This is a genomic window from Fibrobacter sp. UWR4 (assembly GCF_003149045.1).
GTDB lineage: Bacteria > Fibrobacterota > Fibrobacteria > Fibrobacterales > Fibrobacteraceae > Fibrobacter.
Genome location: NZ_QGDU01000010.1, coordinates 57672 through 110055, shown reverse-complemented (window position 1 = coordinate 110055; position 52384 = coordinate 57672). Strand labels below are relative to the sequence as shown.

Sequence of the window (52384 nt, the reverse complement as noted above, 5' to 3'; positions counted from 1 at the left end):
GTGGCAGATCGACGTGCGTGCCCTTGCACGCGGCTAGTATTGTAGGGCTACGCCCGTATATGAAGAACCACCGGCTTCGCCGGTGGGTCACTTTTCGTTAATGACAGGATGTAATCACGGAGAATTCGTTTAAAGAGCCGTATAAAGAAGTATGGCCAAAACCTGACCACTCAAAATTCGGAGCAGCATCGTCAACGGATAGACAGAAGCATAGCCTACATTGACCGCTTCGCTATTGGAAAGTCCGTTAGCAAAAGCAAGGGCCGGAGGGTCCGTCATAGAGCCGGCGATAGCACCGCAGAGGCTCAGGTAATTGACCTTGAACACCAGCTTACCCACAATGCCTGCAACCATAAGAGGAATGAAGGTAATGAGGGCGGCAAGGCCCATGTAGTAGAAGCCATCGCCATTCAAGAGGACATCGATGAACTTGATACCAGCATTGAGCCCCACGCAAGTGAGGAACAGTGTAATTCCAAGTTCACGAAGCATCAGGTTGGCACTTGCAGCCATAAAGAAGTTCAGCGGACCAATCTTACGCTTGCGGGAAAGGATGATGGAAACCACCAGGGGACCACCGGCAAGGCCAAGCTTTAGGGGGGTGGGCATTCCAGGAATTGCCAGCGGGATCGAGCCGACGATAATACCCAGGAAGATTCCCAAAAAAGCGGGAATGATTTCAGGATGATCCAGAGCCTTCAGGGAATCACCCAATTCTTTTGCAACCGCTTCAATACCTTCTGCAGGACCAACCACCAGGAGCTTATCGGCAAATTTCAGACGCAGGTCCAGACGTCCAGTAAACTTGAATTCACCACGGACCACACGGCTTACGGTCACACCATAACGTTCAGGGAAAGCGAGAGCGCCAATGGACTTGCCCAGCATTTTCTTATTGGTCACCAGAACAGACTTGGTTGCAAGCTTGCTATCAGTCTTGGTGATGGGCGTAGACAAACGGGAACCGATGACTTTTTCCATAGTGGAAACCGCTTCCGGCATTCCCACGATATGGACCTTGTCGCCTTCCAGAATCACGGTCTTTCCATCGGGAGTAACAATGTTCCCATCGCGAAGAAGACGAGTAATCACCACACCGCTAGAAACCAGGTCAGGAATTTCCTTAAGCTGGATACCAAACAGATTCTTGTTTTCCACCAGGAGACTTACGGATACAATTTCCTTGCGGGTGGAAGCGATTTCGGCTGCATAATCTTCGGCAGCCTTCTGAGGGTCCTGCCTAAAGAACACGCGAACAAGAATCATTACCAGGATGATACCGATAACGCCAAACGGATATGCAACAGCGTACCCGATACCCGTAAGGGACGTGTCTGCCCCGGCCGCGACAAAGGCTGAATTTGCGGCACCAAGGGAAGGCGTATTTGTGACAGCGCCACAAAGCATCCCAATGAGCACGGGTACGTTGTTATGCATATCCGTAAAGAAATAGAGACAGAGAGTAACAATCACGCCCATCAGCACAATACTCACCGCCAGGATGTTCAACACAAGGCCGTTTCGACGAATGGAATCTATAAAGCCAGGCCCCACCTGCATACCGATGGTATACACAAACAGGATAAGGCCGAATTCCTGCATAAAATGGAGTACGCTAGGTTCTAGACGAAGGCCTAAATGTCCTAGAAGAATGCCGACGAACAAGGCGCCGGCACCGCCGAGGCTAATGCCCTTCACCTTGATTTTTCCAACCATCAAGCCGAGGGCCGCCGTGATGGACAAAGCCACCACTTGCTGCGCTACGGAGGATTTAGTAAAGAGATCTAAGAACCATTGCATAGTGATCATTAGTGGTTAAAGGTGAAGGTTATTAGGTTTAACTATTTCTTGATGCAGCGTACAGAGTAAGCAATGCTCTTGCTGAAGTGTTCATAAGTCACAGTGCTGTCACCAACACGAACCATGGTACCGCGGGCATCGTCAAAGGAGTCGGAAGTCCAGAAGCTGGCGCTTACGCCTTCGTCAGCGAACTTGCCATTACTTGCATAGCGATATCCGGCCTTCAGGACATTGAGAGCCTTCATGTCAACAGCTTCGAAATCAGCCTTGGACGGAAGAGTCCAGCCTTCGGGGCAAATGGTATTGGCAGATTCATAGGGATAGAGACGGCCATACTTTTCACAGTTATCGTGGTTACTGCCGTAGCAGAAGCTGGAATCAGAATCAAAGCGGGCCAAGTTTTCGGCCATCCAAACCTTGTCGCCGGTCTTTACCGTCTTATAAATTTTTTCCTGGCAAGACAAGGTATTTGCAGTTTCGTTATAAGAACAAGCATTTGCCTTATCACATGCGGTGAAAGTAAACATGGTGGAGGCAGCAAGTACCAAGGCAGCAATAGTTCTGAGCTTCATAAATCAATCTCCTTAAGATTGTTTTTAGTGATAATTTTTAGAGCTCTTTTTTATTCGTTGCTAAATGTAGATGGATTCATCATTTTTGACTAATATTTTCTTCTAATCAAATCAATAAGAAAAAATGATTACATTTTTTGCAACTAATCATTTATTTTTATCATTAAATAGATTTAAAGTATCATTATCAAACCTTGTGATTTCATCACATTTGCCTATATTTGTAATTATGGAACTTACGCAGCTCAAATATTTTTTGGAAGTCGCAAAGAACGAGCACGTAACGCAAAGCGCCAAGAACCTTTGCATTGTACAGCCCGCTCTCACTCAGGCCATACACAAGTTAGAAGACGAACTGGAGGTTCCATTATTCAAGACCTCAGGCAGGAACATCAAACTCACCGAAAGCGGAAAATTCTTCTACGAACAATTGCAGCCCATCTATAACGAAATGATGGCGTTGCCCAAAAGACTGCAGGAAGTAGCAAAACAGCAGAACAACAACATCAAGCTGAACGTCCTTGCTGCATCGGCTCTTTTCACAAACGTTGTAATCGAATACAAGCAAAGCCATCCTCACATCAATATCGACATGATCCAGAACGAGGAAACGGACCTTTTCGATTTCTGCGTAAGAACCTTTAGCTCCTACAAGCCCGAACTTGACAGCTTTAAGAGTGACGAATTATTTGTTCGTTCCGAAAAGATTTTCCTTGCAGTTCCCAATACAGCAAAGTACAAGAAGATGACATCCATTTCCCTTTTTGATCTTGGAGATGAAAAATTCATCCGTCTTTACGGATCCAAACAATACCGTAAGATCTGTAACGAACTTTGCGAAAAAATCGGATTCAAATCCGAGACCACCTTCGAAAGCGACAACTCCGCAGCCATCAAGGAAGCCGTTGCCGGCGGCATCGGAGTCTGCTTCTGGCCCGAAGTATCCTGGGGAAAGATGGATCACAAGAAGGTCAAACTTCTGGAAATTACCGACACGGAATTCAAACGAGACATCGTGATTTCCTATCGCCGAAACAAGCAGAACAGCACGAACACCGATGAATTCTACAACTTCATGCTGAATTACGACGCAAAAAAACGCTGGAGAAAAAAGAACGTTTAACGTAAAATGGCCTGCAAAGCAGGTCTTTTTAATTGGCTCGCAACGTAATTCCTATACAGTGTCCCGTTTCAAAGCCGAATAGCGTTCCCTGATGGATTTCGTAATTCAGCCCAACCCCAAAGGGAACTTTCATAAAATCAAAATACCGCATGGCGGAAAACTTCATCTTGAGTCCTTGATAAATGTCATCCATCTTGCGATAGGCTTTCTTCATATTGCGGTTTTCGGATTCTTCAAGCCGGGTCTGGAACAGAGCTGTCCCCGCAAATGTCCACAGGGGCGGCTCCCCCTGCACATCGAAAGGCCGCCATACGACGCCTGCCTTCACACCCAGTTCATCTCCGGGCTTATAGTTTCGATCTTCCAGAAAGGCATTATACCGGATAGAAGCACCAACATCTAGACGCTTCGTGATGGAGAACATGCCATAAGGTTCCAAATTCATTCTCTGAAAACGATTCTTACGGGAACCATCCCTTGGAGGAAGACGCCAATTCACGTCCAAACCAAAGGGACCATAAATCAAAGACTTAAACCCCACATAAGTTTCATCAAGACCACTTACATGGAGATTTGCATAATTATGAATGTAGCCATCCATAGCGTACTCATAACTGTAGCTGAGCAAGCGGTAAGAACCATCCAGATAGACACTAAACCGAGTGCAAAAGGCGTATTCCCCCTGCAGAGACAAAAGTCCGCTATACACGTCCTCATCCAGTTCCGCAGAGAACGTGTATTCCAGCCAGGAGCGAGGAGCAGAGACTGGACGCAACGATTCTACGGCAAGGGCATCGCCTATCCATAGGCAGCAAGCGCAAAGCAGCATTAGAATATTGCGTAAGATTTTTTCCATGTCCTGTTAAATATAATTAGCGGTAGGCCCAATGCGTATAAATTATTTATTTTACACAACGTGAAGAGGTTACAAAGGTCCGTTCAAAAAAACACTGGCAGAAAATGCCTGCGGTTTACTATAGCCGCAGGCCTAGGGCTGCTAGCAGCCACATTCCTATCAGGATGTTTTTGGGACGAAACGGATTCCGCCTTATTAGACGCCAACGGCAACGAATATCTCGTATTGGACGATTCAGAATATCCTTACGCAGGCCTGCCCCGCGTCATCATCGAAACCAAGGATTACGCCCAGATCCGCGACGTAACTACGGAACATCAGGCCAAGTTGCAAATCTACGGCAAGGACGGACCATCGGGGAACGTTTTAAACCTAACCGTGCGCGGTCGCGGAAACTCCAGTGCAAAAATGCCCAAGTATGGTCTCAAATTGGAATTTAACGATAAACAATCCATGTTCGGCATGCCCAAGAATCGGGACTGGGCTCTTATCGCAAATTACGGAGACAAGACATTAATCCGTAACCACATGATTTTCAGGTTATCGGAATGGCTAGGCGCAAACTACACGCCAAAAGACCAGTTTGTAGAACTATACCTGAACCGCAAATATATGGGGGTCTACCAGTTTACGGAAACAGTGAAAGTCGGCAAGAACCGTGTGGACATTCCAAAGAACAGCCACTCCTTCCTCTTCGAAAAGGAAGACTCCAAAAAACTGGACACCCCCTATATCACCACTGAACAGAGCCGCAGTTTCCATATCAAGAGCCCTAAAGAATTGACCGAGGAAACAGCCAATCTGCTCAAGAAAAAACTCGACTACTTCGAATACTATCTATCTACCGGGGCATCCAACAATCAGGATAAAATCGACAGATGGATTGACTTGGAATCTTACCTTTTGCAATATTGGCTTCAGGAATATTCCAAAAACGAGGATGGAAATTTTTCACGTAGTATTTTCATGACCTGGCAGGAAGACCAACCCATCCGCTTCGGGCCCATTTGGGATTTGGACTTAGGATTCGGCAATCAATCCTATCCAGAAAATCGAGAAGCCGATGGTTGGTACATTCGCAAAGGTCACTGGCATCGGTACGTCTTCAGGGACTACGACGTACAAAGACAATCCGCTCGTTATTGGAAGGAACACCGAGAAAAGTTCCGCGCACTCATCGACAGTATCCCTCTTTATGTAAGCGAAATACGCGCCGCAATCGACAACGAGTACAAACGTTGGCCCATCATCAAGAACACAGAAAACTGGGCATTAAAAAAGCCCTACGGCTCTTATGAAGAAGCCGTAGAGGACATGAAAGACTGGATGCTTAAACGCTACCAGTGGATCGAAAACAACATTTAGCCCTTAGTGTGAATCGCTGCGGAGAATTCAGCAAGAAGCTTCGGGTCCTGAACCTTTTCCCAGAGGGTGCCAGTCACAATAATATTTGCACCGGCAGCAACACGAACCGCGGCTGTCTGCGGATCCTTAATGCCACCACCTGTAATGATGGTCATTTCAGTAGCCTTGCGGGTGTAGGCAATGTGTTCCACAGGAACGGGCTCTTCGGCGCCGCTACCTGCCTCCAGGTAAACGTAACGCATCCCCATCAGTTCTGCAGCAATGGAATTCACCATGCTGAGCTTGGGCTTGTTTGCAGGAACCGGCATGGTACCGCTGATGTATTCCACCGTGGTACGCTTGCCGCTGTTAATCAACTGGTAAGCCGTGGGAATAGCTTCCATGTTCAAGGCGCGGACCAGGGCGCCACCACGAACCTGTTCATCAATCAGGTAGTTAGGATTGCGACCGCTGACCAAGGTCATGAACAGCATGGCGTCAAAACCGGGAACCACCTGGGATGCGCCACCCGGGAAAAGAACAACCGGAAGGTCCACATTAGCCTTCAGGGCTGCCACCTGCTTAGGCAAGGTAAAGTTTCCAAGATAGGAGCCCCCCACCAAAAGCAGGTCAGCACCGTTCTCGGCAGCCATCACAGCAGACTTCACGAAGGCGGCTTCGTCAGAAGTATCCGGATCCAGGAGCACAGCGAACAACGCACCGCGCTTTTCAATTGCCGCATTCAGACGAGCTTCAGTCTTTCCGATTTTCATAATACGCCTTAAAAGCTAAAGATACAAGTTCAATATAGCTCTTTTACTCCAAAGATTCTATTATGTTTGTCTATGAATATGGAACTTTTCACGAAAATAGACATTCCTCGGGCCGATTTTAGAATCGATTACACTTCTAACATTGTTTTCATAGGCTCCTGTTTTGCCGGCAATATTTCAAAACGCTTTGCAGAACGGAAACTCCATATTTTGACAAATCCATTTGGGGTTTTGTACAACCCCCTATCCATAGAAAATCTTTTCCGGAAAATTGCGGAGGGTGACGGCGAATCCTGGTGCCGCTGGGATTATCAAGGGGAATTTTCCCGCGAGGAGTTCAGTCTCGTATTAAAAACAACCCGGGACTTTATCGCCAAGGCCGACGCCATATTTATCACGCTAGGCACCGCATTTGTCTATTTCTTAAAAGAAACCGGCAAGGCTGTTGCAAATTGCCATAAGGAACCCGCAGAACTTTTTGACCGCAAGCTGATTTCTGTAGACGAAGCAGCAAGCGCAATTAGAAACACCATTAAGGCCATACATAAAATAAACAAGGACGCAAAGGTCGTCTTTACAGTTTCGCCGTTGCGTCACTTGAATGACGGTGCCCACGGAAATAATCTTTCCAAGGCGACGTTGCATTTGGCCGTAGAAAAAATCTGTAGTGAATTTTCTGGAGCCACCGCAGACAAGAACAGCCTCGCAGTCAGTTATTTTCCCAGTTACGAAATCGTCATGGACGAACTTCGCGACTATCGTTTCTACGCAGAGGACATGACCCATCTATCCAATGTTGCCGAAGACTATATCTTTGAAAGGATGTGTAATGTGTATTGCACGGAATCCACGATGACGAACATGAAGAGGGTCGAAAAATTCATGAAGACCGTAGGGCATCATATAGAAGACGCCAAATCCTTACGAACAAAAGAATTTGTCCAACAGCAAATAGCAAAAGCCGAAAATTTGGAAACAATAATTAGCGGGTTGGATTTAAACGAAGAGAAAAAATACTTCGGACAATTCGCCTAGACAACCACCACTTTTCTCCCCTAAGGGAAATTTTACGCAGTCTGATTCTTACGGGCGTTTTCTTGACCATCTTTATCCAGTAACAAATTTCAGCAAAAAAGATTTCTGCCGGATTGAAGAACATGTTCTTCAAATTTCTAGCACGCCGTTCCATCCACCAGAAAAGCCATTTTTTTTGAAGGCCATCACCATGTCCCCCAAAATTTCCAGTGTGCATCGTTTCTGCAAGAAGCTTCCTCCCCCGTCCTGCATCTGGTTCACAAAGGAAATTATTTTCAGACAAGCCTAATGTTTTATGCAGTAGCCACATGACCGCACCCGCCATCGGTTTCAAACCAAACGCATCCAGAACGGCAGCTACTTCTCTTCTTTCTTTTTCCGTAGAAAGAGTCAGCAACACATGGTAATCCATCAATTGTCTTAATCCAACACCTTCAACGACAAAATGTCGCTGGATATGTGACAGTTGCATTACCAACGCGAATTTATTGGAAGGAACATAGAATCCCTCCTCCGCAAGGATGCTGTTTTCCAGTTCCGACTCCAGAAATTTCATCATCCGTTTTGTCGTTACAGGATTGAAATTTCCTGATGACGGACAGAAATGAACTTCTACCGTTATTCCATTTTTCATTCTTTTTCAGTTGCGCATGATAAGCCGAAGGAGAAACATCCATCTGTAGCTTCAAATCATCAAGCAGTTGCAATACGTCTGGTTTCCCTCCGCTGACCCAGATATCTATATCCCCTGGTTGGCGGGAAAAAGGATCGGGATACAATCGAGCATTGGCCTGCCCTTTTAAAATCACTGAACGACGGCCGCATGATTCAAACAATTTCGTCAGCCGAACAGATTCCTTGTTCATCAATTCATTCAAGCCTTGAAGGGTTTCCGCTTCACAGCTCCATTGAAATAAAAGTTCAAGGGGAGTTTCCCAACACCCGAATACGCAACGCCAAGAAGAGTCTGCTTGCCCGCCTGTTCATAGACATCCTGCCATTCCTCGGCAGTCAACATCGGAAATCCATCAAGAAAAGCCTTGGACGGATTTTCGTCCAAGGCCAATCGAAGTAATTTAAACAAGCTGTTGCGTTTGCTAGAGCAATCCATTAGCCCAGCTTAGCGGAGACCCACTTTTCTGCTTCAGCGAGAGCTGCAGAAATCTTAGCAGGTTCGCGGGTACCGGCCTGAGCACGGTCCGGACGTCCACCGCCCTTACCACCGCAAATAGCGGCCAGGTCCTTCACCATGTCGCCAGCCTTGACGCCCTTGCCCTGGACGTTCTTGCCCACGATGACAGCAACACTACCGTTGCCTTCACCCTTGTTAGCAATCACAGCCACAGAGTCAACGTCCAGCTTGTTCTGAACGCCGTCCAGGAGTTCCTTGTACTTGTCGTCAGCGATAGCCAGCTCGCGAACGAAGAGTTTGACACCCTTAACGTCGGTAGCGTCCTTCAGCAAGTCTGCAGCGGCGAGGGTTGCAAGTTCAAGTTTCACTGCCTGGAGGCTCTTTTCAAGAGCCTGGGTCTTTTCGAAGGACTGCTGGATACGATCCAGAACTTCAACATCCTTGCAGCGGAGGCGATCGCGGAGGGAGTTCACAATCTGAGCGCCGGAGCGGAGCATGTTCATAGCACCGCGGCCAGTGACAGCTTCGATACGGCGGACACCGGCAGAAACGCTGGATTCGCTGATGATCTTTACCATGCCGATGTTACCGGAATTGGAAACATGCAAGCCACCGCAAAGTTCCTTGGAGAATTCCTCGCCGGAAGCACCCATCTTGACCACGCGGACTTCTTCGCCGTACTTTTCGCCGAAGAGAGCCATGGCGCCAGAAGCCTTAGCTTCGTCCACGCCCATGACGTCGGTATGTACCGGCAGGCATTCCATCACCTTGGCGTTCACCATGTCTTCCACCTTCTGGATTTCTTCGGCGGTCATGGCATTGAAGTGAGTAAAGTCGAAACGGAGAGAATCCGGAGTCACCAAGCTACCCTGCTGCTGGACATGAGAGCCAAGCACAGAACGGAGAGCAGCCTGCATCAAGTGAGTTGCAGAGTGGTTGCGGCGGATATCCATACGGCGTTCGTTGTCGACGGTAGCCATGAACACAGCGCCCATGGTTTCTTCGTTGGCAACACCCTTCACCACCTTACCGCGGCAGATAGCGGTGTCGTTCACCTTCACGGTGTCGAACACAGAAATTTCAAGATCCTTGGAAACGAGAGTACCCTTATCGCCAACCTGGCCACCCATTTCTGCGTAGAACGGAGAGGTTTCCAGAACGATGGAGAGAACACCCTTGTCTTCACGATAGCGGACCACCTTGGCTTCGCAAGCAGACAGATCGTAGCCCACGAACTTGGTGGAAGCTTCGGAGTACTGGGTCCAGCCTTCGGTACCCATGGTGTTGATGCCCTGCTTCATGTTGGCGCGGGCACGTTCCTTCTGTTCTTCCATGCACTTTTCGAAACCGGCTTCATCGATGGTGAGGCCCTTTTCTTCGGCGAGGATGCCAGTGAGGTCCGGCGGGAATCCGTAGGTATCATAGAGAACGAAGACCTTGTCGCCGGGCACGACCTTGGAGTCGCCCATTTCAGCAACGATAGATTCGAAACGTTCGAGACCTGCGTCCAGAGTCTTGATGAAGCGGTCTTCTTCGCTCTTGATAACTTCGGTAACGAAAGCCTGACGTTCACGAATTTCCGGGAAGGCTTCGCCCATGGTATCGGCCAAAACCTGAACCAGCTTGTAGATGAAGGCTTCCTTCTGACCGAGGAGACGGGCAAAGCGGCTTGCACGGCGGAGAATGCGGCGGAGCACGTAGCCACGGCCTTCGTTGGAGGGAAGAGCGCCATCGGCAATAGCGAAAGAAACGGCGCGGATGTGGTCTGCGATCACGCGGTGGGGAGTACCGTTTTCGTCGTCGGTGTAAGGAACACCAGAAAGTTCAGCCACCTTGGAAATAATCGGGGTGAACACGTCGGTGTCGTAGTTGCTGCGCTTGCCCTGAAGGATGGCACAGATACGTTCGAAACCCATACCGGTATCAACGTTCTTGGCCTTCAGCGGAATGAGGGAACCGTCGCTGATGCGTTCATACTGCATGAACACATTGTTCCAGATTTCGATGTAACGGTCGTTTTCGCCGTTCACGCCCAGGATCGGGTCCTTGAAGGTTTCCATCTGGGTAGCAAGGTCGCCGCGGTCGTAGTGGATTTCAGAGCAGGGGCCGCAAGGACCGGTATCGCCCATTTCCCAGAAGTTGGAGTGAGCGTCAAAACGCATGATGCGGTCATCGGGAAGACCGGAAACGTCCTTCCAGATCTGCCATGCTTCGTCATCGTCTTCGTAAACAGTTGCAAAGAGACGTTCCTTGGGGAGTTTCCAGACTTCGGTCAAGAGTTCCCATGCCCAAGCGATAGCTTCCTTCTTGTAGTAGTCGCCGAAAGACCAGTTGCCCAGCATTTCGAAGAAAGTGTGGTGGTAGTTGTCGCGACCCACAACGTCCAGGTCGTTATGCTTACCGGAAACGCGGAGGCACTTCTGGCTGTTGCAAGCTCGCTTCCAGCCCTTGGGATTGTCACCCAGGAAGATTGCCTTGAACTGGTTCATACCAGCGTTGGTGAACATCAAGGTGGGGTCGTCGTGAGGAACCACCGGGGAGCTGCGGACGAACAAGTGTTCCTTGGATTCAAAGAACTTGATAAAGGATTCGCGCACTTGCGCAGAAGTCATAGTTGCCATGGTTTATCCCTTTTAAATTTTTCGGGGATAAATTTAGAAAAAAAACAACAAGTTTTATCCGCGAATCGTCCAGCGAAGATCCAGTTTTACGCCTACCAAATCAGTTCCAATCATCTTGGCGGAAACACCCACGTTCCAACCATTGAGATACCCCGCAGGCCCTTCTTCAGTTCCTCCAGATTTTTTCGCCCGTTCATAGCGGATGCCACCAAAATAATAAGGCACTATATCATCTGAAATAAAAATACCTCCCCCACCGAATTCCGGTTGGATAGACCACAAATGGCCAAAGGGAAGATTGGGCCTATACATGAGTCCAGCATCAAGAATGAATGTTCCAGAACCATCTTTTTTAAAGCCAGCGGCCAAGCCATCATAAAGAGCGAAATCCCCTATGCGGGTCGTGCCACCAAGGTAAAACTCCCAGCCCAAAAGCCCTCCTTCAAGGGAACGCTTATCGCTAAACAAATGGGTATTGAAAAATCCATGTGCAAAATAGAAGGAATACTTTTTTACATAGGCCACACGACCCAACCGCTCCGGAATTCCAGCCAAGTGCCAGGAATTCACGTTCTTATTTTCGCGAGCGACAGAATCCGCAAGTGGCCGCGCCCTTTCCGTCAATTCACGGCGTTCCTTTTCGTCTCTCAACAAAATCATTTCGTAACGAATCAACACCAGTTGAATCAAGCGCCTGTTTTCTGGGGAAAGACTGTCTAATGAATTATGAATTTGTTCATAATTCGCTTGATAAAGGGAGTCAAACAAAACATCTCCCATACCAATCACATAACCATACCTGGCATTTTCATCATCAAGAATTCCTTCCAAAACATCATCCCATTCCATACGGGCAATCTCCATATTTCTTGGATGGGGGAAGGGTATAAGACTCTCCACAAAACTCCTATGTTCCACAGAGTCTTCTGGATGAGTCACATAAAAGCGATAGAGGGAATCCCTAAAAGATTCAACTTTCTTTTTAAAAACCTCGCTAGAGTCCACTACAGCAATGAAAGTGGAATCCTTGTAAAAATCCGCCACCTGCTCCGCAAATTGAAAACGAGACGCACGCACTTCTTCTTCACTAGGAAAAGAACAGGGGCCAAGGCAACATAGTGGGATTTCATCCAAAATAATAGAGGACTTTTTCTGGGGAACGTATTCCAATTGATTTTTTCGCGTCCAGCCCTGGCAATCACGATCTCTAGACTTAATGAGAACTTGATCTTTGCCAATCTCTACAATGGATGCCTCTTCCCCAAAGGCCAATTGGCACGAAGTTTCTTTTTCAGTTTTATCCTTATACAGCCAAATATCGCCCATCCTAGACTGGACTCTTTTGCCGGCAGCAAGGCAAGCCACAGCCATCATACAGATAAAGAAAAGAACTCGTTTCATATCAACCCCTAAACAATATACAAAAAAGCCCTGGATTACTCCAGAGCTTTTTCGGTTGTCTGTTAGGAGACTCTACTTGGCGGTATCTTCCGTCTTAAGCACGCGGCTCAGCAAAAGCTTGCAGTAGCCATCAGCAACCACCACATTGTTGGGGGACAGCATGACATTTTCCATTTTCCAGTTACCAGTCTTCCAGCGAGCCTTATCCAAGGCGTCACCATCGAAATCATCCTGCCAGTTCAGCACAAAGCCCTTGGTGGCAGGGTCATAATCGTAAACGCGGACATAGTCAATGAGCTGTTCCACAGGACCATCAGCCAGTTCGCCACCGGTAAATTTACCCACCCAGCCAGTGCTTGCAGAAGACCACAAGTTAAAGCGCAAGGACTGTTCCATGGTCATGAAAGCCACCTGATCCTGTTCAGGGCCATTCTTTTCAGTGCGGGTCTGACCATAATAGTCGCGACGAATTTCCACAGAGTCAATTTCCCAGGCGATGTATTCCGGAGTCCAGATCATACCAAACAGGTGGAAATTCTCAGTGGAGTTATCCCCAAACTGGTGGATATATTCGGAAGTGATATTCTTGTGAGCCTTCTGTCCTTCTTCATTCGGATAGCGGGTAATGATATTGGACTGCCACTGGCCAGGATTTCTTCCCAGAACTTCAATATCGATTTCATTCCAGGGTTCATCTTCCAACATATAGGAATTATCGTAATACAGGAACATGGAGCTGACGGAACCGGAAATGGAAGCCATCTTCATGCGAGCTTCGAAACGACCATAAGTGAACTGATCCTTACCAGAAAGTTCCGCACCATAGTAGTTGTAATCGGACTTGTTATCCACATGAACGGTATCGTTGTTAGGAAGCTTAGCCAATCCAGAATCGTCAAAGATCTTGCTGGTAATCTTGCCATTTGCATCCTTTGGAGCATCCGGATCAAGTTCTACAGTCGGAGTGTTTGGATTGACAACCGGAGTATTCGGGTCAACAACGGGAGTATTAGGATCCACGACCGGGGTGTTCGGGTCCACCACAGGAGCATTCGGATCGACAACCGGATTGTTCGGGTCAACAACGGGAGTATTGGGATCAATTTCCGGATTACTCGGGTCTACAACCGGATTGTCAGGATTGACAGTCGGATTGGAGGGAGAGCTGCTATCATCAGAGCAAGCGGCGAACATGCTCATAGAAAGAGCAGCAGTAATGATCGGGAGAAGGATTTTAGACTTCATATTGAACCTCTTGTTTTATGACCATAATATACCCTAAAAAAAGACCTCTCGCAAAACAAGCGGCAATCATTTAGATTCATACTGTATCGAATGTATTCAACCTGTGATAAAACGCAAAAGACCGCGATATTCCGCGGTCTTTTGCAACAAATCTTCATTCCGTAAACTAAGGAGTTTACCCCTTAACATTATCAGACATGGAGAACATCGGCATGTACATAGCGATGAGCAAGCCACCCACAGCACCACCGAGGAAAACGATGATCAAGGGTTCCATCATGCCCACAACCCCATCCACAGCCGCATCCACTTCTTCATCATAGAAGTCAGCCAATTTCAGGAGCATACCGCCCAAGTTACCAGTCTTTTCGCCCACACCGGTCATCTGAATCACCATGGGCGGGAACAAGTGGCATTCTTCCATAGGTTCCGCAATGGATTTACCACCTGCAATACCAATGGAAATTTTTCCAATAGCCTTTTCAATGACTTTGTTTGAAACCGTTGACGCCACCACCTTCAGAGAGTCCATCACAGACACACCGGCATTCAAAAGCGTGCCCAAAGTACGGGCAAAGCTTGCAGTAGCAGACTTTACCTGAAGGTCACCTAATTTCGGAACTTTCAGCATAAGCCCGTCCCAAGCAAACTTGAAGGATGGAACCTTCAAAGCCATCTTGAACGCGACACCAATAATCACCACCATAATGAAGAGCACGGCACCATTATCGCGCAAGAAGTCAGAAATGTTCATCACGATCTGAGTCGGAGCAGGAAGTTCAGCATCAAGAGCAGCGAACTGTTCTGCGAAGGTCGGCACCACGAAGGTCATCAAAGCGATCACCACCAACACACCCACGATGATCAACATCACCGGGTAAGTCAGAGCTTTCTTCACCTTTCGCTTCAAGCGTTCGCCATTTTCAAGGGTATCTGCCAGACGTGCAAGAATGCCATCCAAAATACCACCAGCTTCACCAGCAGCCACCATGTTGGTGTACAAGGTATTAAACACCTTCGGGTGCTGGGAAAGAGCATCTGCCAAAGAGGAACCACCGTTGATAGACATGGTCACCTTATGAACCACTTCCTTCAAATCGGGATTTTCACACTGGCTTTCCAGAATGTTCAAGCACTGCAGCATAGGAAGACCAGCAGAACTCATGGAAGAGAACATACGGGTAAACCTGGAAATGTCGGCAGGCTTAATACCACTACCGAACTTAATCTTGATTTCCGTAGGCTTTTTCTTCAAGCTTTCGATAATCAAGCGGCGACGCATCAACAAGGCTTCAGCTTCGGCCTTGTCCTTCGCTTCGATAACGCCGTCAAACTTATTTCCTTGAGCGTTACTTGCTTTATAGAGAAATTCTGCCATTGACTACTCCTACACCCCTTCCTTCTGCATCAGCTGTTCCAGCTGATCAGGACTGGGGGAACGGGAAAGGGCTTCAAAACGGTCCACCTTGCGGTTCTTAACCAGTTCACACAGACACATGTTCATGGTGTTCATGCCGAACTTCTGGCCAATTTCAATCATGGATTCAATCTGATGGACCTTATCATCTCGAATCAAGGCACGGATACCCGGGGTCACGTTCATCACTTCATAAGCCATGACACGACCGCCACCAATGCGAGGCACCAGGGTCTGACAAATAACACCCTGAAGTACGAAGGACAGCTGGGTACGGACCGTCTGCTGTTCTCCCTTAGGGAAAGCATCCACAATACGGTTGATGGTCTGCACACAAGAGTTGGTATGCAACGTTGCAAAAGCCAAGTGACCCGTTTCAGCAATAGTAAGTGCAGCACGAATGGTTTCCAAGTCACGCATTTCGCCGATAAGCACCACGTCAGGGTCCTGACGAAGAGCCATCTTCAACGCATTGGCAAAGCTCATGGTATCGCTACCTACTTCACGCTGGTTAATCATGCAGTTCTGATGCTTGTGCAAAAATTCAATCGGATCTTCCACCGTCAGAATATGATCATGACGTTCCTTGTTGATCTTATCGATCATAGCCGCCAAAGTAGTAGACTTACCGGAACCAGTAGCACCAGTCACCAGCACAAGGCCGGAAGGACGGGTGGTGAATTCAGCCATGATCTTGGGAAGACCCAATTCCTTGAAGGTCTTAATATCCAGAGGAATAATACGGAGTGCAATCGCAACACACCCGCGCTGCAGATAAGCATTCGCACGGAAACGAGCCAAGTTTGCGATACCGAAAGAAAAGTCGCATTCCTTTTGCTGTTCGAAGGACTTCTTCTGACCTTCGTTCATCAAACTATAGGTCAATCGCATGGTTTCATCCGGTTTCAGCTTGTTTTCACCAATAGGTGTCAACTTACCGTGAAGACGAATAAGAGGAGGGGCGCCTGCAGTAATATGCAAGTCAGATGCGCCACGCTTAACCATTTCTGCGAGAAGATCTTGAATATTGTATGCCATAGCAGAGAATATAACTTAAAACCAAATCAAAATTTCATAAATTCACTATAGAAATGCGTTCTTCAGCGGTTAAAATACTCCTAATTGCAATACCCGTGCTGGTATTGGGTTACATGGTCCTGAAGCAAAGGGACCTTGATAGCCAATTTAAGGAAATTTCCCGAAAAATTGACAATTTCTCCGCAATTGACGTTACAAACGGAAAAACATCCTACCAGGAAGAAAAGGGCAAGGCCACCTTTATCGTCCTTAGCGCCAGCTGGTGCCCCGCCTGCATGGCGGAAATCCCCATGCTGAAAAATCTCCATAGCGAATTCTCCGACAAGGGACTAAAGATCCTGATGGTCAGCGAGGATGACAACGCAAAAATCGCTGCCAAATTCAAGAAAAAGCACAAGCTGCCTTGGACAGTAATTCATTGGAACTACGACCTGATGAATCTACTGGGAAATCCCGGATTCATCCCTGTGTCCTTCCTTGTCAACGACCAGGACAGCATTGTGCAAATCCACTCCGGCATCTTCGAAGAAAACGACGTCCGAAAAGAAATTCTGAAGCTATTGAAATAAGCCCGAACATTTCGCTAATTGCGAACGCAGAGAGTAATTAGCTGGGGAGGGAGTTCAGAGGGAGGGGAACAGCCCCTCCCTTTGCATCTTATTTAAGCTATCGGGCTGGGGAAAAGAATGACATCCCCGATTTCGGGCTGATTCATAGCCAGCATAAACAGACGATCCAAACCCAGGGCAACACCGGAACAAGCAGGCATCCCGGATTCCAATCCTGCAAGGAAATGTTCATCGATAGGCGGCAGCGGTTTACCCATCGTCTTACGAATTTCAAGGTCTGCGGCAAAACGACGACGCTGTTCGGCGGCGTCCGTCAGTTCTGTATAGCCGTTGCAAAGTTCCACCTGATCCACAAAAAGTTCAAAGCGCTTTGCCCAGGTGAAACCATCGGCATCCTTGTACGTCTGGGCAAGGGCGGCCTGAGAGGGCGGGTAATCCAGAATGAATTCCGGCCCGTTACTGGCCAGAGTAGGCTCGATGATAAAGACCATCAGGTAATCCCACCAGTCTTCTTGGGACATGGAGGATACATCCGGAGTAGGAATGTTCCTCTTGGCGCAAGCGTCCGCAAAGCAGTTTAAGTCTTCACAGAACGGATCCACGCCTGCATAATTTCTGAAGGCATCCACCCAGCGGGTACGACGTGCATGGATGGGCTTCCCCAGAATTTCACTGACGAGGCCTTCCACTTCGTCCATCAGTTTTTCCTGAGGCCAACCCACACGGTACCACTCTACCATGCTGAATTCATTGTTATGATGACTACCGAATTCATCCTTACGGAAAGACTTGGTAATCTGGAAGATATCGCCAAAACCCGCAGCAAGCAAACGCTTCATATGGAATTCGGGACTAGTCATCATGAATCGCGGGGGTTCCCCCTCAACACCTACCTGGAAGTAATCCAATTGAGGATCCGTTCCCCCTGCATTGGACAGAGTGGGAGTTTCCACTTCCAGGGCATCACGACTGACAAAGAACTGACGGACCTTATTCATCAAGGTCTGACGTTTAATCCAATTTTCGCGAGTGCAGGTAGGTTTGAATTCAGAAGTCATTTGTCTCTCAAATTATTCGGCAGGCTGTTCAGTAGCGCTCATAGTGTTTGCGGTCCAGTTCATGACGCAGCGAACAGACATGTAATAGCCGTTATCCACAGGAATACGGGAAACATCACGATCCGTCGCGAACATGGAGCGGGCGTAGCTGCGGCCTTCATCAGCAGCATCTTCCATCCAGAAGTAAGCACCTTCACCAGCAGTTACAGAGAAACCATTCTTATTGGTGTGACCGCCAAAGAGAGCGGTAAAGGCAAAGTCATCGGAACCATTACTACGAAGTTTTTCAGCGGCAGAACTTGCACCTCCAGCCAATTCTTCCAGCGAAGACCATTCGTCTTCCGTTGCCAGGTGAGTTCCTTCCGGGCATACTGTCAAAGCGGTTGCGTGATTGTACTGACGGCCATAAGCCTTACAGTTTTCTTCTTCACGATCATAGCAGAGGGAACCTTCTTCCACCGCGAAGTTCAGGTTCTGGACAAACCACTTGAGGCCATTGATTTCCTTCACCTTGTATTTCTGCTGGTCGCGAGGATCCACGAAGGTTTCGAATACAGGGCAACGAGTTGCGATTTCCTTGGCGGCAAGCATGGAATCCACCTGAGGCTGCCAGGAGGCGCAGAATCGGAACAGCTGACCACCGGGAAGTGCAGATCCTGCAGCCTTGTAAGTTTCAGCCCAGCGATCTACGTAAGCGAGATTTACCACAGCTGTATCCGCAATGGAAAGTGCCTTTGCGTAAGTCTGAGTCAGCTTAGAGAACTTTTCTGCCACCGACATGGGGGCCTTCCAGTAACCGACAGCAATTTCCGTACGGAGCATTTCAAACAGCGGAGACGGCTTGGAAACCGTAATGGTTGTTTCAATGAACTGTTCCGGCTTGGAATCACAGAGGGCCTTATGAGCTTCGTCAGCCAAGGAATCAGACTGAACCTTGCACTGTTCAATGCAGGCAGCACGATCCTTACCCTTCTTGGGGCAAGCCACCCAGGCAGTAGTATCCACCTGTTCCTTCACAGGCTTTGCGAAGGCCTTATTTTTGATGATAGCCTTCATTACACCATCCAGAGTTTCGATGGCGTTCACATTACCAGCTTCCCCATCCTTCAGCAACAACTTCGTCACTTCAGAACAGGCATCCATAGCCTTGGCATTGGCACAGACCTTGGCACCGTAACCATAAGCAAACTGGGTGGGACAATTTTCAAAAGATTCGTTGGGCATGGCCTTGAAAATCTTTTCATAAACCTTTACGGCGTCATTGGGATTCAGCTTGCCGCAGTAGATTTCCTCGGCAGCCCCCTTCTTGACAATTTTCTGAGCAGTGGCCACATCACCATTATCCACAGCATCGTGGAGTTCCTGCTGCGCGAAAGAAACGGAAACCAGCGAGAAAATAACGCTAGCAATAGAAAAGAACTTTTTATAGTTATAGTCCATACCAAAACCTTCCAATTTTTTGCGACACAAATATACAAAAGCAGCTGCATTCAGGCATTGAAACAATTCTTAACATTTTTCAATTTCTATTTTTACAGCTATGATTGATGCAGAAAAGATCCGTAGCGAATTTCCTATGCTGGTGGCAGGCGATCAAGACGCCAAGCCCCTGTCTTTTTTAGATAGTACCGCAACCACTCAGAAGCCCGCATGCGTCATTGACGTCATGAACGACTTCTACCGCGAACATTACAGTTCCGTAAAGCGCGGCGTATACCGTCTGAGCGCTCGCACCACCGAAGCCTACGAAGCTACACGAAAGAACGTGGCCAAGTTCATCAACGCAAAATCCGAAAGCGAAATCGTCTTTACCCGAGGAACCACCGAAAGCATCAATCTGGTAGCCTGGAGCTATGGGCGCAAGTTCTTCAATGCCGGTGACGAGATTCTCATTAGCGGCTTGGAACATCACGCCAATATCGTAAGCTGGCAAATCGTCGCCGAAATGAAAGGCGCAAAAATCAAGGTCATTCCCGTTTTGGACAGCGGCGATTTAGATCTTTCGAAACTGCCGGAACTGCTCACCGAAAAAGTGAAGATGGTGGCGGTCACCCACGTGAGCAACGCCGTAGGCACAGTGAATCCCATCGAAGAAATTATTTCCGTGGTCAGGAGCCGCGCACCCCAGGCAAAGATTTTAATCGACGGAGCCCAAAGCGCTTCCCACATCAAGATTGACGTGCAAAAGCTGGATTGCGACTTCTTGGCATTTAGCGGTCACAAGATTTACGGTCCTACCGGTGTTGGCGTTCTTTACGGCAAGTATGACGTGCTGGATTCCATGCCTCCTTGGCACGGCGGTGGCGAAATGATCAAGAACGTCACCTTCGAAAAGACTACCTACGCCGACGTTCCCGAACGTTTTGAAGCAGGCACTCCGGCAATTGCCGAAGTTCTGGGTTTGGGCAAGGCAGTGGAATGGCTGCAGGAAAAGGGCCTGGACAACATCCGCGCATACGAAGAAGAAATCGTAAAGTACACCCTGGAACAGCTGGCTACAGTCCCTCAGATCAAGGTTCTTGGAAACCCCAAGGAACGCGGCGCATTGATTAGCGTAACGCTGGACGGAATCGCCGTCAGCGACGCCGCCATGATTCTTGACGAAGAAAACGTCGCTGTGCGCAGCGGCCACCACTGCGCTCAACCTGTCATGGACAGGTTCGGCGTAGACGCCACCTTACGTCTCTCCTTCGGCGCATACACCTTGAAGCGCGATGTTGACCGCTTTATCGCAGGCATCAAGCGGGTCGTAAGGCTGTTCGCTTAGACCAGGAATATCCATGTCAGAGCAAAACGAATCTGTCCAGATTTTCATTAAATCCATGGGAAGAGCGATCCTTTTTCCCGTAAAAAATTCAGAAATTTGTAAGCATTGCAAAGGTACCGGCAAAGGCCAGAAAAACGGACGTTGCCCCTACTGCTGTGGCTCCGGTCAAATCAAAAAGCTAGACTGCATTTGCTGCAACGGAACCAAGGTCGACGCCAACGGAACCTCCTGCAAAGTTTGCAAAGGCGAGGGACTTCTCACAGAAGTCAAGACCCGTGAATTTTTAGAAGCTCGGGAATTCTGCGAAAATTTCAAGAAGACCCCTGCCAAGACACTTTTGATTTGCCTCGCCTGCCTTATTGCCCTCGGCATTTGCTCCTATATCATTTCCGGCTACGCCTTCGTTTACTTCATGTTCCTCAAGACCTGGCCCTGCTACGTCTCCCTTCTGGTTGGGTTGGGCGCTGGCTTCTACGTACTGGTTTGCCTTAACAAGATGAACAAGGGATCCTATTTGCCTGCGTCTACAAAGGGACTTATCTCCGCCGGAGTGATTGCACTCTGGGTTGCAGCAATCGCCATTCCGGGCCCCCTAACTGGACGCTACTGGTGGATTGAAAAGGAAGCCCAAAATGTCATTAGCGATGGTATTGCCGACCAGGGACTTTCTTGCCAAAGCGTAAAAGTCTCAGGCAACGACGGAGATGTCTATCACGGCGTGGCCACACTTTCCAATGGCGAAAAAATCGAAGTGGACTCCCATTTTCAGAGTAATCGTGGTCACGGCAACAAAATCTCCTACTCCATCCACGTGATACCCGTGGAGAAGGAAGGCTACGACTCTAGCATAGAGTAACATTCGGTAAAACAATTAATAACTTCGTTATTCTTGATAGGCACCTCGGTCATAAAAACAAATGGAATTTGTTTTTGCGACGCTCGGTTTAGTTATCAATTAATAACTTTGTTATTGTTGATAATCGGCTCGGAAATGCCCATGCAAGCATGGTCGCTTCACTCGCCTTAGTTATCAATTAAAAAATCCTCGGCACTTGAAAGTGTCGAGGATTATTTGTTAAAGGCGATGCCGGCTCGGGGGCCGGCATGACAATTACACGACGTTTATCAATAGATAAACATCATTTCCCTATACTTAGGCAGAGGCCACTTTTCGTCGGGAACAACCTTTTCCAAGGCGTCCACCACCTTGCGGGTTTCTGCCATGGCAGAGAGGATGTTTTCGTGCTGGGCTTCGAGGGCGGCTTCCATTTTGGAGATGGCTGCAGTCAAGTCGCGGCAGCCTTCACCCAGGGACTTTACGTAAACATCTACACCAGGGAAACCCTGGTTCAGAGCCATTTCGTTAGTCTTGAGGGCGCAGGAGTAAGCTTCCACCGCCTTGGGCAAGATAATGTTCTTGGCCATGTCGCGGCAGATTTCACCTTCGATGCGAACGCGCTTGTGGTAGTCTTCCACGTTCACTTCGTAACGGGATTCCATTTCCACGCGATTCATAACGCCGTACTTTTCGAAGAGGGCAATGTTGGTTTCATTCTTGAGAGCCTTCAGTGCTTCCAGGGAAGTACGGATGTTGGGAAGGCCGCGACGTTCCGCTTCAGCGATCCATTCGTCGGTATAGCCGTTGCCGTTGAAGATTACGCGCTTGTGTTCCTTCACGATCTTCTGAAGAATCTTCTGGAGACCGGAATGGAAATTCTTGTCATCCAACTTTTCCAACTGTTCTGCAATCATGTCGAAAGCTTCAGCCACGATAGTATTCAGAACAACGTTAGGTTCAGAGCAGGACTGGCTGGAGCCCGGTGCACGGAATTCAAACTTGTTGCCGGTGAAAGCGAATGTACTGGTGCGGTTGCGGTCTGTAGCATCGCGAGGCAGCGGCGGCAAGCTGTCAGAACCAAGCTTCATGGCGCCGGCCTGCTTGCTGGACTTGGGAGCACCCTGTTCCAGCTGTTCAATCACGTCCATGAGCTGATCGCCCAGATACATGGACACGATGGCCGGAGGAGCTTCGTTAGCACCCAGTCGATGATCATTGCCTGCGCCAGCGGTAGTCATTCTAAGCAAGTCCGCGTGAGTATCCACCGCATAGATTACAGCGCAAAGGGTGGTGAGGAACACAGCATTTTCATGGGGGTTGCTGCCCGGGTTCAACAGATTGCCAGAACCATAGGATACACTCCAGTTGTTATGCTTACCAGAACCATTCACGCCAGCGAAAGGCTTTTCGTGAAGAAGGCAAACCAGGCCATTCTTGTCGGCCACATTGCGAAGCACTTCCATGACCATCATGTTGTGGTCGCAAGCCAAGTTCACTTCTTCGAACATAGGGGCAAGTTCAAACTGAGCGGGAGCCACTTCGTTGTGGCGGGTCTTGGCGGGAATGCCAAGCTTCCACAGTTCCATTTCCACTTCATTCATGAAGTTCAAAATACGAGCAGGAATGGAACCGAAGTAGTGGTCATCCATCTGCTGATGCTTTGCCGGAACAGCACCAAAGAGGGTGCGACCAGCCTGGTACAGATCCGGGCGTTGCAGGTAGAAACGCTTGTCGATGAGGAAGTATTCCTGTTCAGCACCCAGAGTAACGGTAGTCTTCTTCTTGCCAGCCTTGAAGCAAGCCATCAAGCGCTCGGTTGACTTGGAAAGAGCCTGCAGGGAGCGGAGAAGCGGAGTCTTCTTGTCCAGAGCTTCGCCAGTGTAAGAGCAGAATGCCGTAGGAATGCAAAGGGTAGCACCATTGCCGTGACGCTTGATAAATGCAGGAGAAGTAGGATCCCAAGCGGTATAGCCGCGGGCTTCGAAAGTGGAACGGATACCGCCGCTGGGGAAAGAGGATGCGTCCGGTTCACCTACGATCAGGTTCTTGCCGCTGAACACCATAATGGCTTCACAACCGCCAAGACCATCCGGTTCCAAAAAGGAATCATGCTTTTCGGCGGTGGAGCCAGTCAGGGGCTGGAACCAGTGGGTGAAATGAGTGGCACCGCGATCCATGGCCCACTTCTTCATGGCATGAGCCACTTCGCCAGCGATGTTCGGATCCAGGGGAGCGCCCTGCTCGATGGTTGCAAGCAGCTTCTTGCAGATATCCTTGGGCAGGTAAACCTTCATGGCGTTAGCGTTAAAAACGTCTTCACCGTAGTAATCCACATTGACGGTTTCAGCAGGCTTCACCGGGAGGGTTGCAGCCTTGGCGATTTCGGCAATGGTGTTCTTTCTGTAGGAATTCATTACAAACCTCTTTTTTAGATCCTTCGACTCCGCTACGTTTCGCTCTGAATGATACCTATGCAAGGGGACGTTACACGTCGCAAAACCGATGTATGGGCAAAAGTAGGAACAAAAATGAGCCTAGTCACTAAAAAACGGCCGTTTTTTCGACTCATTTCTTTACATTTTTGTAAAGTTTTATACTTTTTTTACAAAAAAGTAAAACAAAATCAAAATTATTTGCTATATTTGAGTCACATTTCTCTCCTAGAACATGCTGCGTCGGGGCGAGTACTCCTTTAAAACAGCCCTGACGCAGCTTAATTTTTATGGATTTTACCGCGCTTGAAAATTCCGCTTTTGTTGAAATTGCCGAGACTTTGCGCTCGGTACGCAAACGCGACGAACAGTTGAGCAAAATCCAGACCATACTTTCCGAAAAATTCGAATCTGCAAACGCCGCCCACCAGGATGAATGCGACAAGATTCGAGACCTAGTGAAGGGAAAACCCGGCGAACTCATCGGAAACACCAGCGAAATGCGAGCCGTACGCGATCAGGTCCGTCACATCGCACCTTCCATCGCTTTAGTTCTTGTCCGCGGCAACGCAGGCACCGGCAAGGAATACGTCGCCCGAAGCATCCATCAGCTTTCGGACAGGCGAGAAAGACCGTTCATCATGCTGAACTGCAGCACTCTCAGTGACACCAGTAACGCCAACTCCTTCGAAAGCGAGATGTTCGGATACGAACGCGGTGCATTTACAGGCGCCACCAGCCGTCGATTAGGAAAGGCGGAACAGGCCCTTGGAGGCACCTTATTTCTAGACGAAGTCGCAAGCCTCAGCACCAACGCCCAGATTAAATTATTGCAATTCATTCAGGACGGGAAATTCAGCCGTCAGGGCAGCAACATCGTACAGAATGCCGACGTACGACTGATTGCCAGTTCCGCGAAGAATCTCGAAGCCATGATGCAGCAGGGACTTTTCCGCGAGGATCTTTATTACCGTCTAAACGTGTTCCAGATTCATTTGACAGACTTATTCCAGAGAAAGACGGACATTCTGTTGCTTGCAGATTATTTCATCGCAAAGATGAACCTGAAATACGGGAAAAACATCGCCCGACTAAGTTCCCCCGCCATTGACATGCTATTGAGCTACCACTGGCCCGGTAACGTTCGCGAGCTGGAAAACTGTATTGAACACGCTTGCCTAGTAACGACGGATGTGGCCATTAACGCCTACGACTTGCCACCCACCCTACAGACGGACGTCACTTCCGGAACAGCGCTTCTGCCCGAAGGCACCGCCCCGCTTTCTACTCTTATCGACAGTTACGAAAGGGAAATCATCAGTGAAGCCCTGCGCCGCCACAAAGGCAACATGAGCGCTGCCGGTCGCGACCTGGATTTAAGCCCCCGTGTGATGCACTACAAGGTGAACCGTCTAGGCATCGAAATCATCAAAAGCTAAGAATATCTCTCCTAGAAACAAAAAAAGGACTCGACAAAATGTCGAGTCCTTTTTCCTTTTACCCCTGGATCTAGAAATTACTTGACGACGGCCAAGCTATAGGGAGCCAAAGCCTTTTCTGCAGCGGACGCAACCTTAGCGACCTTTTTACCATCATAGCTATAAACAGCCTCTTCACCATAGGTACGGTCACCCACATAAAGCACACCAGTAGCAGCATCAACGACGAGGCCGCCTTCTGCATCGGCAATACCCTTAATGGCTTCAGCAGAACCTGCAGCAAGGTCAATCTTCATCACCGGAGCTTCGGTTGCATAAGTTGTCATATCCATGCCCTTGTAAGCGACCGCATAGGCAACGCCTGCTTTGTAGTCAACCGCGAAGTTGTACACGCCAGCACCAATCTTCTTGCCGGAAACATAAAGTTCGGAAGACTTCTTGGAAAGGTTCACCTTTTCAATACCACGTTCGTCATCCGCATCGGTGCCATAGCTAGCATTATATTCGCCCATGGATGCCACGTAGACTTCACCCTTCACCACCGCTACTGCGGAAGGATTCTTCTTGGCAAGTTGAATGGTATCCAGCAGTTCGCCATCCTTCAGGCCGTACAGAGCAAGAAGTCCCTTGGGATAAGAGGTTCCAGTCCAGTTGCCATCAGCGTCAAAGTTGGAGACGTAACGTTGGAACACAGCAAACAGAGTATCACCGCTCACTTCAAAATCAACCAGGTTCGGGGAATAGCCTCCCTCAGAAACGAAGTCGGTAGTCTTAACAGTCTTCAGGACCTTACCATTTTCCATGGAAATCTTCACGAAGCTATCGGTGCCTTCCAATGCAACCCAGGCTTCATTCTTGCCTGCGGCAACAATGTCAGTGGGGTTGGAATAATCACTCAAGGCAGTTTCCCACACCACCTTGTGATCGGCAGTATTAATGAGAGCTACGTTATCAGAACCGGAACGTTCAAGAGCAAAGAGTTTATCACCAACAGTTACCAGCTTGGTGTCCTGATAAATTTCCAGAGACTTTGCAGAAATGGAATCATTTTCCACCCAACGAATTTCACCGGTTTTGTAGTCAGAACCTACAACGTAAAGGGAGGCAAGACTTTCACTTTCTTCACTAGCAGAAGAAGAGGAAGACTTATCATCGCCCTTAACAGAGGAGGAGGATTTATCGTCATCCTTGTCGAAACCAGGTTCGCCAGCGGCAATAGAATTGTGATCGCAAGCCTGCATAAAGAACGCGAAAGAGCTTGCAGCAAGAAGAGCCAAGTATTTATTCTTCATTGTTTTTCCTTTTTGTGTCGTCACAAGGATCCCGTCCTTCGTTTGAATCACGAAACCCTTGCGCGGGGGCTAGAACCCCTGAGTTAGTGTAAGTTTGTATTCCCTCCCCGGAGTGGGAAATGGGGTGTAAAAATTGCGATAGGTTTCATCCGAGATATTGTCTACAGAAAAAGCCAAACGTGTTGATTCAAAAGGCTTAAATCCAAGAACCGCCTTATGGATCCCAACTCCAGGCTGCTCCATTCGATTGGCCCGATCGCTATAGATTTTAGTGCGATAATTGGAAGACCACGTAAAGTCAAAATGCAAGGGCAAATCCAGCTGAAGTTCCGCAAAATAGGAGCGGGCAGGTTCTCCCGGCAATTTATTATTGCGATAAGCCTTTTCATCCGACTTGTCTACGGCATCCTGGAAAGTGGCTCGCAAAATAGTTCGCACGGACTTTGCCGGATTACTTTCCATTTCAAATTCAAGACCCATTATCCGAGCATCGTCTAAATTAAAAGGTTTCATGAAAGAAGCAGAATTCACCCAGAAAATTCCATTTTCCATGACGGTACTATAATAGGTCGCTCTCAAAATCGTTCTGCGGTTTTCCGTTGCCGCAAAAACGCTAGTCTCGAATCGATAAGCCACCTCATCCTTCAATTCCGGATTACTGATAACGCCAGGATATACACCATATAGCTCCATCAGATCAGGCTTTTGATAGAAGCGGCCAAAACTCGCACTGCCACCAAAACGGGAATCATCCTTACCAACCTTCACTATACCTCGAGCGGAATAGGACAGGTTCCTTTCCGCAGAATCATCCAGATTCTTCGAGAAGGTCGGCAGGACAATCGTACCGCCATGAATGTCATCAGAAACACCCAGCAGTGAACCTTCTGCACCTACAGCAATCCAAGGCAGGATACGAAATTCGCCATCTCCTGCCAAAGAGAGCGAGTAACGATCCAGAGCCCAACTGGTGGAGTTTCCGCGAGGGGTGTAATAGTCCGCACCACCTGCTAGACGGAGATTCACATCAAGACGTTCTCCGTAATAACTAGCAATCACTTCCGGAATGAATTTATATCCGCCAGTTCCATATTCCAGATATTCCGTAGAGACATAACCAATATGGTCCATCGGATAATAGGAATGGGAAACGGACTTTTCAAATTCCCCAGTCAGGCCCATCTCCAACCAAAGCCATCCGAAAAATTCCGGAAATTCCATACGGTAGCTTGCCCGAGCGTTTTCCCCATCGAAGCCAGCAAAAGTCGTCTGGTAATCCTCGCGACCAGGGTTACCAGCATCGGACATGGATGCAGTCAGGGAGAATGTAGAGAAACCACCAAATTTGTGAAGAACACGATACTTCACATTGCCGGAGTATTCCGTATACTGGGCATTGCGGCGAACATCCGTGTAATCGTCATCCTTATTGTATTTAGTGCCGTTACGATTAATAAACTCGTAATCGTTATCAGAATGACGAGCGGATAAAGTTGCGGCGAAAGAAACGCTATCCGTTATCTGATGCAGAACCTGAGCGGATCCTTCCCAGAAATTATGGCTACCATAACTGGCAAGAATCTGTCCGTAAGTTTTCTTGCCGGAGGCATCACGGACAATGGCGGACTTGGTTACAAAATTCACTGCACCGCCAATTCCAGCACCGCCGAACTTTGCAGGAACGCGATCCTTATAGACCTCGATTTTTTCAATCTGGTTCAGGTCAATTTGTCCCAAGTCTACGGCACCGCCGCTACCATCATTCATGGGAACACCATCCATGCAGATGACGATATTTTTTGCAGCGATTCCACGAATGCTGATGGTCTGGAAACTTCCGAGACCACCCTGACGATAATATTGAATGCCAGGCAAAGTGGCCAGAAGTTCCGCCGCAGAGTAGGGCTTGCCCTCCCAGGCATCCTTTGTAATTTCAGTAACGCTTGTACTTTTCTGCGATACAGAAGGAGATTCGGACACGACATCCGTAGAGCCCAGATCCTGAACAGGACCCTCCTGGGCACACACGCCAACGACCGCGCTTAATACCAACGCGGCAAATCTTGTCGATGTCTCTCGCATCCGACTCCATTCAATCGCGGCACACGACCGCAACGATTTTAACCTCACAGTTCTTCTGACTCGGGGATCACTCTACTTCCAGCTCCTTCACATGCGAATTCAATCCTGCTTATCGCACATTGGTTCTTGCTGGTTTCGTCCACCCTTACAGCGGCGGGACCGTTCCCGGCTTTCACGGGATTCTCTTACGAGCGATTCTTTCGCTACGCAGCTTTTCACGGCATAAGGCTAATTTTTGGAAACAAATATAAAAAAAGAACAAAAAAACACTCAAGTACAAAACTGTTGTCCCAAACAACGCCGTACATTTCGTTACGTAAGTTATTTGTAAGAAAATAGTACGTTTTGTTTCGATTTCTATACAAAAACGGGGTTCAGCCTGTGTAAAACACATTTCAATCCCTCCATAATTAAGTACATTTGGCCTAACTAAACATTAAACTAACACACTTGGCGGTTTGAACCCGCTAAAGAAATAAACATTATGAGTCTTAAAATCGTTGTACTTGCTAAGCAAGTTCCCGACACACGAAATGTTGGTCCTGACGCCATGACGGAACAGGGCACCATCAATCGTGCTGCCTTGCCTGCAGTCTTCAATCCTGAAGACCTGAATGCATTGGAACAGGCCCTCCGTCTGAAGGACCAGTTCGAAGGTTCCACCATTTCCGTTGTGACCATGGGTCTTCCCAAGTCTGCAGAAGTCGTTCGCGAATCTCTCTATCGCGGCGCAGACGAAGGCTTCGTCGTTACCGACCGTACCCTCGGCGGTGCAGACACCCTGGCCACCAGCTACACCCTGGCACAGGCCATCAAGAAGGTTGGCAACTACGACATTATCCTCTGCGGCCGTCAGGCTATCGATGGCGATACCGCACAGGTTGGTCCCCAGATCGCCCAGAAGCTGGGCCTCACCCAGGTGACCTACGCCGAAGAAATCCTTTCTCTCGACGAAAAGGCTCGCAAGGTTGTTATTCGCCGTCTTATCGACGGTGGCGTTGAAACCGTGGAAGCACCGCTCCCGCTAGTCGTGACCGTTAACGGTTCCGCAGCTCCTTGCCGCCCCCGCAACGCAAAGCGCGTCATGAAGTACAAGAACGCAACCGCAGTTGCCGAACGTGCTCCCGAAGCCGCAGAAAAGTATGCAGCCCTTATCGCAGAAAAGCCCTACCTGGACATCGCCCAGTGGGGTGCAGCCGACATCGAGGCAGATCCTGCCCAGATCGGTAAGGCCGGTTCTCCGACCAACGTGAAGGCTGTGAAGAACATTGTGTTCAAGGCCAAGGAAAGCCGCACCCTCACCGCTAGCGATGAAGATGTGGAAGGCCTGATCAAGGAACTCTTAGAAGGAAAGATTATCGGTTAACCTATGAATAACGTATTTGTATATTGCGAAATTGAAGGGACTACCGTTAAGGACGTTTCCCTCGAACTGCTCTCCAAGGGCCGTAAGCTGGCCGACACCCTGGGTGTCCAGTTGGAATGCATTTGTGCCGCCTCCGGTATCGACGGCATCGAAAAGCAGGTTTTCCCCTACGGTGTCGACAAGGTTCACGTCTTCGACGCTGAAGGCCTGTTCCCCTACACCACCAATCCCCATGCATCTCTCGTGATCAACCTGTTCAAGGAAGAACAGCCCCAGATCTGCCTCATGGGTGCAACCGTGATTGGTCGTGACCTTGGCCCCCGCATTTCTGCCGCCACCCACAGTGGTCTGACCGCAGACTGTACCGAACTCGAAATCGACAGCTTCGAAATGAGCATCGGCGGTGTCAAGAAGTTCTACGAAAATCAGCTTTGCCAGATTCGCCCGGCTTTCGGCGGTAACATCGTTGCTACCATCGTGAACCCGGAACACCGCCCGCAGATGGCTACCGTCCGCGAAGGCGTGATGAAGAAGGAAATCAAGGACGCAAACTACAAGGGCGAAGTCGTAAAGCACGACGTTGCCAAGTACGTTCCCGAAGCTGAATACGTGGTGAAGGTTCTGGAACGCCACGTTGAAGCCGCCAAGAACAACCTGAAGAGCGCACCCATCGTGGTCGCCGGTGGTTACGGCATGGGCTCCAAGGAAAACTTCGACATGCTGTTCGAACTGGCCAAGGAACTCCACGGCGAAGTTGGAGCAAGCCGCGCTGCAATCGACGCAGGCTTCGTTGCCGACCATGACCGTCAGATTGGTCAGACCGGTCTCACCGTTCGCCCCAAGGTTTACATTGCTTGCGGTATTTCCGGCCAGATCCAGCACATCGCTGGTATGCAGGATTCCGGCATTATCATTTCCGTGAACAATGACCCGGATGCTCCGATCAATGCAATCGCAGACTACGTCATCAACGGCAACGTTGAAGAAGTGGTTCCCAAGTTAATCAAGTACTACAAGGCAAACAACAAGTAAGCGCTATGGCAAATTTCTATACAGATCATCCAGAGATTAAGTTCAATCTCGAAAGCAGCCCCTTGATGAACCGCATTGTGGAACTCAGGGAAAATGGCTTTGCTAATGAAGAAAAGTCCGATTACGCTCCGGCCGACTACGCCGACGCAATCGACAACTACAACAAGGTTTGCGAACTGGCTGGCGACATCGTTTCCAACGTGATCGCTCCCAACGCAGAAGCAGTTGATGCAGAAGGTCCTCATTGCGAAAACGGCCGCGTCCGCTACGCAAGCAAGACTTACGAAAACCTGGAAGCAACCGTGAAGGCTGGTCTTTGCGGCGTTACCATGCCCCGTCGTTTCGGTGGCCTGAACTTCCCCGTAACTGCTTACACCGCCATTAACGAAATGATCGCTGCCGGCGACGCAGGTTTCGAAAACATCTGGTCCCTTCAGGACTGTATCGAAACTTTGTACGAATTCGGCGATGAAGATCAGCGTTCCCGTTTCGTGCCCCGCATCTGCGCAGGCGAAACCATGTCCATGGACTTGACCGAACCCGATGCCGGTTCCGACCTGCAGCGCGTTATGCTGAAGGCAACCTACAGCGAAGCAGACAAGTGCTGGTACCTGAACGGCGTGAAGCGCTTCATCACCAACGGCGACTCCGATATTCACCTGGTTCTCGCCCGTTCCGAAGAAGGCACCAAGGATGGCCGCGGCCTTTCCATGTTCATCTACGACAAGCGCGACGGTGGCGTCGATGTTCGTCGTATCGAAAACAAGATGGGTATCCACGGTTCTCCGACCTGCGAACTGGTTTACAAGAACGCTAAGGCAGAACTCTGCGGCCGCCGCAAGTTCGGTCTCATCAAGTACGTGATGGCCCTCATGAACGGCGCTCGTCTCGGTATCGCTGCACAGGCAGTGGGTATCAGCCAGGCTTCCTACGACGAAGCTCTCGCCTACGCAAAGGATCGTAAGCAGTTCAACCAGGCTATCATCAACTTCCCCGGCGTCTACGAAATGCTTTCCAACATGAAGGCTCGTCTGGACGCTGGCCGCGCCCTCCTTTACCAGACAGCTCGCTACGTTGACATCTACAAGTCTCTTGAAGATATCGAACGCACCCGCAAGCTCACCGACGAAGAAAAGGCTGAACTGAAGCTGTACAACAAGTTGGCATCTGCCGGCACTCCGCTCACCAAGGGCATGAATGCCGAATACTCCAACATCAACAGCTACGACAGCATCCAGGTTCACGGCGGTTCCGGCTACATGCTGGAATACGCTTGCCAGCGCCTCTACCGCGACGCCCGTATTACCTCCATCTACGAAGGTACTACCCAGCTCCAGGTCGTTGCAGCTCTTCCGCACATCACCACCGGCACCTACACTTCCATGCTCGACGAACTGGAAGCAGCCGCTGTTGCACCGGAATTTGAAAGCCTCAAGGCCCGCGCAAAGGCTATGGACGACAAGTTCAAGGCAGCCATCGACTACGTCAAGGCCGCTGAAAACAACGAGTTCCTGGACCTCTGCAGCCGCCGCCTGTACGAAATGGCCGGTAACTGCGTCATGGCACAGCTCCTCATCCGCGACGCTTCTGCAAACGCAGAACTGTTCGGCAAGAGCGCCAAGGTTTACCTGAACCTTGCAGAAGCAGAAGTGATGAAGCACTCCAACTTCATCATGGGCATGACTGCAGATCAGATCGCAGATTACAAGGCTTAATCACGTCTAGGCGTCATCCTGAGCGGAGAGCCGCAAGGCTCGAAGTCGAAGGATCCAGCAAAACTTTAAAGACCTCGGCAGGAAAGCCGGGGTCTTTTTTTGTGCGTCGTATATTTAAGTAAATATCCGCAATCAATCCAATTTGCGGACATTTACTTGACAACAATAATAAAATCAGGTATATTTCCCCAACAGGAAGAAAACTCATGTTTTACAGTTATGACGATTGCATATCCCGTTACGGCACAAACCACTTTCTTGAGAAAGCGGTTCGTAACGGCAAGTTGTTTAAAGTAGAAAACGGGATTTATTCGGACACTTCCACATGGCGGGAATTAGCCCTGGTAGCCTTCAAAAATAAAAGCGCAGTCTTCACCATGGAGAGTGCATTTTATTATCACGGTTTAACCGACGTCGTTCCAGAACACTACACTTTAGGAACCGACCGCGATTTCACAAAAATCCGAGACCAAAGAGTACACCAGTATTTTTTTCCAGACAATCTTCTAATGCTCGGCGTCGAAGAAAAAGAGGTTAACGGAGTTTCAATAAAAATCCACACAAAAGAGCGACTGCTAATCGAACTAATACGTCGTTCAAACAAGTTGCCTTTTGACTACTACAAAGAAATCATAGGCAACTACAGGAATAAAATTTTTGAACTTGACGAGGAATGGCTCGAGGACAATGTTCCTAAATTTCCAGGATCAAAGAAAATTATGAATGCGATTAGGTTGGAGGTTTTTTGATGATCAGTCTTGAGGAGAAAATTCAGAAGTGCATAAGCCAAGGCTTTGCAGAAGAACAAGCCATTGCGACGAAACCATTCGCGAAGACGTGACCATCGTAGAATCGCCCCTGCAATTTGAGGATGGCCTGCGGATTCAGATAGAACCTATTCCCAGCAGCCACGCCAAAGGTTCCCTGATGCTGCCCCTCGGCGGTGTAACTTCCCGAGAATCGCCCGACACCCGCAACATTGCCTCCTGCGACGCAGCTAACCGCGACGAACCCGACGTTCAGAAGAAATCTGACATTGCTTTTCTCGGGGATTCCACTTACCCTACGGTTGGTCACGGCAAGCCCGACTCCTACAACGTGCAGCTGCTTTACCAGCAGATTCAATTCCTGCGGGGCTGTTCTGCCCAGCAGTTCTATATGAGTCACCGCCGATTCTCTCCCCGCGAAAAGGAGTCAATCCTGCAGGTTCTAGAGAGCTATTACGCTCTTAGACAGCCTAATTTAGTGCGTGCATAAAAATTTTCAGAATATATATTTGGCTTTAGGTTATTTTGGAGGTTTATTATGAAAAAGTTTTCTTTTGCAGTTTCTGCAGTTGCCCTTTCAACAATAATGTGGGCTTGTGGAGATTCATCTAGCGCACCCTCATCCGATCCCGATAACGGTTCTTCCGATAATTCCTTTGAAGGCTTCGTTGAATCTTTTGAGGATCTTCAGGTTTGCACCACTAAACGCAATGGTCTGGAAATTCTCGTAAAGGAAGAAAATAAAACTTACATCTGTCAGGATGAAAAATGGGTTCTTAAGGGGGCTTCTTCTACGGAAACTCCCGAATCATCTTCTGATGGGAAAGTTGATGCCCCTAACAGTAGCAGCGCTACCGCTTTTGAGAAAGCCTGTGGTGATTTGTGGTGTGGCCTTACGGATACGTACGGCCGTGTAAATACTGGCTACGACGAAGATGGTTATGACAAAAATGAGGGAACCTCAGGCTATTGGTATGATTTCACTGACAATAATGCTCCCGAAAACGGTGATTCCAAAATTATCTATCCTCCTTATATAGCAGATGGTTATGGCATTTTCTTTGGACCTTTGATAGAAACCTATAGTGGTATTAAGTTCTCTGCTGAAATAGGCTCTGCCTATGAATATGGTTATGTGGGACTTGGCTTCAATGTGGTAAGCGAAAATCAGGAAGGAGGAGATATCTCTGGATGGGATGGAGTTTGCCTAACCTATACCGCTACAGCACCTTTCCAGGTGGAGTTGGCTTCCGAAAACACTGCAACCTCGACGGATTACGGCAACCTTGTCTATACGGCAGTAGCATCTGATAAGGGTGTGATAGATATTCCCTGGAGCAAGTTCAAGATGAAAGCTGGCTGGGGAATGCCGGGTATAGATGTGGATGAGAATGCGTTCGTTAAGGCGGTGGCGGCTGTCAAATTGAACTTTACGAATTCTGGAGACTACTATATTCAAAGCGTTGGCCGCAAGGGTACCTGTAACTCTGTTTATGTTAGCTCCTCTTCCGTAGAGCCCAGTTCTTCTAGTAGTTCTCAAGTCAAAGGTTGTGGTGACTTGTGGTGTGCAACCACGGATGATGCAGGCCACGTCATTACGGGTTCTGACGATGAAACTGCCGGCTACTGGTATGAATTTACCGATGAGCATGTGGGTGGAAATTCTCAAATAAAGTTCCCGTCTGATGTTGAAGAACTTGCAGGCCAGTTCTTTTGCACAACTTTCTCCCTCATGATGGAAAAGTACGATGCTATCAAGATTTCTGCTGAGTTAGGATCTGCTATTGAAAAACCCTTTGCGGGTATCGGCTTCAATATCTGGAGTGAAATGCGTGAAGGCGTAGACATTTCGGATTGGGAAGGTGTGTGCATTGCTTATTCTTCTACCGGCAAGTTTACGCTGGACCTAGTTGCTGGAGGGGAGGAAGCTATAGAGGGTTCTCATAACTTCGGATATGAGGTGCCTAAGGCGGATTCTCTTACTGTTATTAATATGCCTTGGTCTGAATTCAAACAGTATGACTCCGGTACGGAATCTTCTGCAACTTCAAGCGATGCGGTGAAGAAAACAGGAGCCATTCTTTTGAAGTTCCAGGAATCCAGTGAGTTCTCGCTACACACGATAGGACGCCTTGGTACCTGCGGCTCCTAAAAGTAACCGGCTTCAATGAATTCAAAAAATGGTCGTACTTGGCACGGCCTTTTTTTTATTTGTAAATAATTAATCCATCACGCAGCGTGCAGAAATTGCCGTAGTAAACAGGGCGTTGGATTCATAGGCACTATCACCGTTTCCTACAATGCCTACATCATAAACAGCATCGCCGCCAACCAATGTGCTGGAGAGATAAAAGCCTGCGTTTTCGTGGTCACCAAAGATGTACACGCCGCTGGGGAGAGCGGAGAATCCATAGGCATCGGTATCGTCGGCGGTCAGCGGGTAGTTTTCGACATTCCAGGCACCTACGGCACGGAGCGCCTTACCAGCAACATCCACACCGCCTACGGCATCAAACAGAACAGTCCATTCCGCCTGAGTGGGCATGTGCCAACCTGCGGGGCACAAGCCTTCGGAGTATTCATAAAGGCGGCCAAACTTTTCGCATTCGGATTCGTCATCGTTAAAGCAATGGCTGCCGGTGCTTACATAACGTAGATTTTCTGCCATCCAGACCTGGTAACCGATTTTCACATAGCGATAGACATTTCCATCGCGTTCGTCCACAAAGGTTTCACCAGTCACAACGACACTACTGGAGGACGCCGGCGAATCCGCACTTGACGAAGAGCCCGAAGACTCCACCTTTTCGGAGGAGGAACTTTCCTCGCCATCGGACGCGGAACTATCTAGAATTTCAGACGGACGTTCAGAAATATACTGTTTGTTCTCTTCTACGAACCCGCTGTAAAGATCGCTCTTTTCGACGGGCTGTTCGGCAAAGCCCCAGGAATTTACATTGGCATAAATACTGTCCAGGTTTGCGCTTGCAACCCAGTTCGCAATTTCACCCTTGACGGATTCATCGTTCCATTCGCCGTCCTGGGCAATGTCTTCAGAAACGTCAGCTAACCTTGAGCCTAGTTCGCCCGACTTCAAGTCGGATTGCAGCATCATGGAAACTGCCAGCAGTTCGGCGTCGCCGGCATCATTGCCAAAGACATCCAGATTTTCAAAACCAGCGGTCGGCGGAGTCATGCCGAAAGCGGAACTGATTTCGGTCTTGGACTTTTTCCTTGCGTCAGCAAATCCCGAACCGTCCTGAACAAGTTCACGAACGCGGTCGTTATCGATGTGGGTCAATACGTTAATATTCACGGAATCCGTCTCGGTCAAGTCCACCAGGGCGCTTAGCGTAACCGTACCGGAAGAAATTTCGCCGGTCACCTCGTTGCGGTAATAGCCCAGGGCCTCGAACACGGCGTACTGGGAAACCAGATTCAATTTCTGGAAGGCATACTCGCCCTTGTCACTGGAAACCTTCGTCGTGAAGATGCGGCCCGTGGGATTCAGGGACTTCCCCTCCAGTTCATAGACCGTCACGGCGGAACCCTTTACGAAGGGCCCCTTCTGGGCAACGCCAGCCACATCACGATCCTTAATGGCCACGATGCCGGAATCTTCGGTGCTGCCGCCTGCGGTTTTACTGTCGTCGGAACAAGACGCAAGGAACAGCGCAAAGACGCACAGCCACAACGCACTCAAAAAATACTTGCTATTTTTCACCTTCAATTTCCTCATCCAAAGAACCCGAAAAAGCCTCCCCAAGCTGGGTCAGCGGAAACAAATGCAAATTTAGTCGATAGACGTTTTCCATGCCATCTTCTTCGGTAGCGATGGCCACAATCTTTTTGCGGAACTCGGCGATTTCCTGATTGATTCGCTCATATGCCTTTTTCGTGAGGCCAAGAGTCAAGCCAGACATGCTGCGTTCGGACAGCGGGAGCGATTCCAGGGCCTCCATGGCGAACTCGCCCATCTGGCGCTGCATCAGGCGGGCGGCCACAGGAGCCGCATCCGTAGAACCCATGGAAATAGACTTTTGCGTCTGATGGTAATTGCCCTCTTTGTCCTTAGACAGGAGGCCCGTCTTTACCAAAAAATGGAGAGTGTCGCTGACTTCCGCGGCGGAAATCTCAGGACGGCAGGCGCGGGCAATTTCCAGCGGCTTTGCCCCCGGCATGGCAGGAGCCAACTCGCGCAGCACCGGATTTTTCCATGATTCAAAATAAGTGAAGGAATCGCCGCCAAGAACCTTGACCTTGTGGACCTTGGCTATAGACTGAAGATCCTCGAAAGCCTTCTTCTTGTCCACATCCTTCTTGGCATGGTTGAACTGTACCAAAATCTTGAAGTAGGTCAGTTCAAAACCGGCAAGCCCCATGGCGCCACCAACGCGCTCAACGGCATTCTTGCCCAGGTTGTACGTGCCATCGCCAATCTGCTTTAAATACACCGGATTCGTGAACCCCGCAAGCTTCGCAAATTCACGCCACGAAAAGGCGCTGGTCCTTTTCTTAAAGGCATAATAATCCACAATGTACTGGCGGTAATTCAAATACTCAATGATAGGCTTCATGGAAGACATATCAACAAGATAAAAAATTTTTAGAGAGTTACAATACAAAGAGGTTCCCGCGATTGAACTTCGCGGGAGCTTTTCGTTTACCAGAACTTTCGCAGTTCATCGCTCAGAATGGCTACAAGGAACATCCTCGTATCCAAAAATGAACGAGACATTACATCTCAATCATCGTTTTCCTGAATTGCACCTTCTTCACAATGAGAGGTCTCTTTTTTACGAGAAAAAATCTTAAAAGGGAACAATATTAGAAAAAACAATAACTTGAATAACTTTTTGATAATCCAGAAAATGTCACCTTCAAGTGTATGAGCCATTATAAATTCCTCATTAAAGTTTTAGACTAGTGTTGAAATTCGTTATGAGCAGTCACTACCCATAACGAATTTTACTTAATGCTTAAATAGGTTTGGAAAACTTATGGGAACCCTTTTCATCGTAAACGTTAGCATAATTTCCACGTTTTATAGTTACTGTTGAAGAAGTGAACCCCATCAATTCACCCGGCATACTAAATTTATGAGAATTCTTTTCGTCGTAAACGTAAACGTAATTTCCTTTTTGAATAGCTGTAGAAATAGCCATATTCCATCTCCTTGTTGTTTATTGTTCAGTTTTCCTGTTAATTCAAACCATGGCCAACACCATAATCCTCAACATTACCACCCTCTAAATGAGAGTCATCTTTATAATCAATCATTCCAGGCGGATATTCCCAATACTTAATGCAGCCGGAAATCAAATTACCACAAGACGGACACTTTACATCAATGTCAGCCTTTCGAATTTTTTCTTCCCCCATGCTCCTTTCGTTGGAATCATCAAGAGTATATTGCACATCAACATCAAAGGCGCGACCGCATTTATCGCATTTTAATTTTACTTTAGACACGCATCCATCTCCTTAGCACGAATAAACCAAATGTTCGACATCTTAAAAGGATATTGTATTTCATCTTTTTTTGACTTTTGTCCCAAAGCAAACCCCAAAAGTATGACAAAAAGAATATAACAAAAAAAAATACAAAAAGTCAATACAACACAATTCTTTTTCTAAAAAAAATCATGTTTTTTTCAAAGCAGAATAATTTAATCGTTTTTACAATACAAAATGTATTGTTTTTTCGGCGTTCATTCTTTCTATTCAGGACCTTTTGAATTGTCAAACACGTATAAACAAGCATAAAATTCATTTTCATTCAAAAACAATGGAAGTAAAAAAAAATTGTAATTACACTTTCTCGACATTATATTTGCGATACGCATATGTATAGACGACAATCTTTACTCACAGCATCCCAATTGAGGATTATAAAAGCCCAATGGATGAACTTTCCGATTACGGTTATCCGTCAAAGCTGATTACTCGCCTGAAAGACGAGTGGCACGCACGATTGTCTGAATTTGAAATCCAGATGATCTTTGAAGACAACCCGCCGCTTTTGCACAAGTTGATGGCTTGCGTTCCGACCGATGCCATGGACGGACCGATGGTCCGTTTTATGATTCAGTGGCAAAAGGCCTTGCTCACCGATTCCCGGTGGTTCAAATACCATCCCTCATTTAAGGGAAATGAATACAAGGTGAAGTTTGGCATTGACGGCTCCGTAACGGATCCACGCGACGGAAGAGCCTATAAGACCGTTCAGCTTTCTGCCTGTACCATTGTAAAAAACGAAGTTTGTGCAAATGCCGGTTCCGGGAAGATTTGGCTTGCAGAGAATCTGATGTTTAAATCAGATGACGTTTTTTATTCCTTTGACACCGCACGCGAAGTTTGCCTGCCTGGCTGGCATTTGCCAACGAAAGAAGATGTGACCGACTTGCAAAATTTTTGTGACTTATATATCGGCGAAGAAGCGCCAAAGTGCCTGAAATCTACAGACGGCTGGGATTACAACAACGGCATTGACTCACTTGGCTTTAACGCGCTCCCGAAGGGTTATACAGATTACGAGAACGATTTGGTGCATACAGGGAATACTGCTGCATTCTGGCTCGGGCAAAAGAATGGCGACAATCCATATTCCCTGAGCATCACGGATTTCAGCGAAAACCTGCCAGGCGAAATCGCAGCTATTTCCGACAACTACAAGCTTTCCGTCAGGCTTGTGAAGGACTAAATCATGCAACCACTTATTCATGGAAAATTTTTCGTTTCCACAAAAAAGGAAAATCGCACAGAACTTGACTCCGCAATAAGTGCCATCACGGAGCACTTTGAGACACTGCAGAAAAAATCCCCTGCATACCCGCCAATCAGCCTTGGCGAACCGGAATTAGAAGAACATGATGACCTATTAGAATTTGATACTACAGACGAATTCTGGCTGTATGAGGTAAATACTGAATTTTGGACAGAGCTGGCAAAAAAATTTCCAGCATTGACAATTTCCTTATACTATGGCTCTGTTTTTATCGGCGAAAAATGTGGAACATTCCTTTCAAAGGACGGTTCCATAGTTGACACGAAATTCAAAGACAACTCGCCAGAAGCTATTGAATTTTCCGAAGGACTCAATGGCGAGTAAAACAATGAGAAATTTTGAAGATTTGACTGCCAATTTTGAATTTGAACTAAAAAAATAACTTCGTAACAAAACTCTTGACTATACAAATAAGACTATCTATATTAGACTATACAAAATAGATAGTCTATTCTGTATAATTTGAGAGATTTTATGGATAATCCATTCATACTCAAGCCTTATGGCGGAAAGGATCTGTTCTGTGATCGAGAACAGGAATGCAGAACCATTGTCGACTATCTGCTCAATGGGTCCAATGTCACATTGATTTCGCCTCGCAGGTACGGAAAAACAGGACTAATCTATAGAGTTTTGGATGAATTGAATCAATCCCATCCCAGAATTATTTCTTTTTACGTGGACATTTATTCATGCAACAACCTTGACGATTTTATTGCCAAGCTATCCACCGCCATCATAAATTCTACGCCAAAGGAAAGTTTCACCCAAAAATTCATCAATGCCATCAAGGGTGTTCGTCCCATAATGAGATTTGACGCACTAAGTGGGGCGCCTGAAATTTCCATCACCTATCTGGCTCAGACTGAAAAGCAGGAAACCCTCAAGTCCATATTTGATTATCTCAGTTCACTCAAAAAGCCAATTGTTATCGCAATAGACGAATTTCAACAAATCCGCAATTTTCCTGAGTCAAATATGGAAGCCATACTCCGGAGTCATATCCAAATGCTTCCGAACATTAGATTCATATTCTCAGGAAGCCAGAAGCATATCATGAGTGAAATGTTCACTTACGAAAAATCGCCTTTTTACGAAAGCACGCGATGCATCCATCTTGAAAAAATTGACCGCGGTATTTACGGAGAGTTCATTAGAAAACTTTTTGGAAAAGACAAACGCATTCTTACTGACGAAGCACTTGAGTTTATCCTAGACTGGACCCGTGTTCATACCCACTACACCCAAGTGCTTTGCAATGTTCTGTTCAGTATGAACTTTCGCAAAATAGGTATTGAAGAAGTTTACGAAGGTGCCTTAAAAATTTTACGAGAAGGCGCGGCCGACTTTATGGATAGACGAAGCCTAGTCACGCCCGCCCAATGGAATTTTTTGACCGCAGTCGCAAAGGAAGAATCCGTATCCAAGCCCACAGCTGCAGAATTTCTCGTAAAGTATAATATCGGTCAACCCGCAAATTCTCGACGAATTTTGCAAGCTCTTTTGGACAAGGAACTTCTTCTAGAAACCACGACTCTTGACGGCAAACACTACAGCGTTTACAACGTCTTTTTGAGTCGATGGCTTGAACGACTTAATTAAAAGTTACTTCCCGCCGCGGGCGGCCTGGGCGGCGGCAGAGGCAGCGGCGCTGGCGGCGGCAGCCTCACGCATGCGTTTGCGTGCGCGGGAGCCGGGACGGTTACGGCCGATGGTGCGGCGATTCAGATTGTCGCCGTCTGCGGCAGCATTCTGATTAAACTGCTGACCCTGAGATCCCTCAGGGTGACGGTTCGGGCGACCACCCTGTTGACCATTCGGGCGATTATCGTTACGGCGGTCGGGACGACGGCCGAACTTTTCTGCGCGATTGCCACGACGTTCTTCACGGGACAACTGCTGCGGATTCTGACCTGCGTCAGAATGACGTTGGTTCTCGCGGGCTTGTTCTGCGGCGCGGGCGTTTCGCTTGTCGGCCTGGTGCTTACGCCAGTCGAACTTTGCGGTCTGTTGTCCCTGGATTCTATCGGTCGCTTCGCTCCCTCCAGAATGACGAGGGTCATTACGACGGTCACCTTTCTGACCACGAGGTATTCTACCGCGGGCATTGCGCAGCTCGCTTTCAGGAGTTTCCTTCTGCTGTTCCGGCAGGCGTTCGTAAATAGACTTGTCCCCTTCAGGAATCTTCACGCGGGTGAGCTTCTCGATACCGCGCAAATCCTGTTCTTCATCCGGCGAGCAGAAGGAAATGGCAACGCCTTCCTTCCCTGCGCGGGCGGTACGTCCAATGCGATGCACGAAAGTTTCCGGTTCATTGGGAAGGTCGTAGTTGAATACGTGAGTCACGTCATCCACGTCAATACCGCGGGCGGCAATGTCTGTTGCCACCAACACGCGAATCTGTTCCGTCTTGAAATTGCCGAGAGCTTCCTGACGGCGGTTCTGGCTCTTGTTGCCGTGAATAGCGGCACACTTAATGCCCGCCTTTTCAAGAACGCGAACGATTTTGTCGGCGCCATGCTTGGTGCGACAGAAAACCAGCACCTTCTTCATTTCTTCGTGAGAAGAAAGCAGTTCCTTCAGGAGGGCGCCCTTGCGACGCTTGTCGATGCGGTACAGTTCCTGACGGATGCGTTCAATGGGTGTGCTCTGGGGAGCTACTTCCACACGGACAGGATTTGCACTTAAAATGGTTGCAGCCAGGTCAGAAATTTCCTTGGGCATGGTGGCGCTGAAGAACAAGTTCTGACGCTTGCCCGGAAGCATGCCCACCACCTTGCGGATATCGTGAATGAAGCCCATGTCCAGCATACGGTCGGCTTCATCCAGCACGAAGAATTCCACATTCTTCATGGTCACGGCCTTCTGGCCAACCAAATCTAGCAAACGGCCCGGTGTTGCCACCAGAACGTCCACACCGCGAATCAGTACATTCTTCTGCTTTACATCGCTGACGCCGCCAAAAATACATGCGGTAGAAATGGCGGTGTACTGGGCGTACTGCTTAAAGCATTCTTCCACCTGGATAGCCAACTCGCGAGTAGGCAGCAAAATCAGGGCGCGGCAAGTTTTGGGCTGGCGGAACTTCCCGGAATCCAACAGGCGCTGCAAAATAGGAAGCGCAAAGGCAGCGGTCTTGCCCGTTCCCGTCTGGGCGATGCCCAGCAGGTCCTTACCCTCAAGCAAGCTGGGGATGGACTGTTCCTGGATGGGAGTGGGCTGTTCATAACCAACAGTGCGAACTGCACGCTGAAGCGGATTTGCCAAAGGAAGTTCTTCAAATTTCATATTAAGGCCAAATTTAGAAAAAAGCGCCGCCCTGTTTTTTTATAACTTTAATTTCAATGCTGTACGTTCATCAATATCCGGATTGGACCCACTTTCGTTATGATTCTCAAGCGGTCATGAACGCTTTAGGCGTGGTTCGCCGCACCCAAGGGAAATTGATTGGCCTTGCGGAAGTTTGCGGAATCGGTGAACTGGAAGAAGAAATTATTACGCAGGAAATTGCCGCCAGTTTTTCAATTGACAATCATGACTTGAATCTGGAAGACATCCGCGTCGATGTGGCGAAACGAGCCAAGGCTTCTCGAAACTTTATCATCAACAGCCTAGGCGCTATTCAGAATGCAAATACAGCGCTCACAACCGAACGTCTTTTCAAATGGCATGGAGCCCTCTCCAAAAAAAATCCCTTTAGGTTCCGAACCATTGACAACGCATTGAAAAGAATCGCAAGTACACAAAAAAACGATTCAAAAAATTCGTCCCTATCGCAGGAACTGAACTTCGTCGGACCGCATCACGAGAGCCTCCCGAAGCTGGTGGAGAATTTCTTAAGCTGGTTCGAGACCGCCCCGCTGGACGGAATGGTAAAAGCGGCCATCGCGCAATTCTGGTTCTTAACGTTACGTCCTTTTGAAGAAGCAAACGGTCGCATCGCCCGGATGATTTCTGGCATGCAGCTGGTTCGATCCAGCGATTTCAGCAAGTACCTGTATTCTGTAAACAGCGAAATTCTCAAACATCGGGACGAGTATTTCAACATTCTGAATAAAGCTCAACGCAGCAGCGGCGACATTACGGAATGGATTCTCTGGTTTTTGCAGATGTTGCAAGTCGCCATGGAAAACACACTGAAAAGCCTCTCCGCCAAAGCATCTCAAATTCAGTTCAAGCAACGATTCAGCCAGGTGGCTTTGGACATTCGCGAGCAATTGCTGGTAGACGCCACCATGAACGGCAAGCTGCCGGAACAATTCTCCGCGAAGGATGTGGCCGCCATTATCGAAGCAAGCCACGATACCGCATTAAGACTGATTCAAGGTTTGATTGCAAAGGGCGTATTTAAGGCTGCAGCAAAGGGCGGACGAAGCCAGAAGTATAGTTTGGTTTAACCGAAAGATGTTCAGAACCTATCTCATAGGTTGTCTTGGAAGAAAGAACCCTTTTACGCAATCCATATTTCGTAAACAAACTTGTATATGAGTCTTGGCGCATATCTTCGCCCCTTCGTACGCAGGCAAGCCTTCTGAAAAAGCACCCCGAACGGAATCATAAACATCATCTAATTTATTGACACTATGCAAATGTTGTATCACAGCGCAATCCAGCTTCCTCAACAACTCATCCTTTACAATGTCGCTCCTTACATCTTGATTTTTGGGAAGGCTTTTTCCAACAAGTTTCATATCAGACACAAATTCTTCGTACGCATTTGCTAGCAAGTCAATATAATGTTTATCAGTCAAATCCAAGCAAGAGCCTAATGTGTAAACAACTCCAATTACAAAAGGATTTTTTATTTTCGGATGATGTTCGGCCCAATCCAACGCCCGTTCAGAATTGTTTTCCCATACATAAAATCCGTGGCCAAGCCACTCGTAATTATTTTGACTGATTTGAATTTTATTTGGTGAAAACAATAGTTTTTCACCTACCGACTTATCGCACCCATGAAAGCCTATATACAAATTTGGGCGATTTAAATAGACTGCATTATTTTTCGCGTTTTGTCGAACTTCTGTAGATTTCAGCAAGATTTCCATCCTTGTCCAAGATACCTGCATCGATCAAACGACCTAACGCAGCTTCCTTGGTTTTTACAAGATTTTTTAAATTCCGTTTGGATATAGCAATAGGATCATAAATCATAAAACCTCCGTGGAAGGAATCTTGAATTATCCACAAATTAAAATGTTGTTTTTCGAGTGTCAAGGGGAATGATTTTCCGAATTCAGTTTTGCAAACCATAGTTTGCGCGATTTCACAAACTATCAACAAAAAATCTAATTCCATACCCGAGTAAACAAAAACGCCCCGATGGTTCTTCACCAATCGGGGACTTTTATTATCGCGACGCGACCTACTTACTTCTGCAGATTCAGGCTTGCGTTGGCAGCGCCGTACAAGCTGATGCTGTAATCCTTGATGATGTACACCGGAATCTTGTTCAGGAGCGGGCGAATGTTCGGGTTGTAGTTCTTTTCGAAATACTGCATGAACAAATTATCGCGTTCCAACCAGCGAAGGTCCTTCTGCACGGTACCGCCAGCCAGATAGAAACCGCCCAGCGGCAGGAACAAGGTAGCGGCGTCGCTAGCGAAGCGGGCCAGCATCTTCACGAAGAGGCGCATCATTTCGGCTGCAACCGGGTCGTTGTCGCTTGCGCGGGAAATGTACTTGGGACGATCGTTAGGTTCGGTTTCTTCGATCTTCTGGAAGTATTCGTTATTGGGAACGCCGCGGGTTTCCTTCCACCATTCATACATATTACGCAGGCCCATGCCGGATACGAGAGGTTCTACGCCGGGAACGGTGCCCAGCTTCTTTGCCATGTAGTCATGGAATTCCTGGGAGTCCTTGTCGAAAGGAGCGAAAGTAGAGTGGCCGCCTTCAGAGGAAGCGGGAATGTACTTTTCGCCGTCAAAAGCCAAGAAGCCAACGCCCATGCCAGTACCCGGGCCAATCACAGCCTTGGTTGCCTTCTGGGGAGCGGGAGTGGAACCGTCGGTGTGGATCAGCTTGTGGATCTGTTCCGGATCGTCAACGTCCAGAGTGGGGATGCCGTAGCTGATGGCCATGAAGTCGTTAATGACGAGAGTGGGAATGCCGGTAGCTGCGGTGAGAGCATCGCCATCCACAGACCAGGGCAGGTTGGTCATGACGCACTTGTTGTTTGCCACGGGACCAGCAGCGCTAATGCAAATGTGGGAAGGCCTCAAGTCTGCGCGAGATTCGGCAGCAATCTTCAAAGTTTCGCGAATGGGAGCATCCAGACCGTCAATGTCCTTGGAGGGGCAGACGGTTTCAAGAATCAGGGTGAACTTGCCATCCTTGTAGCCAACAATGCCCAGGTTGGTGTTGGTACCGCCGATGTCGCCAGCCAAAACAAGACGGTCAAACTTTGCGTCGGGATTTTTCCATTTGATTTCCATAATAAACTCCAGATTTTAGACAACAGGAATATAGGATAATTTTAGTTGCGAATTGGCGGATCACTGTTATTCTATCAGCAAAAACAAATAAAGGGAAAGGAGCCCTCAAAAACTCCGTATGCTGAACCCTGCAACGTATAGAAACATTTTTAAATGTTTACATAAATTTACAATGGGGGGGGGGGGGGTAAACACTTTTTTCGTTTTCTAAATTTCTTATTAAATTCTAACAATCTCAAAAGGAGAACAAAAAAATGAAAAAACTCATCGCACTCAGTGCTCTGGCACTGTTTCTCTGCTCTTGCGCAGGCGTCAATGTCAAAAAGCCCGATATCGGAAGCGTTAAGAAAATAGCAATTCTCGGCGTCACCAGCCCCGAAGAATACAAGGATATTGAATCTACCAAGGAAAAGAAGAAAAGCCTTCTCGCAACCGTCGCCGGCAACCTGCTTGCAGACAACGTTGAAATGCTGACCGACGCCCAGGTAGAAGTCATCACCTACGGTGCAAAAGCACTTACCAACACCTTCAACGGCATCAGCGGCTGGAGCGTCATTCCCATGGAAGACGTCACCTCCAACGAAGAAGTCCGCCATTTTTATGGCGACGACAAGAGCTCCATGGAAGCCTTTGCCGAGCTGTTCCGTTCTACCCGCTACGTAACTCCTAAGGGCATGAGCCCCATTCTTTACGAACAGCTGAATCCCCGTGACAAGCATTGGGTCAACGGCGTCCGCGTAGACGAAGCCTACAGAAGATCCATCGGCAAGCTCTGCGAAACCCTCGACGTCGATGCAATCGCAGTCGCCGAATACAACTTCTTCTACGAAAAAGGCATGATGACCAACATCACCAACAACGTAACAACCTACGTTTTCGTTGACGTGGTTCTCGTCGACAAGAACGGCGAAATGATCCTCTACACCGACCGCGGCTGGGATAAGTTTGAAGGCGACGACAACGCCCACTACAGCAGCGGACATCTTGACTACGGTGCAAGCAAGACCATCGCCGCCTATAAGAGCAACATTGACAAGGCCATGTCCGAATTCAAGAAGCAGGCCGACAAGAAGATTGGACGATAATTATTTCAAAACAGCCATAAAAAGTGGCTGTTTTCTTTTTTAACAAAATCCCTGTTTGGGAGTCAAGGAGAAAACGTATGAATAAATTGAAAATTGCGCTGGGCTTGACTGCAGCATTTGGCCTTATGGCTTGCGGCAGCGACTCTAACTCCACCGCACCGGAACCGTCTCCCGCAATCAGTTCCGATAGCCAGGACGCCCTCAGCTCTGCAGGCACTACCGTAAATAGCTCCAATAGCAACGCAGATGTTGCTTCCTCTAACAGCACCGAAGCTCCCGTTGCATGCGGTTTCAAGATGACCGATACGGAATGGCCTTATTCCCTGAAGTCCACCGACGCTCGCGATAACACTTCCGGCACTGTGGAAATTTCCTACAAGATCGATGGCACCAACGCTACCCGTACCGAAACAGCAAAGGTAAGCGGCGGTTCCACCTCTATGGTTTGCCGCTTGATGGGTACCGACCATCAAATCAAGGATATTAACGACGACGGCTCTCTGGTAACAGATCAGTATTGCGAAGGCGGCTCCATGATCCGCGTGACCACCAAGAAGCTGACAAACATTGATGTTCAGAAGCTTTTTGCTGCAGAAAGCCAAACCTGTAAGGTTGTGAACAAGCTGGCCGAAGACGCCACCCCTGTTGTTGAGCTCACCAAAAGTTGTAGTTTCAAGGCAACTGACGCAGAATGGTCCTACACCTACACCGACGAAGGAAAGACCCGCAAGCGTACCTACGTACCTAGCGTAAGCGAAGGCTACGTATACAGCTACAACGACGAAATCACCGTCATGTCCTATGCCGCCTGCAAGATGGCTCATCCTCTGGAAGAAAGCACTAGCTTCTGCTCGGAAGAAGGTTACGTAAGCCGTAGCTCCAGCGGTTTCCCCAAAGAAGATCCCATTGCCTACTACACCACTGCCCTCAAGTCCTGCACCGACGATACCGGCATGCCTGCCGATACCAGCAGCGCTCCTGAAGTAACAAGCAGTTCCAGCGAAGAAACCGCAAGCAGCTCTAGCGTAGAAAATTCCGGCGACGAACCTGCTGTTGGCGGCGCTATGACTTGCCTCAGCAAGGGCTTTGCAGAAACTCTTTGCTTTATCGCTCCTGCCACCGCCACCCAGGCTGCTTTCAAGACCTTCTGCGATGGTGAAATGGGTACCATGGGCACTACTTGCCCCGAAGGCAAGACTTTGGAATGCGTTGGTCCCAAGACCGGCAACACCATCTATTACTACGATGACGCTGCTGCAGTCATGGGTTGCGAATTTATGCTGGGCGCAAACGACTAAGCAACCTCCATATTTTTTGCTTTAAAAACCTCGCAGGCCCCTCTGCGGGGTTTTTCTTTTGACAAAAGTCCCTCTTTGAACGATATACCCAACAGAACAACCTGTATTTATCGTATATTGCCACCATGCTTCATCTAAAGTTCGCCCTTAACCTTGAAAGCCTTGCCGATCACCTGATGGCAACCGTTAAAGCCGCATGGAAAAATCCCTTTGCGGCCCCTATTATCGTTTTCCCGGATCCGAAGATGGAACAATGGTTCCGCCTTCGCTGGGTTCAAAAGCAGGGAACTTTAGCCAATTTCAACTCCATGATGATCGACCGTTTCCTTATGGAGATTCTTGTAGGTGACGACATCTCCAAGCAGAAGCTGAACAGTGACGTGTTGCAAAGCGTCATTCTGGCATACCTTTACGAAAAAGACAGTCAGGGAGAACCTAACTATAAAAGTTTAGGGGACGAAGTGGTCCGCTATCTGGAAGTGGACGGAAAACTAGACGAAAACCATATTTTCGATTTATCCCTGAGAATGGCCTCCATGTTCTTGGAATACGAGACTTCCAGGCCAGCGGGATTTGTTTTGACCCGTGGTGGCAAATGTGACGAAAAAGGAAAGGCTTTGGGAATTCTGGATTGCTGGAAGCAGGGAGACCTGAAGGATTTCTTTGACGGAAGCCCTCGTGAAGCATGGCAGCGCAAGCTCTACTCCAAGATTTTCCATCAAGATGGAGACAAGCCCTCCTTACTAACCCGCGCCTTTGACGCCATGAACGCCCGCAAGAACGCCGGCATGGAAGGTGCCATCGACGTCAATTACTTGACAATTCCCTTCCTGTACAAAACCTGCGAAAAATTTCACTGCGAAAGTTTTACTGACGGAGAAAAGATCCTGCCCGTATTTATTTTCGGGCTAAGCGGTATGGGACAGTTCTACCGCGTGATTTTGCAAAAGTTTGCCGACGAACATGACATTTACGCCTTCATCCAGAATCCCTGTATGGATTTCTGGGAAGATGCGGCCGCCCCCGGAAAATATCATCGTTGGGAAAAGTCCGGCAACCGCTGGACAAACGACGGAAGGGACCTTCCCGAAGATCTAAAGAAGCGTCTCCACGTTTCAGTTTCCGAACAGTCCGAAGAGGAACTGGAGAATTCCACCCAGATAGAAGAAGGTGTGGATTCCGAAAACGAAAATGCGCTGCTTTGCAACTGGGGGCGCTCCGGTCGCGACAATATTAAGCTTTGGTGCCAAGCCGCCAATTACGATTTTGAATTTGAGGGTACCGAAAAAGGTGCAGGAGAGAACGGCTGCGCGGATAAGAACTGCATAGGCCTTCTTCAGCAGATACAGTCCATGGTGGCAGAACGAAAAAACTGCAGCCAGGATTTGCTGAAACATTTTGAAAAAGGTTTCGCAAACGACCCTACTTTCTCCTTGACATCTGCACCCACCCGCGAAAGAGAAATCCAGGTTCTCCATTCCCGCATATGCAAGTTGCTGAGTGAACGGGATGCCGACGGGAATCCGGTCAACCGCATTAGCGACATTATGGTATTCTCTCCGGACTTGGACAGTTACCGCACCGCCATTTACCAAGCGTTCGACCAGACGTCCAAAGACGGCCTCCATATCCCCTTCTCCATCGTAGACTCCCCTGCCCGAGCTTCCCTGACGGCAAATGCATTGGCGGTTCTTTGCGGCCTTCTGGACCCAGAAATCCAGACCATCAACAGGCCCGCATTTTTTAGCCTGATGAGAAATGCCGTGGTGCAGCATACCCGCGGCATTACCGACGAAGATGTGGAAGCCTGGGAAGGATGGATCGAAAACATCCACATGTATCGCGATCGCAATGAAAAACAAGGCGATTGGAAAAACGGTCTGCGCAGACTTCTGCTGTCCAAATTTACAGACGAAGATTTTCCCAACGGGTCCATGCAATGCGAGAAACTTCGCCCCTACTCAGATATCGCTAGCAGTAACAACAAGAGTCTCTGCAAGTTCGCAGATACTATTGATGAACTGGACCAGTGGATCGCTTTTGCAAAAAATCACAAGACCGTGACACCGGAACTATTGGAAGAAGTCATTGATAAACTTTCCAATTGGATTTCCATGCCATTCGCACCGGATGGTTTCGCAGGCGAAACAATTGTGTACAAGCAGATCAACACAGGCTTTGACATTCTGAAACACCAATTTGATGCTGGACGAAAGGAAATCTCCTGGCCCTGCATTATACAGACTTTGAACTGCGCTGCCGAAAGCACGGAATACAGCTGCGGAAATCTTTTCGTGAACGGCATTACATTTGCCAAGTTCATTCCCAACCGCATTATCCCTGTCAAGCACGTGTTCTTTATTGGTGCAAGCTCCAGCGCTTTCCCGGGGAACAATCCTCGAAGCACTTTGGACCTCCGCAACAATGTGGCAGCCTGGCCTGGTGACGACACTCCCGTAGCCAAGAAGCGCTATGCATTCCTGTGTCAGTTCATGAGCACTTCCACCAGCTTCCATCTCAGTTACGTCAACAAGAACATCGCCAAAGACGAAGATCTTTACGCTTCTTCCATTATTAGCGATATCCGCAACTTCCTGAAAAATGCAGTGAAAAAATCTGCCCAGGAAAAGTACGGTAACGACATAGAAAATTGGCTGGAAGAACACAAGAATGCCATTAAGAACATCTGGCCGGAAACTGAAACGCCCCTAGATGAAAAGCGCCCCTACAGCCAGCTATTCACGCCGAAGGAATGGCGAAACCGCGCCACCTACGACGGCATGGTGAACCCCGCCGACAAGGAAGATGAAGCCCGTAAGCGCACCCGATTCCACTGGGAATGGGAAGAAATAGAAGACACGAACGCCCTCAAAACACCAGAGCGCGTGAGTTTCCGGGAAATCCAGAAATTCCTGGAGGATCCGTTCCAGTTCCGCATTACAAGAATGCTGGACACCAACGACCGTGAAGATGATGTGGATCCGGAATCCGAATATTTCGAGCCTGTGGACTTTAACAATCTAGGCAACAGCATTCTAGTGAACGCCATGGTTTCCGCCGCCG

General features: G+C 48.4%; 44 protein-coding genes, 1 pseudogene and 1 riboswitch (1 of these 46 running past the window's edge). Of the genes and pseudogenes, 20 read left to right on the top strand and 25 right to left on the bottom strand.

The genetic code is table 11. The features are described from left to right. Positions 1–129: 129 nt before the first annotated feature. Positions 130–1809, bottom strand: coding sequence for a putative transporter (locus tag BGX12_RS05910; RefSeq protein WP_233246280.1), 1680 nt, complete (start codon positions 1807–1809; stop codon positions 130–132). A gap of 32 nt (positions 1810–1841) precedes the next feature. After that, on the bottom strand, positions 1842–2372 hold the full coding sequence (locus BGX12_RS05905; protein ID WP_109735155.1) for an FISUMP domain-containing protein: 531 nt from the start codon (positions 2370–2372) through the stop codon (positions 1842–1844). A 229-nt stretch (positions 2373–2601) separates the two neighbouring features. Between BGX12_RS05905 and BGX12_RS05900 the strand changes: the two genes are divergently transcribed. Beyond that, positions 2602–3495 (top strand): LysR family transcriptional regulator, encoded by an 894-nt coding sequence (locus tag BGX12_RS05900; protein ID WP_109735168.1) that lies wholly within the window; start codon positions 2602–2604, stop codon positions 3493–3495. A gap of 28 nt (positions 3496–3523) precedes the next feature. Here BGX12_RS05900 and BGX12_RS05895 read toward each other — a convergent pair whose 3' ends face one another. Then, positions 3524–4351, bottom strand: coding sequence for a hypothetical protein (locus tag BGX12_RS05895; RefSeq protein WP_146196269.1), 828 nt, complete (start codon positions 4349–4351; stop codon positions 3524–3526). 225 nt (positions 4352–4576) lie between these two features. Between BGX12_RS05895 and BGX12_RS05890 the strand changes: the two genes are divergently transcribed. Then, positions 4577–5716, top strand: coding sequence for a CotH kinase family protein (locus BGX12_RS05890; protein ID WP_109735153.1), 1140 nt, complete (start codon positions 4577–4579; stop codon positions 5714–5716). Here BGX12_RS05890 and BGX12_RS05885 read toward each other — a convergent pair. Beyond that, a complete protein-coding gene (locus BGX12_RS05885) occupies positions 5713–6468 on the bottom strand; it encodes a geranylgeranylglyceryl/heptaprenylglyceryl phosphate synthase (RefSeq protein WP_109735152.1) in 756 nt (251 codons plus the stop codon). The genes BGX12_RS05890 and BGX12_RS05885 overlap by 4 nt on opposite strands. Before the next feature lie 72 nt (positions 6469–6540). Here BGX12_RS05885 and BGX12_RS05880 point away from each other — a divergent pair, with 72 nt between their 5' ends. Next, a complete protein-coding gene (locus tag BGX12_RS05880) occupies positions 6541–7503 on the top strand; it encodes a GSCFA domain-containing protein (protein ID WP_233246279.1) in 963 nt (320 codons plus the stop codon). Here BGX12_RS05880 and BGX12_RS05875 read toward each other — a convergent pair. The 8 genes and pseudogenes from BGX12_RS05875 to BGX12_RS05840 form a co-directional block, all read right to left on the bottom strand. After that, positions 7451–8137: a nucleotidyltransferase family protein gene (locus BGX12_RS05875; RefSeq protein ID WP_109735151.1), complete on the bottom strand. Its 687-nt coding sequence runs from the start codon at positions 8135–8137 to the stop codon at positions 7451–7453. The genes BGX12_RS05880 and BGX12_RS05875 overlap by 53 nt on opposite strands. A 61-nt stretch (positions 8138–8198) precedes the next feature. Further along, positions 8199–8372: pseudogene (locus BGX12_RS15925) on the bottom strand (nucleotidyltransferase family protein); the annotation flags it as partial. Positions 8373–8377: 5 nt separating this feature from the next. Continuing rightward, the gene (locus BGX12_RS05865) at positions 8378–8569 is read right to left on the bottom strand and encodes a hypothetical protein (RefSeq protein WP_146196267.1); all 192 of its coding nucleotides are present in this window, start codon (positions 8567–8569) and stop codon (positions 8378–8380) included. 44 nt (positions 8570–8613) lie between these two features. Continuing rightward, positions 8614–11247, bottom strand: a complete 2634-nt coding sequence (gene alaS / locus BGX12_RS05860) for an alanine--tRNA ligase (protein ID WP_370245470.1) — start codon at positions 11245–11247, stop codon at positions 8614–8616. Positions 11248–11310: 63 nt separating this feature from the next. Then, the gene (locus BGX12_RS05855) at positions 11311–12657 is read right to left on the bottom strand and encodes a hypothetical protein (protein WP_146196266.1); all 1347 of its coding nucleotides are present in this window, start codon (positions 12655–12657) and stop codon (positions 11311–11313) included. A 72-nt stretch (positions 12658–12729) separates the two neighbouring features. Then, positions 12730–13902 (bottom strand): family 16 glycosylhydrolase, encoded by a 1173-nt coding sequence (locus tag BGX12_RS05850; protein ID WP_109735146.1) that lies wholly within the window; start codon positions 13900–13902, stop codon positions 12730–12732. Positions 13903–14077: 175 nt separating this feature from the next. Further along, positions 14078–15280, bottom strand: a complete 1203-nt coding sequence (locus BGX12_RS05845) for a type II secretion system F family protein (protein WP_109735145.1) — start codon at positions 15278–15280, stop codon at positions 14078–14080. 9 nt (positions 15281–15289) lie between these two features. Beyond that, positions 15290–16357 carry a type IV pilus twitching motility protein PilT gene (locus BGX12_RS05840; protein ID WP_109735144.1) on the bottom strand — a complete coding sequence of 356 codons (1068 nt, stop codon included), beginning with the start codon at positions 16355–16357 and terminating at the stop codon, positions 15290–15292. Between the two features lie 113 nt (positions 16358–16470). Between BGX12_RS05840 and BGX12_RS05835 the strand changes: the two genes are divergently transcribed. Beyond that, positions 16471–16926 (top strand): TlpA disulfide reductase family protein, encoded by a 456-nt coding sequence (locus BGX12_RS05835; protein ID WP_158278178.1) that lies wholly within the window; start codon positions 16471–16473, stop codon positions 16924–16926. A 92-nt stretch (positions 16927–17018) separates the two neighbouring features. On the opposite strand, the gene epmA is transcribed toward BGX12_RS05835, so the two are convergent. Continuing rightward, positions 17019–17984: an EF-P lysine aminoacylase EpmA gene (gene epmA / locus BGX12_RS05830; RefSeq protein ID WP_109735142.1), complete on the bottom strand. Its 966-nt coding sequence runs from the start codon at positions 17982–17984 to the stop codon at positions 17019–17021. A 12-nt stretch (positions 17985–17996) separates the two neighbouring features. Then, positions 17997–19424, bottom strand: a complete 1428-nt coding sequence (locus tag BGX12_RS05825) for an FISUMP domain-containing protein (RefSeq protein WP_109735166.1) — start codon at positions 19422–19424, stop codon at positions 17997–17999. Between the two features lie 100 nt (positions 19425–19524). Here BGX12_RS05825 and BGX12_RS05820 point away from each other — a divergent pair, with 100 nt between their 5' ends. Together BGX12_RS05820 and BGX12_RS05815 are read left to right on the top strand one after the other, a co-directional pair. Beyond that, positions 19525–20751, top strand: a complete 1227-nt coding sequence (locus tag BGX12_RS05820; RefSeq protein ID WP_233246278.1) for an aminotransferase class V-fold PLP-dependent enzyme — start codon at positions 19525–19527, stop codon at positions 20749–20751. Positions 20752–20764: 13 nt separating this feature from the next. Next, positions 20765–21607: a hypothetical protein gene (locus tag BGX12_RS05815; protein ID WP_109735141.1), complete on the top strand. Its 843-nt coding sequence runs from the start codon at positions 20765–20767 to the stop codon at positions 21605–21607. Positions 21608–21876: 269 nt separating this feature from the next. Here the strand turns inward: BGX12_RS05815 and BGX12_RS05810 are convergent, their stop codons facing one another. Continuing rightward, on the bottom strand, positions 21877–24003 hold the full coding sequence (locus tag BGX12_RS05810; protein WP_109735140.1) for a glutamine synthetase III: 2127 nt from the start codon (positions 24001–24003) through the stop codon (positions 21877–21879). 308 nt (positions 24004–24311) lie between these two features. Here BGX12_RS05810 and BGX12_RS05805 point away from each other — a divergent pair, with 308 nt between their 5' ends. After that, positions 24312–25460: a sigma-54-dependent Fis family transcriptional regulator gene (locus BGX12_RS05805; protein ID WP_109735139.1), complete on the top strand. Its 1149-nt coding sequence runs from the start codon at positions 24312–24314 to the stop codon at positions 25458–25460. Positions 25461–25537: 77 nt separating this feature from the next. Here BGX12_RS05805 and BGX12_RS05800 read toward each other — a convergent pair whose 3' ends face one another. Next, on the bottom strand, positions 25538–26752 hold the full coding sequence (locus tag BGX12_RS05800) for a YncE family protein (protein ID WP_109735138.1): 1215 nt from the start codon (positions 26750–26752) through the stop codon (positions 25538–25540). Positions 26753–26821: 69 nt separating this feature from the next. Beyond that, positions 26822–28804, bottom strand: coding sequence for a TonB-dependent receptor (locus tag BGX12_RS05795; protein ID WP_158278177.1), 1983 nt, complete (start codon positions 28802–28804; stop codon positions 26822–26824). Positions 28805–28861: 57 nt separating this feature from the next. Further along, positions 28862–29060, bottom strand: a riboswitch (cobalamin riboswitch). Positions 29061–29318: 258 nt separating this feature from the next. On the opposite strand from BGX12_RS05795, the gene BGX12_RS05790 reads away from it, so the two are divergent. The 6 genes from BGX12_RS05790 (at position 29319) to BGX12_RS05765 (ending at position 35866) form a co-directional block, all read left to right on the top strand. Further along, entirely contained in the window at positions 29319–30200 is an 882-nt protein-coding gene (locus BGX12_RS05790) for an electron transfer flavoprotein subunit beta/FixA family protein (protein ID WP_109735136.1), read from the top strand. A 3-nt stretch (positions 30201–30203) separates the two neighbouring features. Continuing rightward, complete coding sequence (locus BGX12_RS05785) at positions 30204–31232, top strand: electron transfer flavoprotein subunit alpha/FixB family protein (protein WP_109735135.1); 1029 nt, start codon at positions 30204–30206, stop codon at positions 31230–31232. Between the two features lie 5 nt (positions 31233–31237). Beyond that, a complete protein-coding gene (locus tag BGX12_RS05780; RefSeq protein WP_109735134.1) occupies positions 31238–32947 on the top strand; it encodes an acyl-CoA dehydrogenase family protein in 1710 nt (569 codons plus the stop codon). A gap of 206 nt (positions 32948–33153) precedes the next feature. Then, positions 33154–33696, top strand: a complete 543-nt coding sequence (locus BGX12_RS05775) for a hypothetical protein (protein ID WP_109735133.1) — start codon at positions 33154–33156, stop codon at positions 33694–33696. A 28-nt stretch (positions 33697–33724) separates the two neighbouring features. Next, positions 33725–34204, top strand: a complete 480-nt coding sequence (locus BGX12_RS05770) for a hypothetical protein (RefSeq protein WP_146196265.1) — start codon at positions 33725–33727, stop codon at positions 34202–34204. A gap of 48 nt (positions 34205–34252) precedes the next feature. Next, on the top strand, positions 34253–35866 hold the full coding sequence (locus tag BGX12_RS05765; RefSeq protein WP_109735131.1) for a hypothetical protein: 1614 nt from the start codon (positions 34253–34255) through the stop codon (positions 35864–35866). 69 nt (positions 35867–35935) lie between these two features. On the opposite strand, the gene BGX12_RS05760 is transcribed toward BGX12_RS05765, so the two are convergent. The 4 genes from BGX12_RS05760 to BGX12_RS05745 form a co-directional block, all read right to left on the bottom strand. Then, positions 35936–37453, bottom strand: a complete 1518-nt coding sequence (locus BGX12_RS05760; protein ID WP_109735130.1) for a fibrobacter succinogenes major paralogous domain-containing protein — start codon at positions 37451–37453, stop codon at positions 35936–35938. Beyond that, complete coding sequence (locus tag BGX12_RS05755; RefSeq protein ID WP_109735164.1) at positions 37428–38291, bottom strand: TIGR02147 family protein; 864 nt, start codon at positions 38289–38291, stop codon at positions 37428–37430. Before BGX12_RS05755 ends, BGX12_RS05760 begins: the two co-directional genes overlap by 26 nt. 402 nt (positions 38292–38693) lie before the next feature. Further along, positions 38694–38879, bottom strand: a complete 186-nt coding sequence (locus BGX12_RS05750) for a hypothetical protein (RefSeq protein ID WP_109735129.1) — start codon at positions 38877–38879, stop codon at positions 38694–38696. Positions 38880–38916: 37 nt separating this feature from the next. After that, positions 38917–39186: a hypothetical protein gene (locus tag BGX12_RS05745; RefSeq protein WP_146196264.1), complete on the bottom strand. Its 270-nt coding sequence runs from the start codon at positions 39184–39186 to the stop codon at positions 38917–38919. 430 nt (positions 39187–39616) lie between these two features. Between BGX12_RS05745 and BGX12_RS05740 the strand changes: the two genes are divergently transcribed. From BGX12_RS05740 to BGX12_RS05730, 3 genes are all read left to right on the top strand, one after another. After that, entirely contained in the window at positions 39617–40417 is an 801-nt protein-coding gene (locus BGX12_RS05740) for an FISUMP domain-containing protein (RefSeq protein WP_109735127.1), read from the top strand. 3 nt (positions 40418–40420) lie between these two features. Continuing rightward, complete coding sequence (locus BGX12_RS05735; protein WP_109735126.1) at positions 40421–40825, top strand: hypothetical protein; 405 nt, start codon at positions 40421–40423, stop codon at positions 40823–40825. Between the two features lie 150 nt (positions 40826–40975). Continuing rightward, complete coding sequence (locus tag BGX12_RS05730) at positions 40976–42103, top strand: ATP-binding protein (protein WP_109735125.1); 1128 nt, start codon at positions 40976–40978, stop codon at positions 42101–42103. A 3-nt stretch (positions 42104–42106) separates the two neighbouring features. On the opposite strand, the gene BGX12_RS05725 is transcribed toward BGX12_RS05730, so the two are convergent. Then, entirely contained in the window at positions 42107–43789 is a 1683-nt protein-coding gene (locus BGX12_RS05725; protein ID WP_233246277.1) for a DEAD/DEAH box helicase, read from the bottom strand. Between the two features lie 56 nt (positions 43790–43845). On the opposite strand from BGX12_RS05725, the gene BGX12_RS05720 reads away from it, so the two are divergent. Then, positions 43846–44898 carry a Fic family protein gene (locus tag BGX12_RS05720; RefSeq protein WP_109735124.1) on the top strand — a complete coding sequence of 351 codons (1053 nt, stop codon included), beginning with the start codon at positions 43846–43848 and terminating at the stop codon, positions 44896–44898. An 18-nt stretch (positions 44899–44916) separates the two neighbouring features. Here BGX12_RS05720 and BGX12_RS05715 read toward each other — a convergent pair whose 3' ends face one another. The 3 genes from BGX12_RS05715 to BGX12_RS05710 form a co-directional block, all read right to left on the bottom strand. After that, the gene (locus BGX12_RS05715) at positions 44917–45549 is read right to left on the bottom strand and encodes a hypothetical protein (RefSeq protein WP_109735163.1); all 633 of its coding nucleotides are present in this window, start codon (positions 45547–45549) and stop codon (positions 44917–44919) included. Next, positions 45500–45799, bottom strand: coding sequence for a hypothetical protein (locus BGX12_RS15295; protein WP_146196263.1), 300 nt, complete (start codon positions 45797–45799; stop codon positions 45500–45502). The genes BGX12_RS05715 and BGX12_RS15295 overlap by 50 nt, the downstream gene beginning before the upstream one ends. A gap of 71 nt (positions 45800–45870) precedes the next feature. After that, positions 45871–46938: a glucokinase gene (locus BGX12_RS05710; RefSeq protein WP_109735123.1), complete on the bottom strand. Its 1068-nt coding sequence runs from the start codon at positions 46936–46938 to the stop codon at positions 45871–45873. Between the two features lie 254 nt (positions 46939–47192). On the opposite strand from BGX12_RS05710, the gene BGX12_RS05705 reads away from it, so the two are divergent. The 3 genes from BGX12_RS05705 to BGX12_RS05695 form a co-directional block, all read left to right on the top strand. Continuing rightward, the gene (locus BGX12_RS05705; RefSeq protein ID WP_109735122.1) at positions 47193–48023 is read left to right on the top strand and encodes a hypothetical protein; all 831 of its coding nucleotides are present in this window, start codon (positions 47193–47195) and stop codon (positions 48021–48023) included. A gap of 77 nt (positions 48024–48100) precedes the next feature. After that, entirely contained in the window at positions 48101–49321 is a 1221-nt protein-coding gene (locus tag BGX12_RS05700; RefSeq protein ID WP_109735121.1) for a hypothetical protein, read from the top strand. A 125-nt stretch (positions 49322–49446) separates the two neighbouring features. Then, positions 49447–52384, top strand: the 5' portion of a protein-coding gene (locus BGX12_RS05695; protein WP_109735120.1) for an exodeoxyribonuclease V subunit gamma. The gene runs 764 nt beyond the window's last position; only the first 2938 of its 3702 coding nucleotides appear in the window; the start codon lies at positions 49447–49449; the stop codon falls past the right edge of the window.

Excerpts from the sequence above, each read along its gene's own strand:
- BGX12_RS05880 (WP_233246279.1), top strand. The coding sequence starts at position 6,541 with ATGAATATGGAACTTTTCACGAAAATAGACATTCCTCGGGCCGATTTT.
- BGX12_RS05710 (WP_109735123.1), bottom strand. The coding sequence starts at position 46,938 with ATGGAAATCAAATGGAAAAATCCCGACGCAAAGTTTGACCGTCTTGTT.
- epmA (WP_109735142.1), bottom strand. The coding sequence starts at position 17,984 with ATGACTTCTGAATTCAAACCTACCTGCACTCGCGAAAATTGGATTAAA.
- BGX12_RS05765 (WP_109735131.1), top strand. The coding sequence starts at position 34,253 with ATGAAAAAGTTTTCTTTTGCAGTTTCTGCAGTTGCCCTTTCAACAATA.
- BGX12_RS05800 (WP_109735138.1), bottom strand. The coding sequence starts at position 26,752 with ATGAAGAATAAATACTTGGCTCTTCTTGCTGCAAGCTCTTTCGCGTTC.
- BGX12_RS05790 (WP_109735136.1), top strand. The coding sequence starts at position 29,319 with ATGAGTCTTAAAATCGTTGTACTTGCTAAGCAAGTTCCCGACACACGA.
- BGX12_RS05845 (WP_109735145.1), bottom strand. The coding sequence starts at position 15,280 with ATGGCAGAATTTCTCTATAAAGCAAGTAACGCTCAAGGAAATAAGTTT.
- BGX12_RS05805 (WP_109735139.1), top strand. The coding sequence starts at position 24,312 with ATGGATTTTACCGCGCTTGAAAATTCCGCTTTTGTTGAAATTGCCGAG.
- BGX12_RS05820 (WP_233246278.1), top strand. The coding sequence starts at position 19,525 with ATGATTGATGCAGAAAAGATCCGTAGCGAATTTCCTATGCTGGTGGCA.
- BGX12_RS05755 (WP_109735164.1), bottom strand. The coding sequence starts at position 38,291 with ATGAAGCCTATCATTGAGTATTTGAATTACCGCCAGTACATTGTGGAT.
- BGX12_RS05835 (WP_158278178.1), top strand. The coding sequence starts at position 16,471 with ATGGTCCTGAAGCAAAGGGACCTTGATAGCCAATTTAAGGAAATTTCC.
- BGX12_RS05785 (WP_109735135.1), top strand. The coding sequence starts at position 30,204 with ATGAATAACGTATTTGTATATTGCGAAATTGAAGGGACTACCGTTAAG.
- BGX12_RS05825 (WP_109735166.1), bottom strand. The coding sequence starts at position 19,424 with ATGGACTATAACTATAAAAAGTTCTTTTCTATTGCTAGCGTTATTTTC.
- BGX12_RS05900 (WP_109735168.1), top strand. The coding sequence starts at position 2,602 with ATGGAACTTACGCAGCTCAAATATTTTTTGGAAGTCGCAAAGAACGAG.
- BGX12_RS05910 (WP_233246280.1), bottom strand. The coding sequence starts at position 1,809 with ATGATCACTATGCAATGGTTCTTAGATCTCTTTACTAAATCCTCCGTA.
- BGX12_RS05735 (WP_109735126.1), top strand. The coding sequence starts at position 40,421 with ATGCAACCACTTATTCATGGAAAATTTTTCGTTTCCACAAAAAAGGAA.
- BGX12_RS05775 (WP_109735133.1), top strand. The coding sequence starts at position 33,154 with ATGTTTTACAGTTATGACGATTGCATATCCCGTTACGGCACAAACCAC.
- BGX12_RS05725 (WP_233246277.1), bottom strand. The coding sequence starts at position 43,789 with ATGAAATTTGAAGAACTTCCTTTGGCAAATCCGCTTCAGCGTGCAGTT.
- BGX12_RS05810 (WP_109735140.1), bottom strand. The coding sequence starts at position 24,003 with ATGAATTCCTACAGAAAGAACACCATTGCCGAAATCGCCAAGGCTGCA.
- BGX12_RS05730 (WP_109735125.1), top strand. The coding sequence starts at position 40,976 with ATGGATAATCCATTCATACTCAAGCCTTATGGCGGAAAGGATCTGTTC.
- BGX12_RS05740 (WP_109735127.1), top strand. The coding sequence starts at position 39,617 with ATGGATGAACTTTCCGATTACGGTTATCCGTCAAAGCTGATTACTCGC.
- BGX12_RS05720 (WP_109735124.1), top strand. The coding sequence starts at position 43,846 with ATGCTGTACGTTCATCAATATCCGGATTGGACCCACTTTCGTTATGAT.
- BGX12_RS05700 (WP_109735121.1), top strand. The coding sequence starts at position 48,101 with ATGAATAAATTGAAAATTGCGCTGGGCTTGACTGCAGCATTTGGCCTT.
- BGX12_RS05905 (WP_109735155.1), bottom strand. The coding sequence starts at position 2,372 with ATGAAGCTCAGAACTATTGCTGCCTTGGTACTTGCTGCCTCCACCATG.
- BGX12_RS05705 (WP_109735122.1), top strand. The coding sequence starts at position 47,193 with ATGAAAAAACTCATCGCACTCAGTGCTCTGGCACTGTTTCTCTGCTCT.
- BGX12_RS05840 (WP_109735144.1), bottom strand. The coding sequence starts at position 16,357 with ATGGCATACAATATTCAAGATCTTCTCGCAGAAATGGTTAAGCGTGGC.
- BGX12_RS05850 (WP_109735146.1), bottom strand. The coding sequence starts at position 13,902 with ATGAAGTCTAAAATCCTTCTCCCGATCATTACTGCTGCTCTTTCTATG.
- BGX12_RS05815 (WP_109735141.1), top strand. The coding sequence starts at position 20,765 with ATGTCAGAGCAAAACGAATCTGTCCAGATTTTCATTAAATCCATGGGA.
- BGX12_RS15295 (WP_146196263.1), bottom strand. The coding sequence starts at position 45,799 with ATGGAATTAGATTTTTTGTTGATAGTTTGTGAAATCGCGCAAACTATG.
- BGX12_RS05855 (WP_146196266.1), bottom strand. The coding sequence starts at position 12,657 with ATGAAACGAGTTCTTTTCTTTATCTGTATGATGGCTGTGGCTTGCCTT.
- BGX12_RS05780 (WP_109735134.1), top strand. The coding sequence starts at position 31,238 with ATGGCAAATTTCTATACAGATCATCCAGAGATTAAGTTCAATCTCGAA.
- BGX12_RS05875 (WP_109735151.1), bottom strand. The coding sequence starts at position 8,137 with ATGAAAAATGGAATAACGGTAGAAGTTCATTTCTGTCCGTCATCAGGA.
- BGX12_RS05885 (WP_109735152.1), bottom strand. The coding sequence starts at position 6,468 with ATGAAAATCGGAAAGACTGAAGCTCGTCTGAATGCGGCAATTGAAAAG.
- BGX12_RS05895 (WP_146196269.1), bottom strand. The coding sequence starts at position 4,351 with ATGGAAAAAATCTTACGCAATATTCTAATGCTGCTTTGCGCTTGCTGC.
- BGX12_RS05750 (WP_109735129.1), bottom strand. The coding sequence starts at position 38,879 with ATGGCTATTTCTACAGCTATTCAAAAAGGAAATTACGTTTACGTTTAC.
- BGX12_RS05760 (WP_109735130.1), bottom strand. The coding sequence starts at position 37,453 with ATGAGGAAATTGAAGGTGAAAAATAGCAAGTATTTTTTGAGTGCGTTG.
- alaS (WP_370245470.1), bottom strand. The coding sequence starts at position 11,247 with ATGACTTCTGCGCAAGTGCGCGAATCCTTTATCAAGTTCTTTGAATCC.
- BGX12_RS05715 (WP_109735163.1), bottom strand. The coding sequence starts at position 45,549 with ATGGAAATCTTGCTGAAATCTACAGAAGTTCGACAAAACGCGAAAAAT.